The following is a 53,644-nucleotide window of genomic DNA, read 5'->3' as shown; positions in this document are numbered from 1 at the left end:
TACGAAACGGATTAAGGCAAAATTAAAAATGAGCCCGATACAATACCGGACTCACTTTTATCAAGCTGCCTAATGAAATAACCGTGTCTAACTTTTAGGGGTCACTTCATTTTTATTTTGTAGGAATGAAGAAAACAGATATAGCTGCGATAAGACCTGCAAAGGAGAATAAGTAAAAATTCCATGATAAGTCATATTGCATTGTCATAATAATACCGACGAGAATAGGGCCAGCAATTGCACCAACTCGGCCAAGCCCCAATCCCCAGCCTAAGGAGGTAGCTCGGATATGTGATGGGAAGTATTGTGTTACATATGCATTTAATATTTGAGTAATACCGACCGATCCAATACCAGCAAGGCCAATTAAAAGATAAATGATTGTAACAGATGGTTTGATTGTTAATAGTCCGATACATATGGCTGCCATAAGATAAGAGATGCTAATAACAATTTTTGCTCCTATACGATCAGCAATTGCTCCAGCGAATAATGCGCCGATAGCTGCGGTAATATTTAACATAAGTAGAAATGACAGACTAGACCCAAGAGGATATCCTGCCTGGCGCATCATCTGTGGTAACCAAGTGTTTAAACCATATATTAAAAACATTCCCATCATATAAGTGATCCAAAAAAGTAGCGTTGCTTTTATGTATTCTTTTGAGAATAAAGTAAAAAATCCATTTTTCTTTCGTATAGTAGATGGGTCTTGATGAGTTTTATCTTTTACATGAAATTCAATTTGAAAACGATTAAGAATTTGGTTCACTTCTTCTTGGCGATTACGTGATAATAAAAATTGAATGGACTCAGGTAAATAGCGAATAATGAAAGGAATGAGGAGTAGTGGAATCATTCCGATACCAAACATAATTCTCCATCCGAAATCTTCTAACATAAGCATGGACAAAATAGCACCTAACACGATACCTAAAGGATAGCCAGTAAACATAAGAGCATAAATAAAAGATTGCCTTTTTTTTGGTGAATATTCAACAGTAAGTGCTGAAGCTGTTGGGATAACACCGCCTAATCCGATTCCTCCTATAAATCGAGATAATCCAAATAACTCAGGAGAAGGAGCGATAGCCGCTAAACCCATTGTGATAGAAAAAAGTGCTAAACAGCATATAAGCGTCCATTTACGTCCAATTAGATCTGTAATCGTTCCAACTAGAATAGCCCCAATAAACATCCCAAATAAAGCATAGCTTGCAATTGTACCAGCGTGCGCTGGTGATAGCGCCCAGCTTTTGTCTTCTAGGAGCTTTGGTAGAACGGCACCGTAAATACCTAAATCATATCCATCAGCTAAAATGGCTAGCCAACAAATAAAAACAACAAGTTTTGTAATAGAGCTTGAAAAGATAGTTTCTGTAGATTCTAGATGAGGTGGAGCTGAAGGTTGCATAATATTCACCCCTTTTAATTTGTAGATGAATATATTATTTTATTTAATGTTAATATTTTCCTCCTCAGTGTCGAAATTTATCTGAAAAAGTTTTATTACAAATAAAGAAGTTCAACAGAATTACTGCTGAACTTCTTTATTTGTTTACTCATTATCAACTCGTTTTAACGGTTGATCTGCTGGACCTTCAATAACGTCCCCCTCAATAGAAAAACGAGAACCATGGCAAGGGCAATCCCAAGTACAATCACCATTATTCCATTCAACTTCACAGCCGAGATGTGTACAAGTTGTATCGACGATATGTAATTTTCCTTCTTTGTCCTTATAAGCACCTGCTCGTTTACCGTTAACATGTACGACAGATCCTTCACCAACTTCGAGATCTTCTGGCTTACGTAATGCGGTTTCGATCTTTCCTTCAATTAAATGTTTCGCAACATCAATGTTCTGGGAGAGGAACGTTTTTATATCTGGATTTGCATGGAAGCGTGATGGTGCATACAGTTCTTTATAGGGACTGTGGACTTTTAGGATGGAGTCCTTCAGTAGCTGAGCGGCAGCAGTTCCAGTTGTCATTCCCCATTTGCGATATCCAGTTGCAACAAATATATTTGGATTTCTTTCGTTAATATGTCCGATATAAGGAAGCTTATCTAGAGTGATTAAATCTTGTGCTGACCATCTATAAGGAACTTCGTCTATTCCAAAAGTTGCTTCAGCAAAAGAATAGAGTGCTTCATAATGAAGCATCGTATTTATTCCTTGTCCTGTTTTATGACTTTCTCCGCCAATTAAAATTAATTTCTCTCCATTGTTTGTTATATAGCGTAAGGAGCGCTTTGGATCATCAATACTTAAATACATGCCACCTGGATAATCCGTTTTGGCTTTTATTGCAAGAGCGTAGGAGCGTTCTGCGTACATTCGCGTAAAGAAAAAGCTATTCGCATCATAAAAAGGAAAATGTGAACAAGAGACAACATATTCACAAGTGATATGATGGCCCTCTTTTGTAATTATTTGTGGATAATCTCCCTTTTCCACATCCATAGCTGTTGTTTGTTCGTAGACCTTTCCACCCATCTCCACAAACTTTTCTAAAAGTGTTTTTAAATAAAGAAGGGGATGGAATTGTGCTTGATTTTTCATGACAAGTGCAGATTGTACTGGAATAGGAATCGATAGAGATTGAACATAATCACAAGGTATATTTAATTTTTGATAAGCTTCATATTCTTTCGATAAATTTCTTAATCCGTTATCAGTAGTTGTATATAAATATGAATCTTCATTTGAGAAATTACAGTCGATTTTATATGTTTGAACAGTTTCGTTTATGAATTGTAGAGCCTGATTATTTGATTCATAGTAAAGCCCGGCCTTTTCTACACCGAAGTGATTTATTAATTCATCATAAATAAGATCATGTTGTGCTGTTACTTTCGCTGTTGTATGCCCAGTCGTCCCGTTTAAAATACGACCAGAATCAATTAAAACAACATCGATGCCTTCTTTTGCAAGTAAATAGGCAGTAGTAATACCTGTAATACCAGCACCGATAATAGCAACTTTCGCCTTTATATTTTCGGATAAACGAGGGAAAGTAGGAAACTGAGTAGATTCAATCCAATAAGATAGCGGCAGTTGTGGAAATGTATCACTTGTCATTGCTGAAACCTCCTGATTTTAGAACAATTTTCCTTTTAATATTTCCATATTATATGAAATTCATGTGTGTTGTTTTAGAAGAAGTCTATTTTTATTAAAAGAGGTTATAAATTATTTTAATATAATTAATTAGGTGGGGCATTATGAAGAAGTAGGATTTATATAAAACTAAATTCAAGTGATTCTGTTTGTTGATTACATAGAGATTTATTGAATGAGATAGGGTCTATGGCGTTTAAGAAAATGTCTATAGATAGTGGGTAAATCCTTATGGAATCTATACATTTTCTTTAGTGAAATAAAGTATGATTATAAAAATATAACCAACTTTTATTACTAGGTCATAAAAGTTGTTGACAATATAGAAATTCTATTGTTATGATTCATCATGTGGAAAGGTTGATAGAGAGTAAAAAGAGAAATGTTTTTCATTGATAATAAAAGCGAAAAATAAGTGACGATAGAGTGAGTATATTTTCCTTATAATACATGCTTTTTGGATCATTTAGTAAAATCAATCTGGAAGCAAGAATTGATATATGTAAGTTGCGCAAGGCGCGGCATAAGAAAGGGGCAAAAGGATGAAGGAGCTTCATACATTTGGGTGGTATGCAGCACGTGTATCACCACATTTGCCGAAAAAAGCATTTAAACCAGTGCCTACTCGTTTATTTGGTGGATTGGCTTATTTGCTTGTGGCATTGTCGGGATTAATATCGATTGGTGTATTTGAATTGAATGTGTGGGCGAATCTAGGAATTGCGATTGTTCTTGGATTATGTTTTGCTTCACTAGGATTTTTAGGGCATGAAATTTTACATGGAACTGTTGTAAGAAAGGCATGGCTTCGTGACTTCTTAGGAGCGATTGCATTTATGCCATTATCAACAGGGCCAAAGCTTTGGAGAAAGTGGCATAATGCAACGCATCATGTTCATACACAGCATGAAGAGAATGATCCGGATGCATGGCCGACACTTGAGAAACTTAAGAAGAGTAAGTTTTTGAGTTGGGTATATCGTATGCCTCTACATGTACGTTCATTCTTTAGTTTTCTGTCACTAACAATTCAATTTACATTGCATTCGACTCGAATGTTCTTTCATTTTATAAAAGAGTTCAAGTCATCCAATCAAAAATCTGTATGGCTTCAACTTCTTTTGCCTTGGACAGTTTGGATTAGTTTATTGTTTATTATGGGACCTGGAAAATGGTTATTTGCATATGTCATTCCGTTGTTAATTGCTAACTTTATTGTAATGGCATATATCGCAACAAATCACCGCTTAAATCCAATTGTTCCAGTAAATGATCCGTTAGCAAACTGCTTATCAGTAACAGTGCCGCGCTGGGTAGACGTTTTGCATTTCAATTTCTCATATCATACAGAACATCATCTGTTCCCTGCTATGAGCTCTAAATACTATCCGTTAGTAAAAGAGAAGATTAAAGAAATGTGGCCGGAACGTTATCACGAAATGCCGATGACAAAAGCATTGGCAGCACTTTGGAATACACCACGTGTGTATTATCACGGAAGTGAATTAGTTGATCCGCATAGAGAGCATTTCTACGGTTCTTTAGGAAATGGCTTAGACCCTCATAATATTTCATATCGTGAGGAACATATAGAAGAAAAAGAGAGTATTAAAAAAATAAATCAGTAAAAATTAATATATTTTTGCAGTGAAAAAGCAAGCCATCTCAGGCTTGCTTTTTCTTATAAAGAAACTTCCTTTTTGTTCTTTTTATTGACTTGGAAGGAGTTAGTTTCTTTTCGTTGTAATCGTTTTTCTAAAAGATTAACAAAATAAGTAAATAGAAGAACAAGTACGAGATAGTATGCACCAACGATTATGTAAGTATCTAATTGTTGGAAGTTACCTGCTGCAATTGATAAACCCGATCCCCATAATTCGGACATTCCTACATAAGCAACAAGTGAAGAATCTTTTAATCCGATAATAAATTGGTTTCCTAGAGGAGGAAGAGACAGACGAAATGCTTGTGGTAATATAATTCGTCGCATAGCTAAAGGATAAGGCATGCCTAAAGAGCGAGCTGCTTCTAATTGTCCTCGGTCAACAGATTGAATAGATCCACGGAAAATTTCCGTAATATATGCACCGTTATGAATTGCTAAAGCGATTGCTCCTGCCCAAAAAGGGGTGAAAACAACAACAGATGTAATTCCAAAATAGAGAATGGCAATTTGAACAATTAAAGGTGTACCACGAATAATAGCAATGTAGACATGAGCGATACTATTTAAAACTTTATTGTTAGAGATTCGAAAGAAAGCGAATAATAATCCAATTAATGAACCGAGTACTAGGGAAGTTAATGTTAATTGTAATGTGACAATAGTAGCTTTTAAGAGTGTGGGATAGGAAGAGATAAAAATTTCAAACATGCGTTTCACCTCATATTGTATAGATTTTAGTAGAGAATGAAATGCCCCACATAAAATGAACACTTAATCAGTGGGGCACTGTTTATGAATCTTTTGAATGGCTAACTTACTTACTTCGTTTTTTCCTCTTCACCAAGAATATTACGTCCGAACCATTTTTTACTGATCTTATCATACGTACCATCTTTAATGATTTCATCTAACGCTTTATTTACTTTCTCAACCATTTCTTTATTATCTTTGCGAATAGCAATTCCCATTTCATCAAGATTTAATGGTTTTCCGGCTTCTTTTATATTCGATTTTCCTTCTTTTATCATACGTAGACCAACCATTTGATCCGTAATTACTGCGTCAACACGCCCAGGCTCTAAATCCATAAGAGCAGTAATATCACTGTCATATTCTGTGATTTGATCTGTATATTTTGCAACAAGATTTTTAAAGGTACTAGCTTTTACAACACCAATTTTCTTACCTTTTAAATCTTCTGGAGAAGAGATAGCGGTATTCTTTTTAGCTACAAAAATTTGGGCGCCAGAGCGATAGTACGGATTTGAGAAACTAACAGCTTTTAAGCGCTCCTCTGTAATTGCCATACTACCCAGTATTACATCATATTTCTTCGCTTGAAGACCTTGAATTAGCGTTTCCCATGGGTTTGTAACTGGCGTAGCCTTCATGTTCATCTTTTTAGCAAGAGCTTCACCGATTTCTACATCAAAACCGACAAGTTTGCCGTCATTTTCTTTATAGTTAAAAGGTTTGTATAATCCACTCATCGCATAGCGAAATTCTTTTTCACCATTTGATGAAGTAGTAGAACTTTCTTTGCTACAAGCTCCTAGTATGAAGGATGTACATAGTGTAATGCTCGCAACAATGGTTAATAGTTTTCTTTTCATAAAACCCCTCCTATATATTGATCATACGGATGGTTTTTTAGTATGTTATTGAAATATTTTATTTGGATGATTAGTTGTGCACCGTATGAATGTATTCCTTTTCGTTTGAAACAGAAGTTACATTATAAAACGTTGCGTAAAAATTGTTTCGCTCGTTCATGTGATGGAGCTGAAAAGAATTGTGCTGGCGGAGCATCTTCTACAATCTTTCCATCGTCCATAAAGATGACGCGATCAGCTACATCTTTTGCGAAATTCATTTCATGAGTAACAATAACCATTGTCATCCCTTCTTCAGCAAGTTCTTTCATAACTTGCAATACTTCTCCAACAAGTTCAGGGTCTAAAGCTGAGGTAGGCTCATCAAATAGCATAATCTTAGGGCTCATTGCAAGAGCTCGTGCAATGGCAATGCGCTGTTTTTGACCACCTGAAAGAAGATGAGGAGTTACATCCGCTTTATCTTGAAGGCCGACTTTTTGGAGAAGTTGATTTCCAATATCCTTTGCATTTGCTTTCTCTAATTTTTTTACGTGAATAGGTGCTTCTATGATGTTTTCTAGTGAGGTCATATGAGGAAAGAGGTTAAAGTGCTGAAAAACCATACCGACATTTTCACGGACTTTATTTAAATTTGAATGCTTTGGATCAATTCGCTCACTTTGTAAGTGGATTTCACCTTCATCGTACATTTCTAAAAAGTTAAGACAGCGAAGTAATGTACTTTTACCAGAACCACTGGCACCAATTAAAACAACAACTTCTTTTTCTTTTACTTCTAAATCAATTCCTTTTAACACATCAAGTGAACCGAATGATTTTACTAGATTTCGAACTTGAATCATACAAAACCCCCAGTTAAAAATATATTTTACAAATGTTGCCCCTTATTTCTGTTATTAGTCATAAATTGTCAGAATCCTTTATTTTTTTCGTGCAATTTGATATTCAAAGAAATAATATTTTTAAAATCTCTATATCCTTCTATAATGAAAATATGGATAATAATATATAGGTAGTATTTATATTGCTTATAAAAAGGGGGAAAGGAAAGATGGAAAAAGAAAGAAAAACATTTTCTTTTGGATTACGTACACAACTTATGCTATTCACTACAGTTTTAGCTTTTATTACATATTCAACAAGTATATTTTTTATTTACGTGATATACGATTATTTTCAAAGTTATGTAAGTCAAACTGTATATAATATTATCGTTATGTTATTAGGGGTAGTATGGTCTGGAATTTTAGCATATGGAGCAGCCGTATTTTTAATTAAACCACTTCGCAAGTTAGAGGAAGCGGCAAGAAAAGCAGCTGAGGGTGATATTCGTGAAGATGTTCCATTACCGAAGACAGATGATGAAATTAAATCTTTAAGTGTTGCATTTAATATGATGTTAGGAAACTTAAGGGGCATGGTAAAAAATATTGATACAACATTTTCGTATACAAATAATCAAGTACAGCAGATTAGAAAACAAACAGGCGAAGCAACGAGACAAGCGCAAGGTGTATCTGAGACACTTGCAGAGATTTCTTCAGGCGCTGAGCAATCAGCGGCATCAATTCAAGCAATTGTTTCTGCTGTTGATACAACGACGTCTATTGCAAGTGAAGTAGAAGAAAAAGCGAAGCAGTCTGATACGTTGTCTTCAGAAATGGTTCAAGCTTTAGGGCATAGTACTCGTGTCTTTACGTCTTTAATTCAAGGTATTCAAACATTGGCAAAAGAAAATGAAAATTCAATGCAAAATGTACAGAAGTTAGAAGAACGAATGAAACAAGTAGAACATATTGTGTCTGTTGTGAGTGCGATTGCTAGCCAAACGAATTTATTAGCACTAAATGCTTCTATTGAGGCAGCTCGCGCAGGAGAGCATGGAAGAGGTTTTGCGGTTGTTGCGGAAGAAGTACGTAAACTTGCTGATGAAAGTGATCATTCTGCAAGAAACATATCGCAGTTATTACGGAATATGCAAGATGAAGTACAACAAGTTGCAATGAAAATGACAGAACAAGTGAAAATAGCTAAAGAAGAGGCGAAAAGTGGGGAAGCTACGGAATTAATTTTAAAAGAAATGTCATCAAGTGTTATGGAAGTAGCCGATGCAACTCAGCAAATCAGTAGTTATATGAATGAACAAGTGAGCCACATTCATCAAACAGGAGCACAAACAAAAGCTGTAGCAGCAATTGCTGAAGAAACGTCAGCCAGTTCGCAAGAAGTGGCGCGTGTGACGCTACAACAGTCTAAAAATATGGTAGTAATCGATCAATTATTAAAGGATTTAGAGAAGCAAGCAACTGATTTGAAACAAACAATTGAACGATTTTCAATGTAAAAGGAAGAACAGAATGCTGTTCTTCTCTTTTTTATTTAGCTTAATTTAATATTTATAGTTAAACTATGAACGTTTCCGCAACATTCTTTTCTGTCCCTTTCGGATGAAAATTATAGCGAGCTATAATATTAAAAGGGGTGTCTTTTATGAAAAAAGAAAAAAGACAACGGTTAATTAAACAATTTGTAAAGGAGTATGAAATAGATAAGCAAGAAAGATTGGTAGAATTGTTAGCAAAAAAAGATGTATTAGTAACACAAGCTACGGTTTCTCGCGATATTCGTGAGTTAAACTTAACGAAGGTACCTTCTCAAGAAGGATTAATGATATATAAAGTTTTCTCAGAAGAGCATTTACAAACTGATATAAAGTTAAAGAAAAAATTACGAGAAGTTGTTGTGAAAATTGATTGTGTAGATCAATTAATGGTTATTAAAACATTACCTGGTAATGCACATGTTATTGGTGTTTTATTTGATGAGTTAGATTGGAAAGAAAAAATAGGATGTATATGTGGAAATGATACATGCCTTATAATTTCACAGTCGAAATCAGATAGGGAGATTATAGAAGAAAGATTAAATTTAATTATTTAGATACAAAAATCCTGTTTTTAATAAAATTAAAAACAGGATTTTTGTTTAAATACGGAAGTTAAATATTCAAAGTATATGCGTAATATATGTATTTTTTACTGAGAAAGCGAGATAGTTTGGTATAAAAATACATATTCGTATGATTTTAAAAAAATAACTTGTTTAATATTTCACAATGATAATGTGGATGCTTTCACAAAGATGAAAGTGCAGAGCATTTATTATGTACTTGTAAGACATCAAACATATTTAAAAGGAGGTACAACAAATGAAACATCCGATACATGTTACTTCAGAAATTGGAGAATTACAAACGGTTTTATTAAAACGACCGGGTAAAGAAGTGGAAAACTTGACGCCAGATTATTTGCAGCAATTATTATTTGACGATATTCCATACTTGCCAATTATTCAAAAAGAGCATGATTATTTTGCACAAACGTTACGCAATCGGGGTGTTGAAGTTCTTTATTTAGAAAAACTAGCTGCTGAGGCGTTAGTAGATAAAAAACTTCGAGAAGAATTTGTTGATCGTATTTTAAAAGAAGGACAGGCCGACGTAAATGTTGCACATCAAACTTTAAAAGAATATTTACTTTCCTTTTCAAATGAAGAATTAATTCAAAAAATTATGGGCGGTGTACGGAAAAGTGAAATTGAAACAAGTAAGAAGACACATTTATATGAATTAATGGAAGATCATTATCCGTTTTACTTAGATCCAATGCCTAATTTATATTTTACTCGTGATCCAGCAGCTAGCGTGGGCGATGGCTTAACGATAAATAAGATGAGAGAACCAGCGCGTAGACGTGAATCATTATTCATGGAGTATATCATCAAATATCATCCAAGATTTGCAAAACATAATGTACCAATCTGGTTAGATCGTGATTATAAATTTCCAATTGAAGGTGGCGACGAGCTAATTTTAAATGAAGAAACAATTGCGATTGGAGTATCTGCTCGTACTTCAGCTAAAGCAATTGAACGTTTAGCTAAAAATCTCTTTAGCCGACAAAATAAAATTAAGAAAGTGTTAGCGATAGAAATTCCAAAATGCCGAGCATTTATGCATTTAGATACAGTATTTACAATGGTTGATTATGACAAGTTTACAATTCATCCAGCCATTCAAGGGCCAAAAGGGAATATGAATATTTATATTTTAGAAAAAGGATCAGATGAGGAAACTCTTAAAATTACACATCGTACTTCTTTAATGGAAGCATTAAAAGAGGTATTAGACTTAAGTGAATTAGTTCTTATTCCATGTGGAGGAGGAGATGTAATTGCTTCTGCTCGTGAACAATGGAATGATGGCTCGAACACATTAGCAATTGCGCCAGGTGTAGTTGTTACATATGATCGCAACTATGTATCTAATACGTTATTACGTGAACACGGTATAGAAGTGATTGAAGTGCTAAGTTCGGAATTATCTCGTGGTCGTGGGGGTCCACGTTGCATGAGTATGCCAATTGTTCGTAAAGATATTTAGTATAAATAACGGAGAAAGTAGGGATGAATTATGTTAATGACTAGACCGAATTTAAAAGGAAGAAGCTTTCTAGCAGAAAAAGATTTTACACAAGAAGAATTGTTATATTTTCTAGATTTGGCAGCAGAATTAAAAGAGAAAAAGAAAAATGGTATTCCGCATCATTATTTAGAAGGTAAAAATGTAGCGCTCTTATTTGAAAAAACTTCTACTCGTACGCGTTGTGCATTTACAGTAGCATGTACAGATTTAGGGGCAAATCCTGAATATTTAGGGAAAGGTGATATTCAACTTGGGAAAAAAGAATCTGTAGAGGATACAGCAAAAGTGTTAGGGCGTATGTTTGACGGAATTGAGTTTCGTGGATTTAATCATGAAACTGTAGAATCTTTAGCACAAAATTCTGGTGTGCCGGTTTGGAATGGATTAACAGATATGTGGCATCCAACACAAACACTAGCAGATTTATTAACAATTAGAGAACATATAGGGAAATTGAAAAATGTGAAGCTCGTTTACGTTGGCGATGGACGAAATAATGTTGCTAATAGCTTACTAGTTGGTGGAGCAATCGTTGGAATGGATGTATGTATTTGTACACCGGAATCTTTATGGCCTGCACAAGAAGTAATTGATTTAGCAAAAAAATATAATGAACAGGTAATGATAACAAGTAATGTGGAAGAAGCTGTTGCGAATGCAGATGTAATTTATACAGATGTATGGGTGTCTATGGGGGAAGAAGAAAAATTTGCTGAACGTGTCGAGTTATTGAAACCTTATCAAGTAAATATGAAAATGATTAAAGCAACAGGGAATGAAAACGTGATTTTCTTACATTGTTTACCTGCATTTCATGATGTTGAAACGATGTATGGCGAAGAAGTTTACGAGAAATATGGGTTGAAAGAAATGGAGGTAACTGACGAAGTATTCCGCAGTAAACATTCAAAAGTATTTGATCAAGCTGAAAATAGAATGCATACAATTAAAGCGGTTATGGCAGCTACTTTAGGAAACATGGAGTAAAGAAGAAAGGGAGTCTTCCTTTCTTCTTTCTCCTCCTTTAGACACTATCATTCACTATTGCTTTTGTATTGTTATTGCAATTTAAGAGAGGTGAGTGGAATGGGTGAAGATAAGAAATTAGGGTTGTTTACACTAACGGCTCTTGTAGTTGGGTCCATGATTGGCGGTGGAGCATTTAATTTAGCGAGTGATATGGCAAAAGGTGCTGGTGCTGGAGCCATTATTATTGGCTGGGTTATAACAGGAATTGGGATGATTGCACTTGGATTATCTTTTCAAAATCTAACTGTAAAACGGCCAGATTTAGATGGTGGTATTTTTAGCTATGCAAAAGCAGGATTTGGTAATTTCATGGGATTTAATAGTGCGTGGGGATACTGGCTATCTGCTTGGCTTGGGAATGTAGCTTACGGTACATTATTGTTTTCTTCATTAGGATATTTCTTCCCAATCTTTGAAGGCGGGCAAAATGTAGCGTCCATTATTGGTGCAAGCGTATTATTATGGTGTGTTCACATGTTAATTTTACGTGGAGTTCAATCAGCAGCACTTGTGAATTTAGTAACTACAATCGCAAAATTAGTACCTGTATTTGTATTTATTGTCATAGGAATCTTCGCGTTTCATATTGATACGTTCTTAGATGGATTTTGGGGGCAAACTGGTTCTTTTTCATGGGGAGCAGTTGGCAGCCAAGTTAAAAGTACAATGCTTGTAACTTTATGGGTATTTATTGGGGTAGAAGGGGCTGTTGTTTTATCCAGTCGAGCAAAAAATAGAAGTGATGTAGGGAAAGCAACCGTTATTGGCTTAATTGGTACACTCATCATTTATATTTTAATCACATTATTGTCTCTTGGACTTATGCAGCAAGCAGATATTGCGGGTTTGAAAAATCCGGCTATGGCTTATTTATTTGAAAGTGTTGTTGGAAAATGGGGTGCTATCTTTATTAATTTAGGTTTGGTCATCTCTGTATTAGGTGCTTGGTTAGGTTGGACTTTGCTCGCTTCTGAAATTCCATATTTAGCGGCTAAAGATGGAGTATTTCCAAAATGGTTCGCAAAAGAAAATCAAAATAAGGCTCCAGTAAATTCATTGTGGATAACAAATGGTTTAATACAAATGTTCTTGTTAACATTCGTTGTTTCTGATCAGGCGTATAACTTTGCATTCTCTTTAGCATCTTCAGCTATTTTAATTCCATATGCTTTTTCAGCATTTTATCAACTGAAGCATAGCTTAAAGGCTGAAGAAGTAGATCGAAATAAAAATATAATAATTGGTTTGATAGCCAGTATTTATGGCGTGTGGTTAGTTTATGCAGCTGGTTTAGAGTATTTATTATTAACAATGACTTTATATGCGCCAGGTATTTTTATTTTTTACAATGTTCAAAAGCAAAAGAGTTCGAAGCAAATATTTACTCGAGTGGAATTAGCATCATCCGTAGCAATTGGTGCTTTAGCATTCTTTGCGATTTATGGATTAATTACAGGCAGTATTACTTTATAAAGCGCTGTGAAAGCGAAATCAACTGGAGGGCTGGAATATGGCACGAAGAAAAATTGTGGTTGCACTAGGGGGAAATGCGATACAGTCTGGAGAAGCTACTGCGGGAGCGCAGCAAGAAGCGTTGGAAAAAACGGCAGAACAACTTGTGAAAATAATGGAAAATGATGTGGATATAGTAATTGCGCATGGAAATGGCCCACAAGTGGGGAATATTTTATTACAGCAAAAAGCTGCAGAAACGGAAAAGACACCTGCAATGCCATTAGATACTTGTGGGGCAATGAGTCAAGGGATGATTGGATATTGGATGGAAAATGCGATTGAAAAGGCATTGAAAAAACGGAATATAAAAAAAGACGTAGCAACGGTTATAACACGTGTTGTTGTGGATAAAAAAGATGAGGCATTTAAAAATCCAACTAAACCAATTGGTCCTTTTTATACAGAAGAAGAGGCCAGAAGATTAATGGATGAAACAAAAGCAGTGTTTAAAGAAGATGCTGGTAGAGGATGGAGACGTGTTGTTCCATCACCGAAGCCTGTAAGTATTCATGAACATAAAGTTATTAATTCTTTGGTCGAAGATGGAAACATAGTGATAGCTGTGGGCGGGGGTGGAATTCCAGTAATTGATTCCGAAGAAGGGTTAGAAGGAACTGAAGCGGTTATCGATAAAGATTTCGCTGCGCAGAAATTAGCAGAATTAGTAGATGCCGATACGCTCGTTATTTTAACTGCAGTTGATCATGTGTATGTAAATTATAATCAACCGAATCAAAAAAAATTAGAGCATGTCACAGTGAATCAATTAGAAGAATATATTGAAGAACAACAATTCGCTGCGGGAAGCATGCTTCCAAAAATTGAAGCTGCTATTAATTTTGTTAATACAAATCCAAAAAGAAAAACAATTATTACGTCTTTAGAAAAAGTATATGAAGCACTAGAAGAAAAAGCTGGTACTATTATTTCAAAACAGAATGTATGCATGTATGTTTAAATTCTTATGTACGCTACTTAGTAGTAAAAAAAGAATGGAGTTAGTAACTTCATTCTTTTTATTTATTAATATTTTTTGTACTCATTGTTCATAAAGTTTTCATGATGAAATCTGAATATGTAAGTTAATTATGATAAAATTCAAATTGAATACGCTTTCTTGATTTTTTCGCTCCAACATACAGCAAGAGAGAGGGAATTTTATGAATAGACGGAACGTAGTGAAAGACTTAAAGCAGTTCGAATTATTTGCTCATTTAACAGAAAAAAAATTGAAAGGCTTAACAGAGTTTGTTTATTGGCGAACTTATAAAAAAGGTCAATTTTTATTTTTAGAAGGGGATTCAAGAGAAAGAATTTACTTCATGTTAGATGGTTTTGTAAAGTTAGAGCGGGTTAATCAAAATGGGAACTTATTATACGATGACTATGTAAAGCGATATTCTATTTTTCCTTATGGTGGTATGTTTACAGACAGAGGATATAACTATACAGCAGAAGCAATGACGGATGTGGAGGTATATTATATTCCAACGGTAATCTTTGAAGATATGGTAAAGTCCAGCAGAACGCAATTGATGTACGTTGTTCAGCAATTATCATCTATATTAAAATTGAACGAAAATCGAGTGCAAAATATTACAATTCCTAATGCACAAGATCGTGTTATCCAAACGTTAAATTATTTAATGCAGGATTTAGGAGAACAGAGTGGAGAAAAGATTGTAATTTCATGTCCACTTACAACAATTGAAATATCCAAAATATCTGGAACATCTCGAGAGACAGTTAGCAGCGTATTAAAACAATTAAAAAATGATAGCATTGTTACAATTTTAGATAAAAAAATTACAATACATGATCCAACATATTTTGAAGAAATCTCTATGTGAAAATTGTATATTGATTTTTTAATTCATAGTGTATATTAATAAGGTTATTTATATATTTATAAGGAACTTTTTTACGTTATCCTCTATAAAAAGATTGTATAGTATGGTAATAATAGCTAAAATCGATAATAAAATACAAAGTGAAGGGGAGAAAGAATGATTCGTATTGAGTATGATCGATTAGTAGCTATTTGTTACAGTATAGGGGTTTTGTTATTATTAAAAATTCCAAATGATAATGAATTAATTGGGGAAAAACTATTCAATGTCTATAAGGTTCCGATACATACGTATGTTTATATGGATTATAAAGTCTCAAATATATTGATTGTTTCTTTCATACTACATGTAATTGCATTTATATTATTTTTAAAATGGCTAGGAAAAAAGGAGTCTAGTACATTTAGAAAAACGAATAAGATAAAAGTAGTAGGCATTAGTATTTTGATTGTAATGATGCCGTTTATTTTAAATACAATCCTCCAGACATTGAATAAAACATGGTACTACGCAGGAAAAACAGGGGTAGAAGCAATAGAATATAAAAAAGAAGATAGCCAGTGTAGAATGGAGAAAAATGGAGAGAATATCCAACCGAAGTGCATTGTTACTTTAAAAAATTATCGTAATCATTCACAAGCATTAAAAGTTGTTTTATACGATAATGCAAACGAGAATTCAAAAAGCTATCCAGTACCGAAACCAGTCTATTTACAAAAACATGAGACAAAGCAATTCGAATTTCAAGTTCCTGTTTCTTATAATAGAGGTATTGAAAAAGATAAAGTACCAAATATTAAATTACATTCATTGCATGAAAATGATACGAAATACAATTAATCTGTAAGTAAAAGTTTATGAGTAGGAGCAAGAATTTGAAACGATATAGAAAATCAACTTGAATCATCCAACATACTGCGAGGTAACGGTATATTGGATGATTTTTTTATGTTATCCCCTTTTTTCACGTATGAAAAGGAGGAATACTTTGTTGGAAATGAAAAACATCACAAGGATCATACATGGTTTTTACTTTACGTAATCTGTGAAAGTTAGAGCCATAATAACTAGTTTGCCAATTTTTAATATCGATATCGGGCCAGTTCACATAGTCGCCTAGTGTATAAGGATCTAAGCTTTCTCGTAAACCTTTAACCCAGCGTATATTTCGATTTTCTTCATCATCGCATTTCCAAGAGGTAATGTATTCTTGAGCAATAATTGCTTTACGATGAAAATAAGCCGTTTCATTCGGCGAAATATTTTCAACAGCACCTATGAGCGATTGATGCCAAATACTAGCATCTTTATTTGGTGCATGAGAAAGAAAGTATTGCATGATTTGAATGCCTTTAAGGGGAATAGGTTTATAGACATAGGAACCAGAGCGCTTGAAATTTTCAGGGATGTTACCGCCATTAAAAAATTCAACAGCCTTTATATAAGGAACTTCTTCTATAAAGAGAGAGGGGCTACCAGTTTCAAGAAGAGGGGATAATAGGAAATGGAGTTCAGAGGGAGAACCGACAAACTCGCCTTGTGCTTTGATTTTATTTCGTTGCTTGGCGAATAATTCGATCGATGAAGTGAGACGTTCATCTATATAAGGTGCCCAGTTTTGCCACGCTTGAAATGCAGCAATAAAGTCGTCCCATTCCCATGTAATTGAGAAAATTGATACATTTTTTATCGGGTGGACTCGAAAAGTTAAGGAAGTGACAATTCCGAAGTTGCCACCACCGCCACCACGGCATGCCCAAAAAAGGTTAGAGTTCTCTTGTTCATTTGCACGAATGAGTTTTACACCAAATTTTCCACACGCTTGTACCATTTCCACTTCCATTAATTGATCACATGTTAATCCAAATAAGCGCGAAAGCATACCAATACCACCGCCAAGTGCTAATCCAACAATTCCAACGCTTGCACTTGTACCAGCAGGAATTGTAACACCGTAATTCCAAAGTTCTTTATAAACAGTGCCAAGATTTGCACCAGCCTCAATTGTTGCTGTTAATTTCTCTGTATTAACAGTAATGCGATGCATTTCACTCACATCAATAATAAGTCCTCTATTTAAAAGAGAAAAATTTTCATAGCTATGACGTCCGCTTCTTAACCGAAATGGTATATGACGTTCACGTGCCCATTTTAAGGCGTTACAGATATCCTTGTTATTTTGACAAAAAACAATAATACAAGGGAGTTTTGGAATACTTAAATTTAAATTCATTCGGGCTACGTCGTAGTCAGGATCTGTGGGAACAACGATACGACCTGTTAATTTTGTTTGCTTCAATTTATTACTCCTTTCTAAAATAATCAGAGCTTTTTATTAATATATGAAAAATGTCTGTAATACGCGTGGACAAGGAGAGGTGAAGAATGAGATTTACCTTTGTGAGAAATAAATAAAGCATAAGAATAAAGAATCTACATAGAGTTCAATGAAAACAGTTGCAAACTGTTCATATTTTGTTATGATAGTGTTACGAAAACGTTTGCATAAAATTCCGATGGGATGCAAAAGGAGAGAATGACTATGAATAAGACATGGTGGAAAGAAGCGGTTGCTTATCAAATTTATCCACGAAGCTTTATGGATTCAAATGGTGATGGTATTGGAGATTTACAAGGTATTATTGCAAAACTGGATTATTTAAAAGACTTAGGTATAGATGTAATTTGGATTTGTCCAATGTATAAATCGCCTAATGATGATAATGGTTATGATATTAGTGATTATCAAGATATTATGGATGAGTTTGGTACAATGGCAGACTTTGATGCTTTACTAGATGAAGTTCATAAGCGTGATATGAAGCTAATTATTGATTTAGTTATTAATCATACGAGTGATGAACATCCATGGTTTATTGAATCACGTTCATCTAAAGATAATCCGAAGCGTGATTGGTATATTTGGCATGATGGTAAAGATGGTGCGGAGCCAAACAACTGGGAAAGTATTTTTAATGGTTCGGCATGGGAATATGATGAAGAAACAGAACAATATTATTTACATCTATTCTCACGTAAACAACCAGATTTAAACTGGGAGAATAAAGAAGTTCGCGAAGTACTATATGATACGGTTAATTGGTGGCTTGATAAAGGTATTGATGGTTTCCGCGTTGATGCAATCAGTCATATTAAAAAAGAAGAAGGCTTTAAGGATATGCCAAATCCAAAAGAGTTAAAATATGTGCCATCTTTTGATAAACATATGAATGTGAAAGGTATTCAACCTTTATTAGAAGAGCTAAAAGAAAATACATTCTCTAAGTACGATATTATGACTGTTGGTGAAGCAAATGGCGTTAAGATTGAAGATGCTGAGCTTTGGGTTGGAGAAGAGCAAGGTAAGTTCAATATGGTATTCCAGTTTGAACATTTAAGTTTATGGGATGCAGAGAAGAAGAAAGACCTTGATGTTGTAGGATTGAAAAAAGTATTAACGAAATGGCAAAAAGGATTAGAAAATAAAGGATGGAACGCTTTATATATTGAGAATCACGATAAACCACGTATCGTTTCAACATGGGGAGATGACAAACAATATTGGCGTGAAAGTGCAACAGCTCTAGGGGCGATGTATTTCTTTATGCACGGTACACCGTTTATTTATCAAGGCCAAGAAATTGGTATGACAAATGTTCAGTTACCAAATATTGAAGATTACGATGATGTAGCAATTAAAAATTTATATCGCGAGAAAATTGCAGAGGGCGTACCACATCAAGATATGATGGAGATTATATGGGCTTCTTGCCGCGATAATTCACGTACACCTATGCAGTGGAATGATGAGATGAATGCTGGTTTCACAACAAGTACACCTTGGTTTAGCATGAATCCAAATTACAAAGAAATTAATGTTGAAAAGCAAAAAAATGAAGAAAAGTCTATTTTCAATTTCTATAAGAAAATGATTGCCCTGAAAAAAGAGCACGATGTACTGAACTATGGTACGTACGATTTACTTTTAGAAGACGATCCACAAATTTATGCATATACACGTACGTTACAGGATGAAAAAGTCATTGTAATTAGTAATATCTCAAAAGAGGAAGCTGTGTATAATGAGGGTTCATTTGCACTAGAACGCAAACGTTTGCTTTTAAATAACTATGAAGTTGCGGAACATGAAGAAGTAACAACAATTGCTTTAAAACCTTATGAAACAAGGGTTTATCGCATTTCATAATAAAAAAGGATGCTCTTTGAGCATCTTTTTTTATGAAAAAAAATAAATTTCTATTGCAAAGTGAAAACGCTTTTATTAAAATAGATTTATGAAAACGGTTGCGTAAAGATAAAAATAAAGTAATATAAGGAATCGTTTTCATAAAGGGAACAGAAATTATAATTTAAATCATTATGTTGTTATAAATAAAGGGGAGGAAGAACAGATGAAAATTACGTCTTTTGATTTTTGGCAAAAGTTCGGGAAAGCGTTATTAGTTGTTGTAGCTGTAATGCCAGCAGCCGGTTTAATGATTTCCATCGGTAAGTTAATTGGGATGTCTGCTGGGGATGTTAACGCAGTTCATACAATTGCTCGCGTAATGGAAGACATCGGTTGGGCAATCATTACAAATCTACACATTTTATTCGCAGTAGCAATTGGGGGATCTTGGGCGAAGGATCGTGCAGGCGGTGCATTTGCAGCACTATTAGCATTCGTCTTAACAAACCGAATTACAGGAGCTATATTTGGCGTAAACGCTCAAATGTTAGCGGATTCAAAAGCGACAGTTTCTTCAGTAATAGCAGGAGATTTACTTGTAAAAGATTATTTTACTTCTGTACTTGGTGCACCAGCATTAAACATGGGAGTTTTCGTGGGGATTATCACAGGTTTCTTAGGAGCTAATCTATATAACAAATATTATAACTATAATAAACTGCCACAGGCATTAGCATTCTTTAATGGAAAACGATTTGTGCCATTCGTTGTAATTCTTTGGTCTACCGTTACTGCGATTGTATTATCACTTCTATGGCCATTCATCCAAAGTGGGTTAAATGAATTTGGTCGCTGGATTGCAGCTTCAAAAGATAGCGCACCAGTTGTTGCACCGTTTGTATATGGAACGTTAGAGCGTTTATTATTACCATTTGGTTTACACCATATGTTAACGATTCCGATGAACTATACAGAGCTAGGTGGAACATATACGATGCTAACTGGTTCAAAAGTTGGACAAGTTGTAGCAGGACAAGATCCATTATGGCTTGCATGGATTACAGATTTAAATAATTTATTAGCAAATGGAGATACGAAGGCATATAACGATTTATTAAATAACGTTGTACCAGCTCGTTTCAAAGCTGGACAAGTTATCGGCTCAACAGCAGCGTTAATGGGGATTGCATTTGCGATGTTCCGTAACGTTGATAAAGAAAAGCGTGCAAAATATAAACCAATGTTTTTATCAGCAGCATTAGCAGTATTCTTAACAGGTGTAACAGAACCAATTGAATTCATGTTCATGTTTATTGCTCCAGTATTATATGTTGTATATGCTATTACAACAGGACTTGCATTCGCGCTAGCTGATTTAATTAACTTACGTGTTCATGCATTTGGATTTATTGAGTTAATTACTCGTACACCAATGATGGTTAATGCAGGTTTAACAAGAGACTTAATCAACTTTGTTATTGTTTCATTAGTGTTCTTCGGTCTTAACTTTACACTATTTAATTTCTTAATTAAAAAATTCAATTTACCAACACCAGGGCGTGCAGGTAACTATATTGATAATGAAGATGAGGCATCAGAAGGAATAGGAAATGTACAAGACGGTTCATTAGCAACAAAAGTTATCGATTTATTAGGTGGAAAAGAAAATATTGCTGACGTAGATGCTTGTATGACACGCTTACGTGTAACAGTAAAAGACTTAGATGTTGTTGCACCAGAAGCACAGTGGAAACAAAATGGTGCTTTAGGGCTTATTGTAAAAGATAAAGGTGTACAAGCGGTATATGGTCCGAAAGCTGACGTATTAAAGTCAGACATTCAAGATATGTTAGGTGCGTAATAATATGAAATTGCTAACTTTAAACTGTCATTCTTGGCAAGAAGAGAATCAAATAGAAAAGATACAATACCTTGCTAAAGTAATTCAAGAAGAAGAGTACGATGTCATCGCATTGCAAGAAGTAAGTCAGTCCATACAAGCTGAAAATGTATGCGGTAACAAGAAAGAAGATAATTTTGGACTTTTACTATTAGAAGAGTTAAAAGCGCTACATGTAAAAGATTACAATATTACTTGGGATTTCTCTCATATTGGTTATGACGTGTATGAAGAAGGATTAGCGATTATAACGAAGCATAATATTATAAAAGAAGATACGTTCTTTATTTCAGAAAACGAGGATACAACGTATTGGAAAACGCGTAAAATTGTAAGTACAACACTTGCTTATAATGGTAAGGATATAACGTTTTACTCTTGCCATCTCGGTTGGTGGAATGATGAAGAAGAGTCATTCAAAGGTCAAGTCGATCGTTTGATGGAGCGTGTAGATAGCAATAAGCTCGCCTTCTTAATGGGGGATTTTAATAACAATGCTCGATTGAAAGGCGAAGGTTATGAGTATATGATGCAAAAAGGGTTGTATGACACATATGAATTAGCAATAGAGAAGGATGAAGGAACGACTGTCCAAGGCGAGATTGCTGGTTGGGATGAAAATAAACATAGTTTGCGAATCGATCTAATATTGTGTAACCAAAGTAAAAAGGTTCATTCTTCAAAAGTTATTTTTAATGGTACAAACAGAAATGTAATTTCAGATCATTTCGGTGTAGAGGTTCAATTGGATATATAATAGAAGAAATCCTCACAGAGAATAAAAGCTGTGAGGATTTTTTTTAGGAATACAAGTATTTCCAAGAGAAAATACTTGTATTTTTTATGACATTTCATATATATTTGTTATTATTGAATGTAAAACCGATTTGGTCATTTTGTATTCATACTTTCACTCACTTCGTTATATAATGAAGTAAGTGAAAGTTAATGGGAAAAAATAGTACGTTTTTGGTTAATACACGATGTAGAAAGTGATATAATTGCAAAATGTATGTATCATTTTCTAAAGAAGGAAAAATATATAATTAGGTGATAACTTCTATGAAACAGATTTGGCGTATTTATAAGACAGATTTACGGAATGTAGCCAAACATTGGGCTGCAATTGTTATTGTTTTAGGATTAATGATTTTACCATCGTTATATGCATGGTTTAACATTAAAGCTTCTTGGGATCCGTATGGAAATACAAAAGAGGTTCCCATTGCAGTTTCTAACCAAGATGCAGGTTCTAATTTAAGAGGGAAAGACATTAATATCGGGAAAGAGATTGTAGACTCCCTTAAGAAAAACAAAAATCTTGGCTGGAAATTTGTAGATGAAAAACAAGCAATTTACGGAGTTGAGCGTGGGGATTATTATGCAAGTATTACGATTCCAAAAGACTTCTCTGAAAAAATTGCAACTGTTCTGGATGAAAATCCGAAAAAACCAGAACTGGATTATTATGTGAATGAAAAAGTAAACGCGATTGCACCGAAGATTACAGCAAAAGGTGCATCAGGTATTACAGAAGAAATTAGTAAAAACTTTGTAAAAACAGCAAACGGTGAGATTTTTAAAATTTTCAATGACCTTGGAATCGATTTAGAAACAAACTTACCAAGTATCGAAAAAGTAAAAGATCTTGTATTTAAGTTAGAAGCGCAGTTCCCAGAAATGAATACACTCATGGATAAGGCGTTAGATGATGCGACTCGAGCAGAAGATATTGTGAAAGTGGCGCAAAAAGATTTACCTGTTGTAGAGAGTGTAATAAATGATGGGCAGGAAGCATTGGCAAATTTAGATAAGTTCTTTGCAAGACAAGATCAAACATTAAAAAACGCTCCAGGAACGATAAGAAATGATTTAGTAGTAGCAAAAGGCGTTATGGATAGTGCAGCTGTATTTACTAACTTTTTAATGAATCCAGGTGTGGATTTAAATATTCCTGATTTCTCTGGAATGAATGGATTACCTGAATTCCCTGCAAGACCGGACCTTTCTAAGTTGAATAATGACGGATATAAAAGTATAGCGCAAAATATTAATCAAACAGTAAATAATGTTTTAAGCTCATCACGTGCAGGAACAGCTTATGGGAAAAGTGTTTTAAATGGATTGCAAAATGGTCAGTTTGATCCAGAACAAGCAAAGAAAGATTTAAATGCAGTATCAAATCAATTGCAAGCTCGTACAGAAGGTATTTCGTATCTTATTAATGTATTTACTGAACTTCAAAACTCAGCGACGACTGATTTTGGAAAAAGCTTTTTCCAAGGGCGAGTGGATCGCCTAACTAAGCTGAAAAGTGGTATGGAAAATGCAAACAACGGTATTAAAGATATTGTAAATGTTATCGGTACAGGACAAGAAGTAAAGAAAGATGTAACAGATGTAGCAAATCAAAAATTAGATGCAGCAAATGCATTAATTGATCAAGCTGAAAAAGATTATAATGAAACGTTTGTAGCAGATTATAAAAAAGCAGTTAGCACAGTAGATCAAGCTAAAGCTAATGCGAATGAAATATACGATAATGCAAAAGCTGATTATGATAAAGCGAAAAATGGTCTAGAAAGTACTAAATCTAGTGTCCAAAAAGCACTAGAGGATGTACAAAACAAAGGTATTAATGGTTTAGAAGGTTCGAAGGAAGCCTTGAAAAGCTTAAATGGTCAATTCCAATCTGGAATCGGTTTAATTGATGATATGATTCCAGTTCTAGAAAGTACAAATAAGGTTTTAGCGGATGTAAATAGTGATAAAAACCTTAATAATGGAATCGCAAAATTAAATAAAGCGAAAAGTAGTCTGCAAAAAGGTGTAGATGCAACGAATAAGGGGATTACACTTCTTAACAATGGACAGAAACCTACAAAAGATGTAATTGAAAGTATTAACAATGCTGCGAAGGGCGGATCAGCTCAATTAACAGATGTATTATCGACGTATGATTCAGAGATTGTACCTAACTTCAATACAGCAATTGCTCGTACAAAAGAGATGTCGAAAAATACAACTCAAATTTTAAACGATGCAGACAAAAAGCTTCCAGATGTTAAAAAGTTACTAGAAGATTCATCAAAAGGCTTGGTAGACGGTAGAAAGAAATTAGTAGACATTAAAGCTGAAATGCCGGAGACTGAGAAAAAGATTAAAGATTTAGCAAATAAAATTCGTGATTTTGAATCTGAAGAGGATTTAAAAGACATCATACGCTTATTGAAAAACGATGTTGAGAAGCAAAGTGATTACTTTGCGAATCCAGTAAATTTAAAAGAAAATAAATTATTTGCGATGCCGAACTACGGTTCAGCGATGTCACCATTCTATACAGTGCTTGCATTATGGGTAGGCGCATTATTAATGGTTTCATTATTAACGGTAGAAGTACACGAAGAGGGCGCGAATTATAAGAGCCATGAAATTTACTTCGGACGTTTATTAACATTCTTAACGATAGGTCTTTCACAAGCGTTTATCGTATCGATGGGAGATATATTCTTACTCGGTACGTACGTAGTCGATAAGTTCTGGTTTGTGTTATTTAGTTTATTTATTGGTGGAGTCTTCGTTTGTATCGTATACTCACTCGTTTCTATTTTCGGAAACGTTGGGAAATCGATGGCGATCATTTTACTTGTACTACAAGTAGCAGGGTCGGGCGGAACATTCCCAATTCAAATGACACCGAAATTCTTCCAAGCAATTTATCCGTTCTTACCGTTCACATACGCAATTAGTGCAATTCGTGAAACTGTTGGCGGAATGCTTTGGGATATCGTAATAAGAGACTTACTTGTGTTAAGTGTTTTCGTAGTAGTTATGATCGTTGCTGCGTTATTACTGAAAACACCAATTAACAAATCAAGTGAAAAATTTGTTGAGAATGCAAAAGGAAGTAAAATTATTCACTAAAATAAAAGGTTCCTACCGATAGAGGTAGGAACCTTTTTGTTTAATCAAATTTTAATTTTTTTAATGCTTCCGCGAATGGGTTATTTAATGGTTCTTCTTCTTTTTTCTGTTGTTTCATATATTTTTGAACGTCGCGTTTATCGGCTTTGTTTCCAGATTCTTTTTTACGTCGCTCTTGGAATGTTGATAATTTCTCGCGATAGCCACATTTACATGCGAAAATTTGGCCTGCACCCTCACCACGTAATTCTAGTTTCTTTTTACATTGCGGACAGCGAGCATTTGTTGTACGAGATACATTTTTACGATGACCACATTCACGGTCTTGGCATACGAGCATTTTTCCCTTTTTTCCATTTACTTCTAGCATTGGTTTACCGCAATCTGGACAAGACTTCGTCGAAATGTTGTCATGTTTATATTTCTTATCACTCGATTTAATTTCAGAAACAATTTCTTTCGTATAGTTCTTCATTTCCGAAATGAATACTTCTTTTTTCAATTTACCTTTTGCGATAGCCTCAAGTTTTTGTTCCCATTCACCAGTTAGTGTAGGAGATTTTAATTCTTCTGGTACTAAATCAAGTAACTGGCCACCTTTTGAAGTAATGTGAATATCTTTACCACGTTTTTCAATTAAGAATGAATTGAATAGCTTGTCGATAATGTCTGCGCGTGTCGCTACAGTACCTAATCCACCAGTCGATTTTAACGTATCAGCAAGTTGTTTATTTTGCGTATCCATATATTTTGTAGGATTCTCCATTGCTGAAAGTAAAGTTGCTTCATTAAAGCGTGCAGGTGCTTTCGTTTGGCCTGATGTTTGCATAAGTAACTTTACAGTTAATGTATCGCCCTTTTCAATGTGAGGCAGAAGCTGCTCTTTTACGTCATCAGTTACATCATCGTCTTCAAATCGATTTTCGTATACTTCCTTCCAACCAGCATGTAAAATCGTTTTTCCGCGTGCAATGAACGTTTCACTACCAACTTTGGTACGTAATGTTAGTTGCTCGTATTCGAATGCTGGGAATAAAACAGCTAAGAAACGTTTTACAACTAAATCATAAATTTTGCGTTCTTTATCTGTGAATGCTGAGAAGTTAACGTATCCTTCTGTTGGAATAATCGCATGATGATCGCTTACTTTACTATCATCAACAAATGATTTGTTAGGTTTGATAGGCTTTTGTAATACTTTATGTGCGAAGGGACGATATTCTCCAACACCACATGCTTTTAGACGTTCTGGAAGTGTTCCAACGATATCAGATGAAATGTAGCGTGAATCTGTACGAGGGTACGTTAGTACTTTATGCTGTTCATACAATTTTTGCATAATATTTAATGTTTCTTTAGCAGAGTAACCGAACTTTTTATTTGCATCACGTTGCAATTCAGTTAAATCGTAAAGACCAGGAGAGAATGACTTCTTCTGTTTCTTATCAATTTCCACAACAGTAGCATTATGTTTATCTAAACTTTTTACAATACCATCGATTTTTTCTTTATTAAAACTACGGCTATTGCCATTTGCATCTTGCCAAGTAAGTTTGAGCTTCTCCATTGTTTGAGCTTCGATGCCGTAGTAAGTTTGAGCTTTGAAGTTCTTTATTTCATCCTCACGACTAGCAATCATAGCGACAGTAGGCGTTTGTACACGGCCACAATTTAACTGAGCATTAAAGCGAGTTGTTAAAGCGCGAGTTGCATTAAGACCGATATACCAGTCAGCTTCTGAACGCGCAACTGCTGAAGCATATAAATTGTCATATGCCTTACCTGGTTTTAAATTTGCAAAACCATCTTTAATTGCTTTATCGGTTACAGAAGAAATCCATAAACGTTTGATTGGTTTATTTAGCTTAACTTTATCGATAATCCAGCGTGCGACTAATTCCCCTTCACGTCCAGCGTCTGTTGCTACAATAATTTCATTTACATCTTTTCTAAGTAGCTGACTTTTTACAGCATTAAATTGTTTACCAGTTTGTTTAATAACCGTTAATTTCAAACGCTCAGGTAGCATCGGTAAATCTTCTAAATTCCACTTTTTATATTTCACATCATAACTTTCTGGATCTGCTAATGTAACGAGATGACCTAAAGCCCAAGTTACAATATATTTATTACCCTCAAGATAGCCGTTTCCTTTTTTATCACACTTCAGTACACGAGCGATATCTCGTGCAACGGAAGGTTTTTCAGCGATTACAACGCTTTTTGACATATTAAAAACATCCTTTCAAATTTCCATAAGTTAAATATAGCATACATCTTCTTGAGATTCAGTTTCGCTCCATATTTGAGCTGTTTTTAATGGAGTGAACAAAATCCCAACTGATTAAAGTTTCACTTTATCAGTTGCTTCTATATTAAATAGAAAAGTAAAGAACTTGTTATTTTACTAGAATAAGAGTAGACTTTGAAGTAGATGAATAAGAAACACATGGGAGTTTGTGGATACAAACTGAGAGGATGACTACTAGTCCGTCATTGACCATTTGAACCTGTTGGATAATGCCAGCGTAGGGAGAGTGTAAAAGCACATGTTCAGGCACTTTGCGTACGCGCAAAGTGTCTTTTTGTGTATCTCCCATCATTATAGTTAGGAGATGAAAAGGATGAATATGAAAGAAATTAGTAAAGTAGTGGATTTGGTGAGAGAATCTAATCCACTCGTTCATAATATTACAAATGTTGTTGTAACAAATTTTACTGCTAACGGTTTGTTGGCACTTGGGGCATCGCCTGTAATGGCGTATGCAAAAGAAGAAGTAGCAGAAATGGCGGGCATTGCTGGAGCGTTAGTATTAAATATGGGGACACTTCGTCCTGAAGAAGTAGAAGCGATGTTACTCGCGAGTAAATCAGCAAATGCGAACAATGTGCCAGTACTGTTTGATCCAGTTGGTGCAGGAGCAACTCCGTATCGAACAGAAGTTGCGAGACATATTCCGGCTGAAATCGATTTAGCGATTATCCGCGGAAATGCAGCTGAAATAGCAAATGTTATTAATGAAAAATGGGAAATTAAAGGGGTAGACGCTGGTACTGGAAAGGGCAATGTTGTAAGCATTGCAAGGCAGGCAGCAGACGAATTGAATACAGTTGCGGTCATTACTGGAAAAGAAGATGTTGTTACAGATGGAGAGCGAACTGTTCTTATTCGAAACGGTCACCCTATTTTAACGAAAGTTACGGGAACAGGGTGTTTACTAACTTCAGTAATAGGAGCATTTGTAGCAGTTGAAAAAGATTATGTAAAGGCAACTGTAGCAGCATTAACGTTTTATGGTGTAGCTTCGGAACTGGCAGCTGCTAAAACAGTAGAAAAAGGGCCAGGTAGTTTCCAAATTGAATTTTTAAATCAATTAGCGAATACAACTTCAGCTGATATAGAGAAATATGGGAAGATTGAGGAGTTAGAGTAAGGGGGATGAAACACATGATGCGCATTGAAACAAAGAAAATGTCTAACCTATTGCAAGTGTATTTTATTATGGGAAGTAATAACTGCACGAGGGATCCTTTAGCTGTATTGAAAGAAGCGTTAGATGGTGGAGTGACACTTTTTCAGTTTCGCGAGAAGGGGGAAGGTTCTTTAATCGGAGGAGATAGAGTGCGCTTTGCAAAAGAATTGCAGACGCTTTGTAAGGAATATAGTGTTCCTTTCATTGTAAATGATGATGTAGAATTAGCCATTGAATTAGATGCAGATGGTGTTCATGTAGGACAAGATGATGAAGGGATTACATCTGTTCGTGAAAAAATGGGAGATAAAATTATCGGCGTATCTGCTCATACAATTGAAGAAGCACGCTTTGCAATCGAAAATGGAGCAGATTATTTAGGCGTTGGACCTATTTTTCCAACGAGTACGAAAAAAGATACGAAAGCGGTTCAAGGAACGAAAGGATTAGCTTATTTTAGAGAACAAGGAATTACAGTGCCAATCGTTGGTATTGGTGGGATTACAATTGAAAATACAGCGGCAGTTATAGAAGCGGGTGCGGACGGTGTTTCAGTTATTTCAGCAATTAGTTTAGCTGAATCTGCGTATGAAAGTACGAGAAAATTAGCTGAAGAAGTAAAGAGAAGTTTGTAGAAAAGGACATGTAGTATTTTAAGTGCTACATCGAGAAGTAGACTGCCCAAAAAATTTAAACAAACATTTGATTAAAAAAGCACAAACCTTTTTAAATAAGGGTTTGTGCTTTTTCTTTAAAACATAATAGAAATTAAAAGCATTCCAATTCCGATAGAAGTAAATGTTGCAATTAAGCCTGGAATCATAAAGCTATGATTTAATACGTATTTACCGATACCTGTTGTACCAGTACGGTCAAAGTTAATGGCAGCAACGATTGTCCCGTAGTTTGGAATGAAGAAATATCCGTTTACTGCAGGGAACATCGCAATCAGTAGTGCTGGTGGAATACCAAGGGATAGTCCAAGTGGCATTAAGGCACGTACTGTTGCTGCTTGGCTGTACAGTAAAATAGATAGAATGAATAGTGCGATGGCAAATAGCCAAGGTGCACTTGTTACTAAATGCTGAATAGATCCTTGAATCATATTTAAGTTTCCATTAAAGAAAGTATCTCCCATCCAAGCGATACCGAAAATAGCAACAACTGCTGTTGCTCCTGCTTTAAAGACGTTACCAGACACAATGCTTTCTACATTTGGTTTACAGAAAATAATAATAAGAGCCGCGATAGTTAACATAACCATCTCAATTGTGTTCGGCATGGAAAGACGGGCTAACTTCCCATCAACTATCCATCCTGGACGAAGTGCTTCAAATGAACCAAGAAGTACAACAAGGAAGGTTCCTACAAGGAAAAGGATAACTGATAATTTGGCGCCCTTTACACCTACAAATTCTTTTTTCTCTTCAAGCTTAGGAATCATTCCTTCTTTTAATCGTTTTAAGTATTCAGGGTCTTCATTTAATTCTTTTCCCATCTTACTAGCAACGAATGCTGCTAACATACAAGCAATGAAAGTAGAAGGAATACTCACTTTTAAAATATCTAATAAAGTGATTTTATAGTCAGCTAACATTGCTAAAAGAGCAACTGTGGCAGCTGAAATTGGGCTAGCTGTAATTGCTTGTTGAGAAGCGATTACGGCAATCGACATTGGGCGTTCCGGTCTAATCCCTGATTCACGAGAGACTTCTGCAATAACAGGAAGTACAGAATAGGCAACGTGACCAGTACCTGCACATAGTGTGAATAAATAAGTAACAATTGGAGCAAAAAAAGTAATACGCTTTGGATTTTTTCGTAATGCCTTTTCAGCTAGATGAACAAGATAGTCCATTCCTCCAGCAGCTTGCAAAGCACCAGCAGCAGTAATTACTGCCAAAATCATAAGCATTACATCGATAGGAGGCGCGGTCGGTTGTAAGTGGAAGACAAAAACGAGTATTGCCATACCAACTCCACCCATTACTCCTAAACCAACTCCGCCTAGGCGTGCACCAATAAAAATACAGAGTAACAAGGTAAGAAATTGTAGCCAAAACATGATAAACTACCTCCGAAATTCATTAGTTAAGATATATTCGAATAGTTTAATTTGAATGAAAATTAAATAAATACCCGAAGAAATCCTTGTTATTTATACATTTTTTATTATATAACACAAAAAAAGTAACATTCACGTACTTTTTGAAATTATTTCGAAAAAGCAATGCGTTAAAAATTTGTATTTATATCTCTAAATAAGTAGACATTTTGATTTATATGTTGTAATCTTTGAAAGAGAATAAATTAATTCTCATAGAACTCCCATATCGTTCAACTCGTTCAGCGAGAAAGGCAAACTGATGGAAACATGAGGACGCAAAACTACAGGAGCTAAGGTCGAAAGGCTATGCTAGCCAGTTACCGGACGGATAGGGTTGGTCTTGGCCAATGCTTTTACATTGGCTTTTTTTTATTCTCGAATATATTGAGAATCATTTTCAAACAAAATATTCGTATATTTTGTTTTTTTGTTATGTTAATTAAGGAAGGTGGATATTAATGAAAAAATATTGGCATAAGTTATCGTTCCTTCAAAAGAACGTCTTATTAACCGTATTAGTTATTTTGACACTTGTTGGAAGTATGGGTGCGTTAAGTTTCAACATGTTTCAAAATAGTATGATGTCTTTATTTGAAAGGCAGTCTATTGAAACAGGAGAAATAGTATTGAAAAAATTGGATGTAGAATTAGTTAGAGACATGGCGAAAGATCCTACAGCCGAAAAAGTGAAAAAAGAAAAGTTAACAGAGAAATTAGATGAAGTGTCAAAAGAATTGAAAAGTGTTGGACAAACGTATGTTACAGGAGCAAAGCCGAATGAAAAGCGAGAATTACAACTCGTTGGTTTGACTACAGAGTTAACAAATGCGTTCCCTATAAAGCCGGGAGATTATTATGAACAACCCGCTCATTGGATGAAGGCATACGATAAAGTGATTGATACGAAAAAGGCCCAAATGACAGAAGTATATGAAGATGAAATAGGTTCGTGGGTGACAATATTAGAACCAATTACAGATGGAGAAAACAATATTGTTGCAATTATTGCGGCTGACTTAGATGCTTCCATTGTTCCTATTACAAAAGAGAAGTTTATGATACAGGGCTTACTCTTTATCATTATTTCATTAGCGATTGCGACTATTACTCAATTCTTTATCGTGCGTCACTCGTTAGCGCCATTAAAAGATTTACGAGAAGGGTTACGTAAAATTGGTGAAGGTGACTTGAGTATTAAATTAAAAGAAAGACCAGATGATATTGGAATTATTAATGTTTATTTCAATAACACGATTGAAAAGTTTAAAGGGATTATAGATAAAGTAAGGCAAACTGCTGAGCAAGTTTCTTCTTCTTCACAAGAATTGTCGGCGAGTACAGAGGAAAACAGCATGGCAGTTCAAGAGATTGCAAGTTCTATTGAAGGTTTAAGAGTAGGGGCACAGTCTCAAAAAACTTCAGTACAACAATGTTTAGGGATTGTACATGGAATGGAAGATAAGGTAGAAGAGATAACTGGGGCTGCGAAACAAGTTGCGGTTGCTTCTGAAGGTATGGAGCAACATTCAATTGAAGGTAATGAAGTGATTGGACAAATTATTAATCAAATGAGTTTAATTCAAAATGCAGTACAAGATTTATCTTCCATCATTTATTCGTTAGAAACAAGGTCAAAAGAAATTAGTGATATCGTAACTGTAATTACAGGTATTTCAAATCAAACAAATTTATTAGCTTTAAATGCTTCTATTGAGGCTTCACGTGCTGGAGCAGCTGGGAGAGGGTTTGCAGTTGTTGCTGATGAAGTACGAAAATTAGCAGAACAAACGGAAGCGTCTGCTAAAGATATAGCGAAATTAATTGGTGAAACACAAGCTGAGACAGAAGATGCTGTAGTTTCAATGCAAAAAGGTTCAAAAGAAGTAGAAACTGGAATTTCACTTGTTCAAAGTAGTGGAGATTTCTTCGAAAAAATCTCCAAATCAGCGCAATCTGTTACAGATCAAGTAAAAGCTGTTTCGGGTAATTCGAGTGACATTTTACAAAATAGCCAGAATATCGTTCAAGTCGTAAATGAATTATCACATATTGCAAATACTTATGCCAACAGCAGTAGTAATGTTGAAGAAAGCATGAAAGAGCAAGAAATATCAGTACAAGATATTGCAGAATTAGCGACTTCTTTAAGTTGGCTTTCTCAGGAATTACAAGAGCTTATCGGTGAGTTTAAAAGCGAATAAGGAGAAAGTTCAATTCTAATCAAAGGGGATATCTCCGCTACTGATTATGAATTGAACGAATCTGCCCGTTAATAAGGGATGAAAAAGGTGTGAATTTTCACACCTTTATTATATTTAAGAGAGGAATTTACATAAATATGAAATTAGCAATTTCTTATAATGAGATGGTAAAAGAATTTTTAGGGAAAGTAGAAGGAAGTATTAAAATACCTAAAGATGTGCAAGGAACGGAACTTAGGATAAAAAGGAAAACTGAACTATTTCCAAATTTGACTCACATTGTAGATTTAATAGGAGCGACTGCAACGTGGTTATATCATATTTCTAAAGAAAAACATATTGTCGTGCTTTATCATGTAAGAGGAAGTTTATTTCCGATTACTATTGAAGTTTCTAATTTTCTCTCCTATGAAAGTGTGGATTTACAGATTGAAGAGCAACTGGAACAAATTAAAGAAATGAATGAGGAAGAAATAGAAGAGTTTCAAAACGGTAATACATTATATGAAATGTCACCTATTATTATTGGTGAAACATATTATGAGCTACAAGACACGAATACATTACAATTTGTATTTAGTAAAAATATGCAAAGTGTAGAAATAATATTTAATAGTGTTAATTGGAAGGAAACAACGATTACTCGTTATGCACAACAAATACAAGGTGTTTTAATTGGTACATCACAAAATAAGAATAATTATATAAAAAATTTTAATATTATTACAGAGGCCGAGATGGCACTTTATAGTCAAGTGAATGATACGACAGCAGTATATCCTGAGAAAAGTATCGTCGATATGTTCTATAATACTGTTACTCAATTTCCAAATCGTATAGCTTTATCTTCAAGGGAAGGTACTTTAACTTATGAGGAGCTAAATAAAAAAAGTAATCAAATAGCTCATATGTTAATTAAAAATGGCGTCCAATTAGGAGACTATGTTGGAATATTTATGAAACGTAGCATAGACACAGTAGTAAGTATGGTAGCTATATTAAAAGCTGGTGCAGCGTATGTTCCGATTGATCCAGATTATCCAGAAAGTAGAATACAGTACATTATTCAAGATAGCCAAGCGAAAGTTATATTGATGAAAGAGACGCCTATAACATGTGATGGGGTTCAAACAGTTTCAATGTATGATAGTGAAACTTGTGAAGATATAGATGTAAAGTTGTCTATTCATTGTGATGATGTAGCTTATATGATTTATACATCTGGTTCAACAGGGAATCCAAAGGGAACGATGTTAGCACATAGAGGCGTTGTTAATCTGTACACTTGGATGCAAAAGCAATATGAATTGACAGAAGAGGATGTATTTGCCCAATTTCCTTCCTTTAGTTTCGATGCTTCTGTATGGGAGTCATTTGCTTCTTTATTCTGCGGAGGAAATTTGTATGTATTATTAGAGGAAGAGCGATTGTCTGTAGAAGCATTTGCAAATGCAATCTATAAAGTGAAAGCAACTTCGATCTTGGCATTAGCAACAATTTTTGTTCGACAAGTAGCAACTTATTTAGCAGAAGAAGATATATATAAGCTAGCTTCCCTAAAAAGAATTGCGATTGGCGGTGAAATGTTGCCTGTAGAGGTTATTAAATTGTGGAGGGAAAGAATAGGTACAAATGTTGAAATTCATAATGTATACGGACCGACAGAATGTACTGTAGTGACGACAACCTATAAAATACCTAGTCAGTTAAATGAGGATGTTGCGAGTATTCCCATTGGTAAACCATGTGCTAATTATCAAGTTATGATTTTGGATGAGAATATGAATCTTTGTCCAATTGGTGTACCTGGTGAATTATATATAGATTCAGTAGGATTAGCAAAAGGGTATTTTAATAAGCCTAATAAAACAATTGAAGCTTTTATTCAGAACCCTTTCAATCCTATAGTTAATATATATAAAACAGGTGATATTGTTAAGTTGTTAGAGGATGGAAATATAGAATTTTTACATCGGAAAGATGATCAAGTAAAGATTAGAGGACATCGTATTGAACTAGGAGAAATCCAAAGTAAAATTTCTCAAAATCATAATATAAAAGAAAATGCTGTTTTTGCTAAGAAGAGTAAGGAAGGTAGCCAATATTTAATCGCGTTCTATACAACTTTAAATAAAAAAGAAATACCAGAATTAGTTTATCAGTTACAAGAGCAATTACCAGATTATATGGTGCCATCTAAACTAATTTATATTAATGAATTGCCACTTACACCTAATAAAAAGATTGATGTTAAGAAGTTAGCTCAGCTAGAAGAAAAGTATGAACCGGTTCGTCTACAAGAATATGTTGCACCTTCTAATAAAGCAGAGAAACAAATAGCGCGCGCTTGGGCGGAAGTATTAGGAATTTCAAAAGTTGGAGTACATGATGATTTCTTTACAATTGGTGGACATTCATTAAAAGTATTACGAGTCTTAACATTGTTAAAAGAAGATTTTTCACATTTAACAATTCAAGATTTCTTTAAAGAAAGAACGATATATGGATTAGCTCGAATTGAGCGAGAAGTAAAAGTAGAGAAAGAAGAAGTATTTCGTGAATATAAAGTGATTCACGAACCAGATACTATTACGTATGCAAACGTTTTGGAAGAAACCCAGATTTTAAATGTCTTTTTAACAGGAGCTACTGGTTATTTAGGATCACACATATTATATGAATTGTTGAGAGATACATCTGCTACTATTTATTGTTTAGTAAGACCAACCAAAGATGTGCAACAAAGAATTATAGATACATTAACAGGCTACTTTAGTGATATATGTGAAGAATGGTTACAGCGTATACAGGCCGTAGCTGGTGATCTGGGGGAAGAGTATCTTGGGATGAGCGAAGAAGAATTTATGTTCATCAGTTCTAAGATGGATACGATAATTCATTGCGGTGCAGATGTAAGACATTTTGGAGATGTAAAACAATTTGAAAATATAAATGTCCAAGGAACTAGCCGTATGCTAGCATTAGCGGAGAAAGGTGCTACATTCCATTTTATTTCTACGATTGGTATCCCGTTAGAATTAGCGGTAGATCAATGGGATACATACATGAAAACTGGTGATTTTAATTACAGTGTAGACTTAGAGAATGTATATTCAAATAGTAAACTACAAGCGGAAAACATTGTTCGTGAAGCAATGAAAAATGGTTTGCGCGGAAATATTTATCGTGCAGGTAATTTAGCATGTCATTCAGAAACAGGTTCGTTCCAACAAAATATTGAAGGAAACGCATTTTATCGTCTTATTAAAACAATGCTATTAATTGGGAAAGCACCAAATGTGAAGTGGAAAGTTGATTTCACACCAATTGATTTTGCTAGTAAATCAATTGTATCGTATTTAAAAGATTCGCAAATTGTAGGAGAGACGTTACATATTTGTCATCCACATCAAATTGAGTTTGAACAATTTATACAGTTAATTGGAGAGTGTGGATACAATCTTGAAATGGTTCCACTTTCAGAATATGTAAATACCGGACTTGAATTAGCGAAGGAAAATGAAGTAATAGCAGAGTTAATTGCTTCTCAAGTTGCAGGAGATGGAGCGCAGCAATCTGAAATTGTAATGGGTACGCGTAGAACGAATGAATGGATTAAGAAAAAAGAATTGATAGTACCAGCAATCAATAAAGAATTTATACAGCAGTTATTAGCTCATGGTGAAAAAGTTGGATATTTTCCAAAAATAATGAAATGATTATGCATGCTTTTGTTTGTTCAATAAAATAAATCATGCTACAATGAAAACGAATTAAGGACCGGGGAGCCAATTGGCTGAGAGGATGTAAGTAAACATCGACCCTCAACCTGATCTGGATAATGCCAGCGTAGGGAGTTACTTAAAGTGATGTAGCATATGTTATTCTATAATAACTTGCATACAAGGCTTTCCTACGCAGTAGGAAAGCCTTTTCTTATTTTTGAAATCTAATTTTATAAGGGGGATTTTATTATGTCACAACAAGTTACAATGTCATTTTCAGTAGTACCACAAGCGAAAACGAAAGATGTATATTCTGTTGTCGATAAAGCAATTGAAGTTGTGCAACAATCGGGAGTTCGTTATGAAGTAGGGGCAATGGAAACAACTTTGGAAGGAGAATTAGATGTACTTCTTGATGTCGTTAAACGTGCACAACAAGCTTGCGTCGATGCTGGAGCAGAAGAAGTGATTACTTCTATTAAAATCCATTATCGTCCAAGCACTGGTGTAACGATAGATGAAAAGGTTTGGAAGTACCGTGATGAATATGCAAAACCAGAAGCAATCTAAACTTATTACAACTATTTGGCTTATCCTTCTCATTGCGATATGGGAAGGATCTGTTTCATTATTTAAAATCGAACCGTGGATTTTACCAAAGCCTTCTGCCATTGTTCAAGAATTAATTGGGATGAAAGATTTACTATTACCAAATACGATGCAAACACTGCAGGAAGTTATAATTGGACTATTCTTTGCAATTTTATTGGGGACGAGCATCGCAATTATTATGGACGTTATACCGTTATTTCGTATTTTAATAAATCCATTGCTCGTTATTTCGCAAACAATTCCAATTGTTGTACTTGCACCGCTATTTATTATTTGGTTTGGATATGGGATGTTGCCGAAAGTAATGGTCGTAATACTCGTTTGTTTCTTCCCAATTGCGCTTAGTATTTTAGAAGGTTTTCAAACAGTAGATAAAAACATGTTGAAGCTGTTACAAACAATGAAGGCGACAAAATGGCAAGTTTACCAGAAAGTAAAATTTCCAGCAGTGCTTCCATACTTTTTCTCAGGCTTAAAAATTGCAGTTACATATAGCGTAATGGGGGCAATTATCGGAGAATGGCTCGGTGCAAGTGAAGGATTAGGCGTTATGCTTACGAGGGCTACAAAATCTTTTTTGACTGCCCGAGTATTTGGTGTTGCAGCAATCATCGTTATAGTGACATTATGCCTGTATTTTATCGTAGAGTTTATGGCAAGAATAACAGCACCATGGATATATAGAAAGGACGGCAGAAAATGAAAAAAGGTTTGAAAGTTATGTTAGCTGCCTTAGTAGCGGTAGGTGTGGCTGGATGTAATCCGGCGAAGAAAGAAGAAAGTGCAAGTAAAGATCAAAAAGTAAAAGTAGTATTAGATTGGTTTCCAAATACGAATCATACTGGCTTGTATGTAGCGCAAACGAAAGATTATTACAAAAAGCAAGGATTAGATGTAGAAATTATTCAACCAGGTGACAATGTAACAGCAGAGCAAATGATAGCATCAGGAAAAGCAGACTTCGCAATAAGCGCACAAGAAAATGTAACATTAGCTCGTGTGGAAGGAATTCCTGTTGTATCTGTAGGAGCGATTATTCAGCATAACACTTCAGCGTTTGCATCGCTTAAGAAAGATAATATGACGTCACCGAAAGATTTTGAAGGTAAACGTTATGGCGGCTGGGGAGGACCAGCGGAAGAAGCGACATTAAAGACGATTATGGATAAGCATCAAGCTGATTTTAATAAAGTTGAAAAAATCATCTTAGGACAAACAGATTTCTTTAAATCAATCGGTCGTGATGCAGATTTCGAATGGATTTATTACGGTTGGGATGGTATTGAAGCGAAGCGCCAAGGAAAAGAGTTAAATACGATTATGGTGAAGGACTTAGATCCAGCGCTTGATTTCTATAGTCCTGTTATTATTACGAGTGAAAAACATACGAAGCAAGATAAAGACTTTGTGAAAAAGTTTATGAGTGCAACAACAGAAGGTTATAATTTTGCAATTAAGGAACCGAAAGAAGCTGCTGATATTCTAATTAAAGCTGTTCCAGATGTAAATAAAGATTTAGTTCAAGAAAGCCAGAAATGGTTAAGTACGAAGTATCAAGATGATGCGAAAGCATGGGGAGTACAGAAGGAAGAAATTTGGACGAATTACATGAATTTCTTATATGACAACAAAGTTATTAAAAAGAAAATCGATGTAAAAGATGCTTTTACAAATGAATTCCTTCCAAGTGAAAAATGAGCGGATTACAAATAAAAAATATAGTGAAATCTTTCGACGGAAAGAATGTATTAGAGAATATTAGTGCCTCTATACAAGAGGGAGAGTTTGTTTCCTTTGTAGGACCGAGTGGTTGCGGGAAAAGCACATTATTAAACATGATTGCAAATGTTGAAAAACCAACAAGCGGGAACGTAATGTATAAAGATAAGCAAGTACAAGAGCAAGATGTTGTTAGTTATATGCCACAACAAGATTTATTACTACCGTGGCGATCAGCTTTGCAAAATATCGTTCTTCCGTTAGAAATTGAAGGAAAGCCGAAAAAACAAAGGCTGACAGAAGGAATGGAAGCATTAAAGCAGTTCGAACTAGATGAATATGCAGACCATTATCCAGATGAATTGTCTGGTGGTATGCGTCAAAGAATTAGTTTTCTGCGCACATATTTATGTGAAAAGCCAATTATGCTGCTTGATGAGCCTTTTGGAAAGTTAGATGCATTTACAAAAATGGAAGTACATAGCTGGCTTTTAAACTCTTGGCATCAAGAGAAGCAAACAATCGTTATGGTTACACATGACTTAGATGAGGCAATCTTGCTTTCAGATCGCGTATTTATTTTATCTCAAAGACCAGCGTCAATAGTTGGCGAGGTACAAGTGAAATTACCTAGACTGAGAACGATGGATATGTTAACATCACTCGAATTAAAAAAGGATAAAGAAGAGATTTTAAGTGTGTTAGCTCCTTATATGAAAAAATAGAAAAAGCCTTTTAACAGTTTTTAGTATAATTACTGTTAAGAGGCTTTTTTTAGAATATGAAAAGATGGAGAAGGAACAAAAGGGAAAATAGAGAATAGAATATAACAGAGTAGTTTATACTCTTAATATAACAAATGTTAAAGGAGTGAAAGGATAAAATGACTTTATCAACTGTTCTTCAAATGGTTTTAGCTTGATATGGGAGAAGTCTGCCCATTTTTTAAGATTAAGCTAAATTGAAGACAGCAGGTAAAGAACCTTAATCCTTTTTTACGATAATATGTAATGGGTAAGGTGTATTCACCTTACCCATTTTTATATGCATAATTAAATAAGGCTTCATACTGTTGGTCTCTCTATTTAGCTTATGGACGATAAGTAAAGGAGAGAAAAAAATGAGTATATTAACAGTAGAAAATTTAAGTCATTCGTATGGTGAGAAAACCATCTTATATAATGCATGCTTTCGATTATTAAAGGGGGAGCATGTTGGGTTAGTAGGGAAAAATGGGATTGGAAAATCAACACTGCTAAGAATTTTAACAGGAGAACTTATACATGATGATGGGAACATTGAATGGTTTCCACATGTAAAGGTTGGATTTTTGCAGCAGCATATAGATTTACAAGAAGGGATAACAATTGAAGGATACTTGCAAAGTGCATTTTCTAACTTGTATGCGATTGAATACGAAATGTTAAAAATTGCAGAAGAGATGGCTGAAGTAGTAGAAGTAGAAAAATTGTTAGTAAGGTATGGAGAGTTACAAACTATATTGGAAAACTCTAATTTCTATCAAATTCATACAGAAATTGAAGAAGTGGCAATTGGTTTAGGGCTGTTTGAAATAGGATTGGAAAAGGATGTTTTAAAGTTAAGTGGAGGACAGCGGACAAAGTTATTACTAGGAAAGCTTCTTCTAGAAAAAGCTGATGTTTTATTGCTAGATGAACCAACGAACTATTTAGATACAGCACATATAGAATGGTTGCAATCGTACTTGAAACTGTACGAAAAAGCTTATATTATCATTTCGCATGATGAAGTATTTTTGAACAATATTACGAATGTCATTTACCATCTAGAAGAACGAAAAGTTAAGCGATATGTAGGGGATTATGAAAAGTTTTTACAAAGTTACCAAGTACAAAGGAAACAATTACAATCGGCGTATGTGAAACAACAAAAAGAAATTGCTCAGTTAGAAACATTTATTCAAAAAAATAAGATTCGAAAAGCAAAACAGGCAAAAAGTCGAGAGAAAGTATTGGAGAAAATGCAAAGGGTTGAAAAGGTTAATAATATACCTCGGTCCCGTTTTGCTTTTACTGTTTATAATGAACCAGTAAGTCGTATATTACAGGCTGAGAAACTAAGAGTGGGTTATAGTGAGCCGTTATTTCCAGGCTTGAATTTACAAGTGAAAAAAGGAGAAAAGATAGCTGTTGTTGGTCATAACGGTATTGGAAAAACGACAATGTTAAAGACGTTATTAGGTCAAATAAAGCCGCTAAGCGGTTCAATTTTTGTTGGGGAACGAGTAAATCCTGCTTATTTTGCACAGGAAGAGTTTGCTTCAGAAATAACACCGTTAGAGAAAGTTTGGGCAGAACGACCAGATATGACAAAGAAAGAAGTGCGCCAAGTATTAGCGAAGTGTGGATTGAAAGAAGAACACGTATTAAAACCTATTCGTTTATTAAGCGGTGGAGAGCAAACGAAAGTGCGTTTATGTGAACTCATCGCAACGAAAAGCAATGTTTTAATTTTAGACGAACCGACTAATCATTTGGATGTAGAAACTAAGATGGCTTTAAAAGAAGCGTTACAACAATATAAAGGAACGGTTTTAATTGTCTCACATGAACCTTCTTTCTATGAATCGTGGATAACAAAAGTATGGAATATAGAAGAGTGGAATGCTGAACAATATGAATAAAGAAAAGACATTAGCTTTTATGAGCTAATGTCTTTTCTTTGTGATTAACATGATTTTCGAGAACTCTTACATGAGAATTGTATGAAGAAGCACTCTTATGGTGCGCTTATAAGCGTGCTTTTTCTTTTGTTATATTTATAATAATACGAAAGCCTTTCCCTAACAGGTGACTATCTTTCTTTATATATATAGATAGTTCAAAGTGGAATGAAAATAATTCCTATATGTAAAGAATAATGTGGATATTATAGGAAGACAATAGAAATTAAAGGAAATTCATGTAAAATTCAAATTAACTTCATATCAACTTCATATTAGAAATTAATTATAATAGGTTATTGTGATGCTTTTTATTTTTCATAAAATTAAAAGTTTGAATTTAGGAGGTATTGCTCAAACCTAAATTCAAACTTTAGTGAAATAATTAATGGATATTACGTCTAGTTTTCGCTAATGACGGCATTTAAAAGTTCGGCAGGATTACCTGTTCCTGCACCACCAATTGTAATAGATCCGCCAGGAGGAATTTCGCCATTCCATCCTGCGTTCGTAATTACATAATGATTATTTGTTTTACTATTAATTTTAGAATCCCAAACTTGTGTTAAATTGCCGCTATAATCAAATTCTAATTTCCAATTTTTAATAGGGGTCGTTCCATTATTTTTGATTATAATCGAGAAGTTATAACCGCTGCCCCAATTCGAAGTGACTGAAAATGTAGCAGTGCCATTTCCATCAGGAGGTGTCGTATTAGCTTCATCTGTTTTGACAGTAAGAGCGGTAGGTTGTGATTTATTTCCAGTAGCATCTTTGGCAATTACTGAAAATGTGTATTCCGTATTAGGTTTTAAGTTTTTAATTGTAATGCTATTTGTTGTTGCACTCCATTTTTCTTCTCCGGCAGTAATTTCGTATTCAGTAACGCCTACGTTATCAGTGGATGCAGTCCAACTTAATTGAACTGAGCTTGAATTTTTATTCGTAACTACAATATTTTTAACATTTGTTGGTGGCTCAGTATCTTTTTGACTAATAGGTCCACCAAGTAATTCTTTTACTAGCGTATCAAGTAATTTTGGACCACTACAACTATATTTTGGACTTGTACGGCAATCCCCGCTTAGTTCCCAAAACATTGCTCCACTTAAACCCTTCGTCTTTATATAGTCTGTTTTATATTTCATAGATTCATTGTCATCGTAGCTAATAAATGTGCCTGTAGTCGCATTATATAAGTAAGGTACTTTAGCTGTGTCATTCCAGTAGCGTACAAAACCATTTTTATTAACGTAATTGGCTGCTAAATCACCGTAATCATACACACCTGTGTCACCGGTAGAATAATCATCCCAAGTACCTTTAGAAGCAAGTTTCCCATCACTACCTGGTTTGCAAGGTTGATATTGTCCGTTATTTTCTTTTCCACAACTTTTCCAGCCACGTCCGTAAAAAGGTACGCCTAATACTAGTTTATCCACTGGAACACCTTCATTGGTATAAACGTCTATAGCACCATCTACGTAAAAATTCGTATTTGCTGCTGGGTCATTTGGATCCTTGTATAGAGCTGCATTATGATTAGAAGTAGCTTCCCATCCACCGTGGAAATCATATGTCATAATATTAATCCAATCGAGTATTTGAGAAATTTTCTTTAGCTCTGTATGATCAGCGTAGCGTTGACTTGCACCTGACGCGATTGTTAGTAAATATTGTTTGCCATCTTCAGCACCTGCTTTATTCAAAGCATTTCGGACGTCTTGAAGAAGAAGAGTGAAATTTTGTTTATCTTCAGGACGATAACTACCACCAGGAATTGTTTCAACGCCCGGATATTCCCAGTCTAAATCTACGCCATCAAATCCATATGCGCGAAGAAAAGCTACTGTAGATTCGGCAAATACTTTTCTTGTCTTTTCATCAGCGGCCATATCAGAAAAGCGGTTAGACCAAGTCCAGCCACCAACAGAAATTATTGTTTTTAAATGAGGATATTTAGCTTTTAATCGTTTTAGTTCTCCGAAATTTCCGCAACGGGCATATTTATCGCAATCTTCCCAAGTTGTACCTGAGCCAGGATACGATTTGGTAACATCAGCCCATGGTTCACCGAGTACGAGAGTACCATTAGGAACCTCTTTATTTTGCAATGGTACACCAGATTCTTTACAGTTCCACGTTTGTTTATTTGGATTATCCGGATGGGTAGAAGGATTTCCATGTTTTCCATTCCAACAAATATCCGCGAAAGCATAGTTAAGGTGAGTAAGTTTTGATGCATCAATGTCAGCAACTTGATAATTACGTCCGTAAACGCCCCACGAAGGAAAGTACCCAACAATTTTTTGACTTTGCTTTGGTGAATCTGCTAATGCGAGATTTGGAGTAATAAAATTTGTGAGAAAAAGAGGTAAGAAAAGTAGTAGAGATAGTAATAGCAGTGTGAATTTTTGAGACCTCATAGCCATTTCTCCTTTCAAAATAAAAGATATATTTAAAGGCATACGCCAATAAATCAAAATGAATCTAGACGTATGAAACGTCTAGATAAAATGATCAGACATCACGAAGTCTATACAAGGGAGCTGGGGGTGATTAAATCGTAACAAATGTAAGATTTAGTGTAAACGCTTTATTAAGTTGAAAAAGACTTTCTCAATACAAAAAGGCTTGAATACAAACTATATATGAAAACGAAAGGTCGGTATGGGAGGAAATAGCTCATTATAAATAAATTTGAGAAAAAATTGTATGGAGCCAATTATTAAAGACGTAGAAAGATAAGGAAATATCATGTGAAACAATAGTAAAAATATGTAAAGGAGGGAATAGTGTGGATGTGTTTTTGAACATTGCTGAAGAAAAAATTCGCCAAGCAATACGGAATGGTGATCTTGATTATCTTCCGGGAAAAGGAAAACCACTACAATTAGAAGATTTTTCAATGGTACCTCCAGAACTTAGAATGAGTTATAAAATTTTAAAAAATGCGGGAATGATTCCACCAGAGATGGAACTACAAAAAGATATATTAAAAATAGAGGATCTAATTGCCTGCTGTTATGATGAAGAAGAGAGAAAGAAATTACGAGAAGAGTTAACAATAAAAACGTTACGTTTTCAGCAGGTAATGGAAAAGAGAAAGATTAAAGATAGTTCAGCTTTTCGTATGTATCAAGACAAAGTATTTCGTAAATTACGCTAAGAGGGATAAGATGACTACATTTAAAACGATAGAAGAAATAGCGACCTATATCGAAGAACAACAATTGGTACTTCTGTTTATTAAAACGGAAAATTGTGGTGTTTGTGATGTTATGCTAAGAAAAGTAAATTGCGTATTAGAGAATTATGATTACGTAGAGAAAATAGAGATATTACTACAAGACATGCAAGAGATTGCGGGGCGATATGCCGTATTTACAGGACCGACAATTTTATTATTTTATAATGGAAAAGAGATCCTTCGAGAATCGCGCTTCATTTCACTTGAAAATCTAGAGAGAACCATTCAATTATTCGAGGAATAAGGGAGGCTTTTATATGGAATTTATTATCGTCATACTATTATTTGTTGTAGTTGGAATAATCGTAACAGCAGTTCGATCGAACAAAAAGAAGGTAAATCTTACAAAACAAAATAACATTCATAATTCATCTAACAGCTCATCACCATTATTTTTCTTTGCTGGATCTGATAATGATAGCTCGCATGATGGTGGCTCACATGATTGTGGAGGGTCTTTTGGGGGAGATAGCGGAGGAAGCTGCGGTGGTGGCGGTGATTGATGAAAATGCGCCTTATATAGGCGTATTTCTTTTTAAACAAACGTTTGATTAGTTGGCTTACATATTGCATAAACACAGTTAAACAAACGTTTGATTAATATTTTTAATATACTAAGGGGAATGGAAATGAAAAGGGAACCGAAAGTGAAAAATAAGGGGAAAGTATTGTTATTTTTATTAGCTGCGGGAGGCGTATTTCTTGTTAAATTAGCATTTAAATTTGGAACGATACATATGATTCGAACTTGGTTTGAAAGTACGTTTTCTTAAATAAGGAATATATCCTCTTGCGATAGAGGTTTTTGATTTGTTATTATTAGACTGAACGGTCGGTTTAAAGAGGTGTGAATATGAGAAGAAGCGCAGAAGAGATAAAGAAAGAAATTGCATATAAAGCAGAAAGTCTATTTTCACAGAAGGGCTACGCAGCTACATCTATGGAAGAGATTTGTGAAATTACAGAGCGAAGTAAAGGAAGTATTTATTATCACTTTAAAAGTAAAGAAGAATTATTTTTATTTGTAGTGAAACAGCATACGTATGATTGGGTTGAAAAATGGAATGAAAAAGAGAAGTTGTATAGTACTAGTACTGAAAAACTATATGGTCTCGCGGAATATCATGTAGAGGACATACAGCAACCAATTTCAAATGCAATAGAGGAATTCTCTATGAGCCAAGTTGTAAGTAAAGAGATTCTGGATGAACTGTTAGCTTTAACTAGAGAATCATATGTTATGTTTGAGAAATTAATTGAAGCAGGTATACAGTCTGGAGAGTTCCGTGAAGATAATACTCGTGATCTTATGTATATTGTGAACGGATTATTATCAGGGCTTGGAGTACTTTACTACGAGTTAGATTATAAAGAGCTGAAACGTATTTATAAAAAGGCAATAGATGTATTGTTAAAAGGAATGGCAGCTGAATAATAAGTCAGTTGCTTTTCTTACAAAACAAATTAGACCGAACGGTCGGTTTATGGAAGGGGAATGAAAGTGAAAGCTTTATTTAAAAACCGAGCATTTATGCTCGTTATGGCATCTGATATTTTACAACAATTTGCAATTTGGATCAGAAATATGGCTCTTTTATATTTCATAATGGAGCGGACAAATAATGATCCAGTTTCAGTGTCTCTATTATCTGTCATGGAGTATGCACCTATCTTTATTTTCTCGTTCATTGGTGGTGCATTAGCAGATCGCTGGAATCCGAAAAGAACAATGGTCGCTGGAGATGTGTTGAGTGTACTGTCTATTATAGGAATTGTCCTGTTGTTAAAGCTGGATTATTGGCAGGCTATATTTTTTGCAACACTCATTTCCGCGATTGTAGGTCAGTTTTCTCAGCCCTCATCTTCGCGTATATTTAAGCGCTATGTAAAAGAAGAACAGGTAGCAAATGCGATTGCATTTAACCAAACATTACAGTCATTATTTCTAATTTTTGGGCCAGTGGTAGGATCGCTTGTGTATACACAACTTGGTTTATTTACGTCACTATATAGCTTAATCATTTTATTTTTGTTATCTGCTATCGCCCTTTCATTTTTACCAAAATGGGTTGAAAAAGAGAAAGTGGCAAGAGATTCATTAAAAAATGATATAAAAGAAGGATGGAAATACGTTCTTCACACGAAAAATTTACGTATGATTACGATCACTTTTACAATTATGGGTTTAGCTGTTGGATTAACAAATCCATTAGAGGTGTTTCTTGTAATAGAACGCCTTGGAATGGAAAAGGAAGCAGTTCAATATTTAGCAGCAGCTGACGGAATAGGTATGTTAATCGGTGGTATTGTTGCTGCAGTTTTCGCTTCAAAAGTGAATCCGAAAAAGATGTTCGTATTCGGTATGAGCATATTAGCGATGTCATTTTTAGTAGAAGGGCTATCTACATCATTTTGGATTACTAGTTTCATGAGATTTGGAACAGGTATTTGTTTAGCTTGTGTTAATATCGTTGTCGGTACGCTTATGATTCAACTTGTACCAGAAAATATGGTTGGAAGAGTAAACGGGACGATTTTACCACTGTTTATGGGGGCAATGCTAATTGGAACTTCACTAGCTGGAGGATTAAAGGAACTAACTTCACTAGTTATTGTGTTTTGTATAGCAATGGCACTTGTTTTATTAGCGATAGGGCCAGTTCTACGCATGCAAATAAAGAAAGAAGATGTCGTTAATAAAGAGAAACTAACAAATTCGTTAGCTTCGAAATAACTATTTTAAGGGAGCAAAATTGCTCCCTTTTTCTTTGAGGAACTTTTGACAACTATATGAGCCAATTATATACTGATGTTGTAAAAACGATTTTACAGGTTAGGAGCAATGGTGTGAAAAATCAAATCTATGAATTACGCACTGAAAATAATATTTCACAAGGCGCATTAGCTGATAAATGCAAGGTTTCTAGACAGACGATAAATGCAATTGAGAATAATAAATATGATCCAAGCTTAGCGTTAGCATTCCGTTTAGCTGAAGTATTAGGAACAACTGTTGATAAATTATTTTTGTACAAGCAGTAGAGTCGTTTATTATAAGGCGCACCGTTAAAAATAAAAAAGATCCTCTTCTCATGAGAAGAGGATCTTTTCTTATAGCGTTTTAGTCTTTGGACTAGGTGGTGTAACGGATGTATTATTTTCTGGAACTCTAGTTAATAAGAATCCACCGATAATAAACAGAACAATAATACTAAGAACACCAGCGTTTGTTTTTCCTGTTAATTGCGTTGTAACACCGACTAATACCGGGCCCATAATTGCGGCAAACTTACCAAAGATATTATAAAATCCGAAGAATTCATTAGCAGATTCTTTTGGTACTAGTTTTGCAAAGTATGAACGACTTAGTGCTTGAATACCACCTTGAGATGTAGCAACTAACATTGCTAAAATCCAAAAATCAAGTGTCGTTTTTAAGAAATAAGCATATATGCAAATGATGATATAAATAATGATACCGACATATAGCATTTTTTTACCTGTAAATGTTGCTGATAATTTTCCATATAATAAAGCAAATGGACAAGCGACAATTTGTGTTACAAATAATATGATTAATAGATTAGTTGCACTGATACCGAGATCTGTTCCGTAAGCGGTGGACATGGTAATAATTGTATCGACCCCATCAATATAGAAAAAGTAAGCGATTAGGAACATGAATACAGTTTTATATTCTTTAATATTTTTAAAAGTAGCAGCAAGGCGTTTGAAGCTCATTGTAATTGGTCTAGGGTGACGTTCAATATAGTGCTTTTGCTCTACGTTTTTTAGCATTGGAATCGTAAATAACCCCCACCAAAGAGCTGTTATCGCAAATGAAATTTGACTAGCAATACCAACAGATAAAGGGATAGTTCCTTTTTGAGAAAGAATAATAAGAGCGATACAACCGATGAAAGGAATAGTACTCCCAATATAGCCTAATGCGAAACCTCGCGTAGAAATTCGATCCATTCTATCTTCAGAAGTGACATCTACTAAAAATGCATCATAAAAAATGTTTGCTCCAGCAAAACCGACTAAGGCGAGCATATAGCATCCTAATAATAAGTACCACTGAGATGTTGGAACGACTGCTAACATACTTGTAAATACGATACCGAGTCCAAAGAAGAATGTGAAAAATCGTTTTTTAAATCCTTTATAATCAGCAACTGTGCCGAGAATAGGAGCAAGTATAGAAATTAAAAGTGTAGCGAACGAGTTTGCATATCCCCAATATGCTGTTGAAGTTGCCCCGGATAGTCCAGCTTCTTTTGCAGCTGCTTTAAAGTAAATTGGAAATAATGCAGTTGTAATGACGAGCGAATATACCGAGTTCGCCCAATCGTATAATATCCAGCTTTTTTCTTGTCTGGACATTTTTTTCATATAATGTTCCCCCTTAAATTTGTTTTACTAACAGTGTACAAAAATAAAAATTATAAAAAGAGAAACAGTGATGAATTTTACATAACTTTTACATATATACACAGTTCTTTACAATTGGAGTAAATCCTCTACAATTGCTCCGTCTGTTTCACCTAAGTGTAAACCGAGTAGTCTAGCGATAGTTGGACCTTCATCAATAAGCCTCATGTACGGGACGGTAACGCCGCTTTTTATTCCTTTCCCAGCAGCGATAAAAATTGTTTCATAGTTAGGTTTTGTTGGAGAGTATCCATGCGTACCAAATGTATATTTTTTACTAGGCGTAACATCTTTTTCAGTAATTTCTTTTATAAAATCTCCTGTATAGTTTTCAGTGAAATAATAACCCTCTTGTGCTTCTAACATAAATAAACAATTACCATCTGCACCGCGGTCTTTCGCAGCTTCATCATGAAGTATAAATTCAATTCCATTCTGTTTATTTTGCAGCAGTTCTTCAAGGAGTAGTTGTACTTCTCGAATTGTATCCGTATCATTTTTGTCTTTCACATATACATAGGCAGAGCCATCACAACTTTGGCAATAGGCTTTCCAGTCTACTAATTTGCCTTTTTTATTAAGAGATATAAGTCCTCTTTGATGGAATAGCACATTTAATTGGATGGATTTGTTTTCACTTAAAGCGCTATGATCACCAAGGGCAATAATTGTACTTTCTTCGTATAGATCACTGTCTTTTAAAGTTTGAATAATTTTCCCTAGCCGCTCATCATGTCTATGAATTGCAGCTATTGTTTCGTTAGATTCAAAGCCATGATAATGTCTTTGCGTGTCTAAATCAGTGAAATGTACGAACATAACATTAGGCTTTTTCGTCTGAATGGTGTGTACAGCAGAGGCGAGGACGAAACCATCCAGCTCTGGTTGTGATAAACCATTTCTTATATGGCCGAAACGACGATTTAAATCTAATTGGTATAGTGGGCTACCGCTAAATAAGGAAACTAACACTTGATTTTGCCACGGTCTATTGGGGAAAATTTCTGGTAAATTGTAATCAATGTTTGCTCTCCCAGTAACAGGCCATAGAAGGGCAGCTGTCGTTAAATTTGCTTTACGTGCTTCATCATACAATGTTGTTCCTTTTATCGATTTTCGGTACCAATGCCAATCAGGTGATTCACGCCCTGGTTGAAGTAACGTATTGCTAACAACACCGTGCTTGTTAGGGTAATTACCGGTTACGATTGTTGAGTGGCTTGGATATGTTACAGAAGGATAAATTGGTTCTACTTTTTCGACAACCGTGCCCTTTTTTATTAGAGATTGGAAATGAGGTAGTTTTTGTAGTATAGGAAAATCTAAAGCTGATAAACAGTCGAATGATAAAATAATGACGTGGTTTGTTAATGCTTTATCCATAAAGTTCCCTCCTGATTATATAAAACCTATTCTTATATATTACTATTAATACCTAGTAATAAAAATATATTTTTAGGTGGAAATTCATTATTTATTTTCAGAAAAAATAAACATATAATTAAGTATAAGGGAATCTATGGAAGGAGGAAACACTATGGATTGGTTAGATGGATTTGGTATCTTTTACATCATTGGCGGAATCACGATTATCCTTGTATTTGCTATTTCATATTTACTAAAGAAACGGTTTCCAGATAAACAGTTCGATATTATATTTGCACTTAGTTTAATACTTCTTTGCTTAGCGTCCTTTCCCGTTACAATGATGGTTATTGGTGGGTGGGAAGGAATGGGATATGGATTTATTGGTTTCTTCGTTCTACTAGGGACACTTATCGGTATGATTGCACATCAACTTGTAAAAATCTCTCGAAAAAGCTACGTATAAAACTGCAAAAAACGAAAAGAATATATAATAATAAGAAAATTAGCTATTGTTTTAAAAAAGAATTTGTATTATGATAATCAACAAATTTATTTCGTTATAACGATGAAAAAGGACTAGTACATGTTCAACCTTTTTAGCAGAGAGAGAATCCGCCAGGCTGAAAGATTCTTAAAAAGGCAATATGGAACCTGCCTTTGAGTTCTGCATATGCAGCGGGAATTTCCCGTTATCAAGAAGAGAGCATATACAATTTTTGTGTATGAATCAGGGTGGTAACGCCGGCAAAGCTCGGTCCCTATTTAGGGACGCGGGCTTTTTTGTATTTTCTAGAAGGAGGAAGACTGACTATGGCAAAAGAACAAGTGCAAGCCATTACGAAGATGGAAGAGGACTTTGCGCAGTGGTATACCGATATTGTAAAAAAAGCCGAACTGGTTGATTATTCAAGTGTAAAAGGGTGCATGATTTTACGTCCATATGGTTATGCCTTATGGGAGAATATGCAGAAGGTGATGGATGAGAAGCTAAAAGAAACTGGCCATGAAAATGTATATATGCCAATGTTTATCCCAGAGAGTTTATTGCAAAAAGAGAAGGATCATGTTGAAGGGTTTGCTCCTGAAGTAGCATGGGTTACGCATGGCGGAGATGAAAAGTTAGCGGAAAGACTTTGTGTACGTCCTACATCTGAAACTTTATTCTGTGAGCATTTTTCAAAAATTGTGCAATCCTATAATGATTTGCCAAAATTATACAACCAGTGGTGTTCAGTAGTTCGTTGGGAGAAGACAACTAGGCCATTCCTTCGTACGACAGAATTTTTATGGCAAGAGGGTCATACAATCCATGAAACAGCAGAAGAATCGCAGGCTGAAACATTAAATATTTTAAACTTATATGCTTCTTTCTGTGAGGATTATTTAGCGATACCAGTTATTAAAGGACAAAAAACAGAAAAAGAGAAGTTTGCTGGAGCAAAGGCAACTTATACAATTGAAAGCTTAATGCATGATGGGAAAGCACTTCAAACAGGAACATCCCATAACTTTGGAACGAATTTCTCTGAAGCATTTGATATTAAATTTTTAGATCGTAACGGTAAGTGGCAATATGTACACCAAACATCTTGGGGTGTATCAACAAGAATGATAGGTGGGCTAATTATGGTTCATAGCGATAATAATGGACTTGTAATGCCACCAAAAGTTGCTCCAGTGCAAGTTGTTATCGTACCAATTGCTCAGCATAAAGAAGGAGTTTTAGCGAAAGCAACAGAGTTACAAGGACATATTCAAAAAGTTGCACGCGTGAAAATAGATGCTAGTAATAAAACACCGGGCTGGAAATTTAATGAGTATGAAATGAAGGGCATTCCAATTCGATTAGAAGTTGGGCCTAAAGATATTGAAAAGAATCAAGTTGTACTTGTAAGAAGAGATACGAAAGAAAAAGAATTTATATCAATGGATCAATTAGAAGAACGTATTCCAGCACTACTTGAGGAAATTCATGACTCTTTATTTAATAAGGCAAAAGTATTTCGCGATGAGAATACGTATAGTGCGACGAATTTTGAAGAGATGAAACAAGTAGCTGATGAAAAGCAAGGATTTATTAAGGCAATGTGGTGCGGAGAATTAGCTTGTGAAGAGAAACTAAAAGAAGAAGTTGGAGTATCTTCACGTTGTATGCCTTTTGAGCAAGAGCATTTAGCTGACGAATGTATTTGTTGTGGTAAAGAAGCTAAACAAATGGTGTATTGGGGAAAAGCGTATTAATAATCCTTCTGATAGGTGATAAAAAGGACTTTAGGCTGCATAATAAAATGCAACCTAAAGTCCTTTTAGTTTTTACAATTTATTTCATGTATTTTTTAGTGGAAGGATGTGTTTTATTTTGCGTTTTTACGGCGAATAAATAGTAACATACCAATTAGGAATGTTGAAAGCCCCATTAAAATAGATGCAGGATAATGTGTTGCCGTATTCGGTAACTTATCGCCTTGTTTTTTCGCATTATCTTTTACATTGCCACCTTGAGAGCCGTTTCCACTGCTATCGCCTTTAACACGGTTACCGCCCTGAGAGCCATTACCACCTTGAGAACTGCTATCGCCTTTAACACGATTACCGCCTTTAGAGCCATTGCCCCCAGAGCCCTTGCCACCAGACCCCTTGCCACCAGACCCTTTGCCACCAGACCCGTTGCCACCAGAGCCACTGCCACCAGAACCGTTCCCGCCCGAACCATTGCCGCCAGAACCGTTACCACCAGAGCCGTTACCGCCGGAAC

Annotated in this window: 42 protein-coding genes, 2 pseudogenes, 3 riboswitches and 1 other annotated feature; of the genes and pseudogenes, 32 read left to right on the top strand and 12 right to left on the bottom strand. The window is 35.0% G+C overall.

Translation table 11 applies throughout. From position 1 onward, the window contains the following. Nucleotides 1–112 precede the first annotated feature (112 nt). Together MR167_RS14485 and MR167_RS14480 are read right to left on the bottom strand one after the other, a co-directional pair. Nucleotides 113–1,414: an MFS transporter gene (locus MR167_RS14485; RefSeq protein WP_242314881.1), complete on the bottom strand. Its 1,302-nt coding sequence runs from the start codon at nt 1,412–1,414 to the stop codon at nt 113–115. Between the two features lie 144 nt (nt 1,415–1,558). Continuing rightward, nucleotides 1,559–3,085 (bottom strand): FAD-dependent oxidoreductase, encoded by a 1,527-nt coding sequence (locus MR167_RS14480; protein WP_242314880.1) that lies wholly within the window; start codon nt 3,083–3,085, stop codon nt 1,559–1,561. Nucleotides 3,086–3,666: 581 nt separating this feature from the next. On the opposite strand from MR167_RS14480, the gene desB reads away from it, so the two are divergent. Then, complete coding sequence (desB, locus tag MR167_RS14475) at nt 3,667–4,752, top strand: Delta(10) desaturase DesB (protein ID WP_000661228.1); 1,086 nt, start codon at nt 3,667–3,669, stop codon at nt 4,750–4,752. A gap of 53 nt (nt 4,753–4,805) precedes the next feature. Here desB and MR167_RS14470 read toward each other — a convergent pair whose 3' ends face one another. The 3 genes from MR167_RS14470 to MR167_RS14460 form a co-directional block, all read right to left on the bottom strand. Next, nucleotides 4,806–5,561: an amino acid ABC transporter permease gene (locus MR167_RS14470; RefSeq protein ID WP_003255986.1), complete on the bottom strand. Its 756-nt coding sequence runs from the start codon at nt 5,559–5,561 to the stop codon at nt 4,806–4,808. 47 nt (nt 5,562–5,608) lie between these two features. Beyond that, nucleotides 5,609–6,403 (bottom strand): ABC transporter substrate-binding protein, encoded by a 795-nt coding sequence (locus MR167_RS14465; protein ID WP_000823756.1) that lies wholly within the window; start codon nt 6,401–6,403, stop codon nt 5,609–5,611. Nucleotides 6,404–6,525: 122 nt separating this feature from the next. Next, nucleotides 6,526–7,248: an amino acid ABC transporter ATP-binding protein gene (locus tag MR167_RS14460; protein ID WP_016078581.1), complete on the bottom strand. Its 723-nt coding sequence runs from the start codon at nt 7,246–7,248 to the stop codon at nt 6,526–6,528. 209 nt (nt 7,249–7,457) lie between these two features. Between MR167_RS14460 and MR167_RS33695 the strand changes: the two are divergent. The 9 genes and pseudogenes from MR167_RS33695 to MR167_RS14420 all read left to right on the top strand — a co-directional run. Continuing rightward, nucleotides 7,458–7,808: pseudogene (locus tag MR167_RS33695) on the top strand (HAMP domain-containing protein); the annotation flags it as partial. 369 nt (nt 7,809–8,177) lie between these two features. Beyond that, nucleotides 8,178–8,750, top strand: a pseudogene (locus MR167_RS33690) (methyl-accepting chemotaxis protein); the annotation flags it as partial. A 146-nt stretch (nt 8,751–8,896) separates the two neighbouring features. After that, the gene (gene argR, locus MR167_RS14450) at nt 8,897–9,346 is read left to right on the top strand and encodes an arginine repressor (protein ID WP_000711826.1); all 450 of its coding nucleotides are present in this window, start codon (nt 8,897–8,899) and stop codon (nt 9,344–9,346) included. 268 nt (nt 9,347–9,614) lie between these two features. Further along, nucleotides 9,615–10,847, top strand: a complete 1,233-nt coding sequence (gene arcA / locus MR167_RS14445; RefSeq protein WP_000682343.1) for an arginine deiminase — start codon at nt 9,615–9,617, stop codon at nt 10,845–10,847. Between the two features lie 30 nt (nt 10,848–10,877). Next, nucleotides 10,878–11,876 (top strand): ornithine carbamoyltransferase, encoded by a 999-nt coding sequence (argF, locus tag MR167_RS14440; RefSeq protein ID WP_000930288.1) that lies wholly within the window; start codon nt 10,878–10,880, stop codon nt 11,874–11,876. A gap of 99 nt (nt 11,877–11,975) precedes the next feature. Then, nucleotides 11,976–13,391, top strand: a complete 1,416-nt coding sequence (arcD, locus tag MR167_RS14435; protein WP_074790370.1) for an arginine-ornithine antiporter — start codon at nt 11,976–11,978, stop codon at nt 13,389–13,391. A gap of 37 nt (nt 13,392–13,428) precedes the next feature. Next, nucleotides 13,429–14,391 carry a carbamate kinase gene (arcC, locus tag MR167_RS14430; RefSeq protein WP_000113946.1) on the top strand — a complete coding sequence of 321 codons (963 nt, stop codon included), beginning with the start codon at nt 13,429–13,431 and terminating at the stop codon, nt 14,389–14,391. A gap of 202 nt (nt 14,392–14,593) precedes the next feature. Beyond that, entirely contained in the window at nt 14,594–15,283 is a 690-nt protein-coding gene (locus MR167_RS14425; RefSeq protein WP_001081905.1) for a Crp/Fnr family transcriptional regulator, read from the top strand. Nucleotides 15,284–15,439: 156 nt separating this feature from the next. After that, entirely contained in the window at nt 15,440–16,123 is a 684-nt protein-coding gene (locus tag MR167_RS14420) for a hypothetical protein (RefSeq protein ID WP_000619194.1), read from the top strand. Nucleotides 16,124–16,247: 124 nt separating this feature from the next. On the opposite strand, the gene MR167_RS14415 is transcribed toward MR167_RS14420, so the two are convergent. Further along, nucleotides 16,248–17,582 carry an FAD-binding oxidoreductase gene (locus tag MR167_RS14415; RefSeq protein WP_127725568.1) on the bottom strand — a complete coding sequence of 445 codons (1,335 nt, stop codon included), beginning with the start codon at nt 17,580–17,582 and terminating at the stop codon, nt 16,248–16,250. A 243-nt stretch (nt 17,583–17,825) separates the two neighbouring features. On the opposite strand from MR167_RS14415, the gene MR167_RS14410 reads away from it, so the two are divergent. The 4 genes from MR167_RS14410 to MR167_RS14395 all read left to right on the top strand — a co-directional run bounded on the left by MR167_RS14410 (nt 17,826) and on the right by MR167_RS14395 (nt 25,296). Next, nucleotides 17,826–19,490 carry a glycoside hydrolase family 13 protein gene (locus MR167_RS14410; RefSeq protein ID WP_001044700.1) on the top strand — a complete coding sequence of 555 codons (1,665 nt, stop codon included), beginning with the start codon at nt 17,826–17,828 and terminating at the stop codon, nt 19,488–19,490. 205 nt (nt 19,491–19,695) lie between these two features. Then, on the top strand, nt 19,696–21,333 hold the full coding sequence (locus MR167_RS14405) for a PTS transporter subunit IIBC (RefSeq protein WP_242314878.1): 1,638 nt from the start codon (nt 19,696–19,698) through the stop codon (nt 21,331–21,333). A gap of 4 nt (nt 21,334–21,337) precedes the next feature. Further along, nucleotides 21,338–22,129, top strand: a complete 792-nt coding sequence (locus MR167_RS14400; RefSeq protein ID WP_000771990.1) for an endonuclease/exonuclease/phosphatase family protein — start codon at nt 21,338–21,340, stop codon at nt 22,127–22,129. A gap of 305 nt (nt 22,130–22,434) precedes the next feature. After that, nucleotides 22,435–25,296, top strand: coding sequence for a YhgE/Pip domain-containing protein (locus tag MR167_RS14395; RefSeq protein ID WP_000810076.1), 2,862 nt, complete (start codon nt 22,435–22,437; stop codon nt 25,294–25,296). Nucleotides 25,297–25,336: 40 nt separating this feature from the next. Here MR167_RS14395 and topB read toward each other — a convergent pair whose 3' ends face one another. Further along, nucleotides 25,337–27,526, bottom strand: coding sequence for a DNA topoisomerase III (topB, locus tag MR167_RS14390; RefSeq protein ID WP_242314876.1), 2,190 nt, complete (start codon nt 27,524–27,526; stop codon nt 25,337–25,339). A 209-nt stretch (nt 27,527–27,735) separates the two neighbouring features. Continuing rightward, a riboswitch (TPP riboswitch) is annotated at nt 27,736–27,848 on the top strand. A gap of 72 nt (nt 27,849–27,920) precedes the next feature. Here topB and thiM point away from each other — a divergent pair. Together thiM and thiE are read left to right on the top strand one after the other, a co-directional pair. Beyond that, nucleotides 27,921–28,730: a hydroxyethylthiazole kinase gene (thiM, locus tag MR167_RS14385; RefSeq protein ID WP_242314874.1), complete on the top strand. Its 810-nt coding sequence runs from the start codon at nt 27,921–27,923 to the stop codon at nt 28,728–28,730. A 14-nt stretch (nt 28,731–28,744) separates the two neighbouring features. Next, nucleotides 28,745–29,404: a thiamine phosphate synthase gene (thiE, locus tag MR167_RS14380; protein ID WP_000984531.1), complete on the top strand. Its 660-nt coding sequence runs from the start codon at nt 28,745–28,747 to the stop codon at nt 29,402–29,404. 116 nt (nt 29,405–29,520) lie between these two features. On the opposite strand, the gene MR167_RS14375 is transcribed toward thiE, so the two are convergent. Beyond that, on the bottom strand, nt 29,521–30,834 hold the full coding sequence (locus MR167_RS14375) for an anaerobic C4-dicarboxylate transporter family protein (RefSeq protein WP_000498704.1): 1,314 nt from the start codon (nt 30,832–30,834) through the stop codon (nt 29,521–29,523). Nucleotides 30,835–31,116: 282 nt separating this feature from the next. Beyond that, a riboswitch (cyclic di-GMP riboswitch) is annotated at nt 31,117–31,201 on the top strand. A 133-nt stretch (nt 31,202–31,334) separates the two neighbouring features. Between MR167_RS14375 and MR167_RS14370 the strand changes: the two genes are divergently transcribed. The 7 genes from MR167_RS14370 to MR167_RS14340 all read left to right on the top strand — a co-directional run bounded on the left by MR167_RS14370 (nt 31,335) and on the right by MR167_RS14340 (nt 41,798). Next, a complete protein-coding gene (locus MR167_RS14370) occupies nt 31,335–33,077 on the top strand; it encodes a methyl-accepting chemotaxis protein (protein WP_000761081.1) in 1,743 nt (580 codons plus the stop codon). Nucleotides 33,078–33,214: 137 nt separating this feature from the next. After that, nucleotides 33,215–36,796 (top strand): non-ribosomal peptide synthetase family protein, encoded by a 3,582-nt coding sequence (locus MR167_RS14365; protein WP_242314872.1) that lies wholly within the window; start codon nt 33,215–33,217, stop codon nt 36,794–36,796. Nucleotides 36,797–36,848: 52 nt separating this feature from the next. Then, nucleotides 36,849–36,950: riboswitch (TPP riboswitch) on the top strand. A 101-nt stretch (nt 36,951–37,051) separates the two neighbouring features. Beyond that, nucleotides 37,052–37,372 carry an MTH1187 family thiamine-binding protein gene (locus MR167_RS14360; protein WP_000082906.1) on the top strand — a complete coding sequence of 107 codons (321 nt, stop codon included), beginning with the start codon at nt 37,052–37,054 and terminating at the stop codon, nt 37,370–37,372. Beyond that, the gene (locus MR167_RS14355) at nt 37,344–38,117 is read left to right on the top strand and encodes an ABC transporter permease (RefSeq protein WP_001057164.1); all 774 of its coding nucleotides are present in this window, start codon (nt 37,344–37,346) and stop codon (nt 38,115–38,117) included. Before MR167_RS14360 ends, MR167_RS14355 begins: the two co-directional genes overlap by 29 nt. Further along, nucleotides 38,114–39,112: an ABC transporter substrate-binding protein gene (locus MR167_RS14350; RefSeq protein ID WP_000715573.1), complete on the top strand. Its 999-nt coding sequence runs from the start codon at nt 38,114–38,116 to the stop codon at nt 39,110–39,112. The genes MR167_RS14355 and MR167_RS14350 overlap by 4 nt, the downstream gene beginning before the upstream one ends. Next, on the top strand, nt 39,109–39,858 hold the full coding sequence (locus tag MR167_RS14345) for an ABC transporter ATP-binding protein (RefSeq protein ID WP_242314870.1): 750 nt from the start codon (nt 39,109–39,111) through the stop codon (nt 39,856–39,858). Before MR167_RS14350 ends, MR167_RS14345 begins: the two co-directional genes overlap by 4 nt. A gap of 395 nt (nt 39,859–40,253) precedes the next feature. Then, nucleotides 40,254–41,798 (top strand): ABC-F family ATP-binding cassette domain-containing protein, encoded by a 1,545-nt coding sequence (locus tag MR167_RS14340; protein WP_242314869.1) that lies wholly within the window; start codon nt 40,254–40,256, stop codon nt 41,796–41,798. Between the two features lie 440 nt (nt 41,799–42,238). Here MR167_RS14340 and MR167_RS14335 read toward each other — a convergent pair whose 3' ends face one another. Continuing rightward, on the bottom strand, nt 42,239–44,263 hold the full coding sequence (locus MR167_RS14335; protein WP_016097644.1) for a glycosyl hydrolase family 18 protein: 2,025 nt from the start codon (nt 44,261–44,263) through the stop codon (nt 42,239–42,241). 371 nt (nt 44,264–44,634) lie between these two features. On the opposite strand from MR167_RS14335, the gene MR167_RS14330 reads away from it, so the two are divergent. From MR167_RS14330 to MR167_RS14300, 7 genes are all read left to right on the top strand, one after another. Then, the gene (locus MR167_RS14330; protein ID WP_000382370.1) at nt 44,635–45,006 is read left to right on the top strand and encodes a DnaJ family domain-containing protein; all 372 of its coding nucleotides are present in this window, start codon (nt 44,635–44,637) and stop codon (nt 45,004–45,006) included. Nucleotides 45,007–45,016: 10 nt separating this feature from the next. After that, nucleotides 45,017–45,331, top strand: a complete 315-nt coding sequence (locus MR167_RS14325; RefSeq protein WP_000206513.1) for a thioredoxin family protein — start codon at nt 45,017–45,019, stop codon at nt 45,329–45,331. A gap of 13 nt (nt 45,332–45,344) precedes the next feature. Beyond that, nucleotides 45,345–45,590 carry a hypothetical protein gene (locus tag MR167_RS14320; protein WP_000394364.1) on the top strand — a complete coding sequence of 82 codons (246 nt, stop codon included), beginning with the start codon at nt 45,345–45,347 and terminating at the stop codon, nt 45,588–45,590. A 126-nt stretch (nt 45,591–45,716) separates the two neighbouring features. Then, complete coding sequence (locus tag MR167_RS14315; RefSeq protein WP_242314867.1) at nt 45,717–45,860, top strand: histidine kinase; 144 nt, start codon at nt 45,717–45,719, stop codon at nt 45,858–45,860. 80 nt (nt 45,861–45,940) lie between these two features. Further along, nucleotides 45,941–46,522, top strand: a complete 582-nt coding sequence (locus tag MR167_RS14310) for a TetR/AcrR family transcriptional regulator (RefSeq protein ID WP_001254448.1) — start codon at nt 45,941–45,943, stop codon at nt 46,520–46,522. A gap of 66 nt (nt 46,523–46,588) precedes the next feature. Then, nucleotides 46,589–47,821 (top strand): MFS transporter, encoded by a 1,233-nt coding sequence (locus MR167_RS14305; protein WP_242314865.1) that lies wholly within the window; start codon nt 46,589–46,591, stop codon nt 47,819–47,821. A 56-nt stretch (nt 47,822–47,877) separates the two neighbouring features. Continuing rightward, complete coding sequence (locus MR167_RS14300) at nt 47,878–48,129, top strand: helix-turn-helix transcriptional regulator (protein ID WP_002023181.1); 252 nt, start codon at nt 47,878–47,880, stop codon at nt 48,127–48,129. A 69-nt stretch (nt 48,130–48,198) separates the two neighbouring features. On the opposite strand, the gene MR167_RS14295 is transcribed toward MR167_RS14300, so the two are convergent. Both MR167_RS14295 and MR167_RS14290 read right to left on the bottom strand, forming a co-directional pair. Continuing rightward, nucleotides 48,199–49,482, bottom strand: coding sequence for an MFS transporter (locus MR167_RS14295; RefSeq protein WP_016078592.1), 1,284 nt, complete (start codon nt 49,480–49,482; stop codon nt 48,199–48,201). Between the two features lie 108 nt (nt 49,483–49,590). Next, nucleotides 49,591–50,904 carry an alkaline phosphatase family protein gene (locus MR167_RS14290; RefSeq protein WP_242314863.1) on the bottom strand — a complete coding sequence of 438 codons (1,314 nt, stop codon included), beginning with the start codon at nt 50,902–50,904 and terminating at the stop codon, nt 49,591–49,593. Between the two features lie 154 nt (nt 50,905–51,058). Here MR167_RS14290 and MR167_RS14285 point away from each other — a divergent pair, with 154 nt between their 5' ends. Together MR167_RS14285 and proS are read left to right on the top strand one after the other, a co-directional pair. Further along, nucleotides 51,059–51,352, top strand: coding sequence for a YesK-like family protein (locus tag MR167_RS14285; protein ID WP_000383852.1), 294 nt, complete (start codon nt 51,059–51,061; stop codon nt 51,350–51,352). Between the two features lie 93 nt (nt 51,353–51,445). Then, nucleotides 51,446–51,652 (top strand) — a binding site (T-box leader). Nucleotides 51,653–51,699: 47 nt separating this feature from the next. Further along, a complete protein-coding gene (gene proS / locus MR167_RS14280; protein WP_001040982.1) occupies nt 51,700–53,130 on the top strand; it encodes a proline--tRNA ligase in 1,431 nt (476 codons plus the stop codon). A gap of 113 nt (nt 53,131–53,243) precedes the next feature. Here the strand turns inward: proS and MR167_RS14275 are convergent. Beyond that, nucleotides 53,244–53,644: LPXTG cell wall anchor domain-containing protein (locus tag MR167_RS14275; RefSeq protein ID WP_242314862.1), on the bottom strand; the 401-nt coding region annotated here is incomplete at its 5' end.

The sequence above is a fragment of the Bacillus cereus group sp. BfR-BA-01355 genome (genome assembly GCF_022663675.1).
Classification (GTDB): Bacteria; Bacillota; Bacilli; order Bacillales; family Bacillaceae_G; genus Bacillus_A; species Bacillus_A thuringiensis_S.
This window is presented reverse-complemented; position numbering and strand designations above follow the sequence as displayed.

Excerpts from the sequence above, each read along its gene's own strand:
- MR167_RS14485 (WP_242314881.1), bottom strand. The coding sequence starts at position 1,414 with ATGCAACCTTCAGCTCCACCTCATCTAGAATCTACAGAAACTATCTTT.
- MR167_RS14480 (WP_242314880.1), bottom strand. The coding sequence starts at position 3,085 with ATGACAAGTGATACATTTCCACAACTGCCGCTATCTTATTGGATTGAA.
- desB (WP_000661228.1), top strand. The coding sequence starts at position 3,667 with ATGAAGGAGCTTCATACATTTGGGTGGTATGCAGCACGTGTATCACCA.
- MR167_RS14465 (WP_000823756.1), bottom strand. The coding sequence starts at position 6,403 with ATGAAAAGAAAACTATTAACCATTGTTGCGAGCATTACACTATGTACA.
- MR167_RS14460 (WP_016078581.1), bottom strand. The coding sequence starts at position 7,248 with ATGATTCAAGTTCGAAATCTAGTAAAATCATTCGGTTCACTTGATGTG.
- argR (WP_000711826.1), top strand. The coding sequence starts at position 8,897 with ATGAAAAAAGAAAAAAGACAACGGTTAATTAAACAATTTGTAAAGGAG.
- arcA (WP_000682343.1), top strand. The coding sequence starts at position 9,615 with ATGAAACATCCGATACATGTTACTTCAGAAATTGGAGAATTACAAACG.
- argF (WP_000930288.1), top strand. The coding sequence starts at position 10,878 with ATGTTAATGACTAGACCGAATTTAAAAGGAAGAAGCTTTCTAGCAGAA.
- arcD (WP_074790370.1), top strand. The coding sequence starts at position 11,976 with ATGGGTGAAGATAAGAAATTAGGGTTGTTTACACTAACGGCTCTTGTA.
- arcC (WP_000113946.1), top strand. The coding sequence starts at position 13,429 with ATGGCACGAAGAAAAATTGTGGTTGCACTAGGGGGAAATGCGATACAG.
- MR167_RS14425 (WP_001081905.1), top strand. The coding sequence starts at position 14,594 with ATGAATAGACGGAACGTAGTGAAAGACTTAAAGCAGTTCGAATTATTT.
- MR167_RS14420 (WP_000619194.1), top strand. The coding sequence starts at position 15,440 with ATGATTCGTATTGAGTATGATCGATTAGTAGCTATTTGTTACAGTATA.
- MR167_RS14410 (WP_001044700.1), top strand. The coding sequence starts at position 17,826 with ATGAATAAGACATGGTGGAAAGAAGCGGTTGCTTATCAAATTTATCCA.
- MR167_RS14405 (WP_242314878.1), top strand. The coding sequence starts at position 19,696 with ATGAAAATTACGTCTTTTGATTTTTGGCAAAAGTTCGGGAAAGCGTTA.
- MR167_RS14400 (WP_000771990.1), top strand. The coding sequence starts at position 21,338 with ATGAAATTGCTAACTTTAAACTGTCATTCTTGGCAAGAAGAGAATCAA.
- MR167_RS14395 (WP_000810076.1), top strand. The coding sequence starts at position 22,435 with ATGAAACAGATTTGGCGTATTTATAAGACAGATTTACGGAATGTAGCC.
- topB (WP_242314876.1), bottom strand. The coding sequence starts at position 27,526 with ATGTCAAAAAGCGTTGTAATCGCTGAAAAACCTTCCGTTGCACGAGAT.
- thiM (WP_242314874.1), top strand. The coding sequence starts at position 27,921 with ATGAATATGAAAGAAATTAGTAAAGTAGTGGATTTGGTGAGAGAATCT.
- thiE (WP_000984531.1), top strand. The coding sequence starts at position 28,745 with ATGATGCGCATTGAAACAAAGAAAATGTCTAACCTATTGCAAGTGTAT.
- MR167_RS14375 (WP_000498704.1), bottom strand. The coding sequence starts at position 30,834 with ATGTTTTGGCTACAATTTCTTACCTTGTTACTCTGTATTTTTATTGGT.
- MR167_RS14370 (WP_000761081.1), top strand. The coding sequence starts at position 31,335 with ATGAAAAAATATTGGCATAAGTTATCGTTCCTTCAAAAGAACGTCTTA.
- MR167_RS14365 (WP_242314872.1), top strand. The coding sequence starts at position 33,215 with ATGAAATTAGCAATTTCTTATAATGAGATGGTAAAAGAATTTTTAGGG.
- MR167_RS14360 (WP_000082906.1), top strand. The coding sequence starts at position 37,052 with ATGTCACAACAAGTTACAATGTCATTTTCAGTAGTACCACAAGCGAAA.
- MR167_RS14355 (WP_001057164.1), top strand. The coding sequence starts at position 37,344 with ATGAATATGCAAAACCAGAAGCAATCTAAACTTATTACAACTATTTGG.
- MR167_RS14350 (WP_000715573.1), top strand. The coding sequence starts at position 38,114 with ATGAAAAAAGGTTTGAAAGTTATGTTAGCTGCCTTAGTAGCGGTAGGT.
- MR167_RS14345 (WP_242314870.1), top strand. The coding sequence starts at position 39,109 with ATGAGCGGATTACAAATAAAAAATATAGTGAAATCTTTCGACGGAAAG.
- MR167_RS14340 (WP_242314869.1), top strand. The coding sequence starts at position 40,254 with ATGAGTATATTAACAGTAGAAAATTTAAGTCATTCGTATGGTGAGAAA.
- MR167_RS14335 (WP_016097644.1), bottom strand. The coding sequence starts at position 44,263 with ATGAGGTCTCAAAAATTCACACTGCTATTACTATCTCTACTACTTTTC.
- MR167_RS14325 (WP_000206513.1), top strand. The coding sequence starts at position 45,017 with ATGACTACATTTAAAACGATAGAAGAAATAGCGACCTATATCGAAGAA.
- MR167_RS14320 (WP_000394364.1), top strand. The coding sequence starts at position 45,345 with ATGGAATTTATTATCGTCATACTATTATTTGTTGTAGTTGGAATAATC.
- MR167_RS14315 (WP_242314867.1), top strand. The coding sequence starts at position 45,717 with ATGAAAAGGGAACCGAAAGTGAAAAATAAGGGGAAAGTATTGTTATTT.
- MR167_RS14310 (WP_001254448.1), top strand. The coding sequence starts at position 45,941 with ATGAGAAGAAGCGCAGAAGAGATAAAGAAAGAAATTGCATATAAAGCA.
- MR167_RS14300 (WP_002023181.1), top strand. The coding sequence starts at position 47,878 with ATGAGCCAATTATATACTGATGTTGTAAAAACGATTTTACAGGTTAGG.
- MR167_RS14295 (WP_016078592.1), bottom strand. The coding sequence starts at position 49,482 with ATGAAAAAAATGTCCAGACAAGAAAAAAGCTGGATATTATACGATTGG.
- MR167_RS14290 (WP_242314863.1), bottom strand. The coding sequence starts at position 50,904 with ATGGATAAAGCATTAACAAACCACGTCATTATTTTATCATTCGACTGT.
- MR167_RS14285 (WP_000383852.1), top strand. The coding sequence starts at position 51,059 with ATGGATTGGTTAGATGGATTTGGTATCTTTTACATCATTGGCGGAATC.
- proS (WP_001040982.1), top strand. The coding sequence starts at position 51,700 with ATGGCAAAAGAACAAGTGCAAGCCATTACGAAGATGGAAGAGGACTTT.